This is a genomic window from Pseudomonas sp. stari2 (assembly GCF_040760005.1).
Taxonomy (GTDB): Bacteria; Pseudomonadota; Gammaproteobacteria; order Pseudomonadales; family Pseudomonadaceae; genus Aquipseudomonas.
Genome location: NZ_CP099760.1, coordinates 4,403,698 through 4,460,647 on the forward strand (window position 1 = coordinate 4,403,698; position 56,950 = coordinate 4,460,647).

Here is a 56,950-nt window from a genome sequence, read left to right on the forward strand (position 1 = left end):
CGCGTTTCACTCGCCGTGGATCGCGCCGCTGGTGGGGATCGCCGCTGCCGCGCTAACGTATGTCATCGTCACCGGCCTGCTGGGCGCCCGCCGCGCCAGCGCGCCACTACAAGACCTATAAGAAGGATTTGCCTGATGCACATCATCAACGCCCGCCTGCGCAACCAGGAAGGTCTGCACGAGTTGCACCTGGAAGACGGTCTGATCCGCAGCATCGCGCGCCAGACCGAAGCGCCGACCCTGGGCCCCGACGACCTCGACGCCGGCGGCAATCTGGTGGTGCCCCCCTTCGTCGAGCCGCACATTCACCTCGACGCCACCCTGACCGCCGGCGAACCGCGCTGGAACATGAGCGGCACGCTGTTCGAAGGCATCGAATGCTGGGGCGAGCGCAAGGTCACCATCACCCAGGAAGACACCAGGATCCGGGCCAGGAAAACCATTCAGACCTTGGCCGCCCATGGTATCCAGCACGTGCGCACCCACGTCGACGTCACCGACCCGCAACTCACCGCGCTCAAGGCCATGCTTGAAGTCCGCGAAGAAAGCCGTCACCTGATCGACCTGCAAATCGTCGCGTTCCCCCAGGAAGGCATCGAGTCGTTCCGCAACGGTCGCGAGCTGATGGAAGAAGCGATCCGCATGGGCGCGGACGTGGTCGGCGGGATTCCGCATTTCGAATACACCCGCGATCAGGGCGTCAGCTCGGTAAAATTCCTGATGGACCTGGCCGAACGCACCGGCTGCCTGGTGGACGTGCACTGCGACGAAACCGACGACCCGCATTCGCGCTTCCTCGAAGTGCTGGCCGAAGAGGCCCGCAGCCGCGACATGGGCGCACTCGTGACGGCCAGCCACACCACCGCGATGGGCTCCTACGACAACGCCTACTGCGCCAAGCTGTTCCGTCTGCTCGGGCATTCGGGTATCAGTTTTGTCTCCTGCCCGACCGAAAGCATTCATCTGCAAGGGCGCTTCGACAACTTCCCGAAACGCCGTGGCGTGACTCGTGTGAACGAACTGCTCGAAGCGGGCATGAACGTCTGCTTCGGTCAGGATTCGATCGTCGACCCGTGGTATCCGCTGGGCAACGGCAACATCCTGCGGGTGCTCGAAGCCGGGCTGCACATCTGCCACATGCTCGGTTACCGCAACCTGCAAAGCGCCCTGGATCTGGTCACCGACAACAGCGCCAAAGCCATGCACCTCGGTGAGCGCTATGGCCTGGAACAGGGTCGCCCGGCCAACCTGCTGATCCTGTCGGCGGACAGCGATTACGAAGTCATCCGCAGCCAGGGCCTGCCGCTGTATTCGATCCGTGGCGGCAAAGTGTTGGTGAAACGGCAGATGCCGGTGGTGGAGTTCGTCGAGGGGTGAGCGGCGGTTATGGTTCGCGGCGGTTTTATCGCAAAACGATAGAGTCGCCCTGTCAGATCTGACAGGCGACAACCGCAGCGAAACGGCTCACAGTGAAGTCCAAGGGATCCATCGTTCCCGGGGGGACGATCATGAAAGGGACTTCACCTTTTTGTCTGATGCGCGGTGCCGAACAGGCGCACGCCGGTCAGATCACCGCCCTGTTCCTCCAGTAATACCGGTGCCGTCCCGCCCGGCATGACCACCTGCACCTCACCTGCCGACACCCAGCCTACCCGCCACGCCGCACACGCCACTGCACTGGCGCTGGTGCCGGAAGACGCCGTCGGGCCTTCGCCCCGTTCGAATACTCGTGCGGCGATGCGTTGATCGCCGGCGCGCATCGCCCATTGCAGATTGACCCCGGCCGGGCACGGCTGGCCGGCGCCGACGGGCATGGCGAAGGCGATGGCGGTCAGGCTGTCGGCCAGCGGCGACTCAAGCATCTGCGCGTTGCTCGGCAGTGCGGCTTCGTCCTGCACCAGCGTCACGCAATGGGGATTGCCGATGCGCACGAACTGGCTGTGCTCCCAGGCAGGATCGAGTTGCGCCAATGGCCGGACGCGGCTGACTTCCACGTTGTTGAACTGCACGGGTTCAACGCCGACTGCACCGACGGCTGCCGGACCGAATCCGGGTTTCCCGAGTTCCAGCCAGAAGCCTTGTACACCCGCCACCTCAGCCGGTTTGACGGCAACGGGCACCGGCGATGACGCATCCAGCTTGTCGTGATGCACCTGCAACGATGCGCCCTCTTCCGGCATCAGCCCTTGCTCAAGCAGTGCCTGAGAGAAAATCGTCAAGCCGTTGCCACTGCGCTCGGCCAGCGTGCCATCGGTATTGACGATCAGCATATCGAAAGGAGGCGAGGATTGAAACGGGCCGATCAGCAAGCCATCGCTGCGGTGGGACTTGCTGCCGGCAGGTCGCTGATCGTCGGACCAGTCGCAACACAGGGTGATCGCGGCGCGGCTCCACGCCTGTCGGGACAAGGCACATTGCGCGGCATCGGTGGGCAGGTCGATGCCCGACTCCCGCAGCGCCCTGGGTGAAATCACTCCGTAGATATTGCCCCGTGCATCGTAGAACTGCGTCATGAACCGCCCCGTGTTTTCCTGTTTTCTGAAGCGCCACTTTAAAACGCAATTCCCTGTGGGAGCGAGCTTGCTCGCGATCGCGATGTATCAGTCAGGCTCGCTCCCACAGAAGAGCTGTGCAAGGATGTCCCCTGCTGAAACGTTTTTTGCCAAGGATTCCAATGACCAGTCTTACGCCCAACGACACCTTCGTCCCCGGACGCCTGCAACAGATGTCCACGCGCATCGCCTTCTTCATCGCCGGGCTCGGCATCGCCGCATGGGCGCCGCTGGTGCCGTATGCCAAGGCACGGGCCGGGCTCGATGAAGGGACGTTGGGTCTGTTGCTGTTGTGTCTGGGTGTGGGTTCGATTCTGGCAATGCCGCTGGCGGGGATTCTGGCCACGCGGTTCGGCTGTCGGCGTGTGGCAACCGGCGGCACCTTATTGATCTGCGCGGCATTGCCGTTGCTGGCAACGGTGTCGTCGATCCCGGCGTTGATCGCTACGTTGTTCATGTTCGGCGCCGGGCTCGGCACGGTGGATTCGACGGTGAACCTGCAAGCGGTGATCGTCGAGCGGGCCAGCGGCAAGAACATGATGTCGGGGTTTCACGGCCTGTTCAGCCTCGGCGGGATCGTCGGCGCGGCAGGCGTCAGCGCCCTGCTCGGCCTTGGTTTGTCGCCATTGGCGGCGATGCTGGTGGTGGTCGCGGTGCTGATCGCAGCGCTGTTCAAGGCTGTGCCGCACATGTTGCCCTATGGCAGTGAAAGCTCGGGGCCGGCGTTCGCGATCCCTCACGGAATCGTGCTGTTCATCGGCGGCATGTGCTTCATCGTGTTCCTCACCGAAGGCGCGGCGCTGGACTGGAGCGCGGTGTTTCTGGCGCAGGAACGCGGGATCGATACGGCCTATGCAGGGCTGGGTTATGCCGCGTTCGCGCTGACGATGACTGCAGGCCGTTTGACCGGTGACCGGATCGTTCGCGCACTGGGTGCGACGCGGATCATTCTGTTCGGCGGCCTGCTGGCGGCGGCAGGTTTGTTTCTGGCGACGTTCGCCCCGAGCTGGGAAGCGGCACTGGTCGGTTATGCACTGGTCGGCGCCGGATGTTCGAACATCGTGCCGGTGCTGTACACGGCGGTGGGCAAACAGACGGTGATGCCGGAAAGCATCGCCGTGCCGGCGATCACCACGCTGGGATACGCGGGAATTCTCGCGGGGCCGGCGGTGATCGGGTTTGTCGCCCATGCCAGCAGCCTGAGTTTTGCTTTCGGGTTGATGGCGACGCTGCTGGTGGCGGTAGCAATTGGCGGGAAAGCGCTGAAGGTCTGAGCCAGCTCGTTCCCACGCAGCGTGGGAACGAGCCAAACAGCGTCAGAACCCGACGCTGGCCTGCACGAAGAACGTACGCGGCGCGCCGACATACATTCCTGAGTTGTTGTCGCTGGAACGGGTGAAGTACTGCTTGTCGAAGATGTTTTTCACCCCCGCGCCGAGCTTCAGGTTCGACAGCTGCGCACCGAAGTCATAGCCTCCGCGAACGTTCCAGGTCACATAACCCGGGATGTCGCCGTACTGACCGTCCGCCGTGCCTTCGGTGATGTAGTTGTTGCTGAAGCTGCCGTCGGCATTCACGCCGGTGCCCGGCGAGCGCTGTTTGGATTGGGCGAAACCGTCGATGTTGTAGGTCCAGCGATTGATGTCGTAGCGCAGGCCGATCGTTGCCACCTGACGCGAGTAGAACGGCAGGTCACGGCCCTTGAAGCCCGGAATCTCCCCTTCATACGTGGCGCGGGTGTAGGTGAAACCGGCGTTGGCGGTCAGGCCATCGAGGCGCGGATCCAGCGCCGCCATGTCGTAGTGCACCGAAGCCTCGATACCCTGGTGTTTGGTCGCGCCGAGGTTGGTCCAGCCTATGTCGTTGCTGATGTATTGCAGCTCGTCATCGAAGTCGATGTAGAACAGCGTCACTTCACCGCCCCACACATCATCGTTGTAACGGGTGCCGATCTCGTAGGTCTTGGCCTTTTCCGGCTCCAGGCCATTGGCCGTCTGGTCACCCGAGCCGCCCTGCCCCAGTTGGAAATACTGCAGGCTGCCGAACGAGGTTTCGTAGTTGGCGAACAGCTTCCACGCATCCGACAGGTGATACATCACGCTCAGCGCCGGCAGCGGTTCGTTGCTCTCGATGCTGCGGTTTTTCTCCGGCACGCGTTTGCCGGCGGTGTCGAGCACGGCGCGGTCGTGCCAGTCGGTGTTGATGTGCTCGAAGCGAATGCCCGGGGTGATGGTCCATTTGCCGACGTCGATCTTGTTGTCGACGTAGACCGAGTTGGCCTCGGTGCCGCCGGTACGGTCCTGGAACACATGGCCGTCGGAAGTCTTGGTGACCACCGGCTCATTGTTGACCAGCGCCAGACGGCTCGACTGCTCGTGCATGGCCTCTTTCAGGTAGCGATAACCGACGCTGACTTCCTGAGTGGTCGGGCCGACATCGAATACCCGCGAGACGCGTGGTTCGATGCCCAGGGTGTAATAGGAGCGCGGGTACGAGCTCAGGGTTTTCTGGTCGCGGGCGGCGATGGTGCTGCCACGGAAGCTGTCGGTGTAATAGGTCAGCACTTCGGCCTGGGTGCGTTCGTCGATCTGGCGGATCCACTTGAACGACACGTCCTTGCGGCGGCCGCTGAAGTTGTCGTAGTCGCGCACCGAGTCATACGGCTTGTCATCGTACTGCTTCTGCGTCAGACCGCCGGGCATGTCGGCGCTGGCATCGTAGTAGTGGAAATTGAGACTGAAATCGTCCTGATCGGTCGGCGCCCAGTGGGTTTTGAGCAGCACGTCGTCGATGTCGTTGCCGTTGTTACGCTCGCGGTAACCGTTGCCGTTGACGCCGGAGTACAACAGCGCGACGCCCATGCCGTTGTCGGCGGTGCCGCCGAGGAAAGCGGTGTCGATGTGCTTCCAGCCGCCATAACGGGTGGTTTCCAGGGTGGTGCCGATTTCACCGGTGGCTTTTTCCGGGATCGCACGGGTCACGAAGTTGATCACTCCGCCGACGTTCTGTGGCCCATAGCGCACGGAACCGGCGCCGCGCACGACGTCGATGCTGTCGAGGTTGCCGGAGGAAATCGGTGCCATCGACAGTTGTGGCTGACCATACGGCGCGAACGCTGCCGGCACGCCGTCGATCAGTACGGTGGAGCGAGGCGACAAGCGCGAAGTCAGGCCACGTACGCCGACGTTCAACGAGATATCGCTGCCACCGGTGCCATTGGAGTCCTGCACCTGCACACCCGGCACACGCTTGAGGACGTCGCTGACGTTCATTGCGCCCTGCTCGACCATGGCTTCGCGGCGAATTACAGTCCGCGCGCCCGGATGGTTCTGCACCACGGCGGCATCAGCATCGCCGAGCCAGTCACCGACTACTTTGATGTCGGTCACGCCCAGTTCCAGCGGGCCGTTGGCGGCTGCGGCCGGCGCTGGCGACAGGGTCACCGAGCCTTCATTGATCTGATAGTTCAAGCCACTGCCCTGCAGCAACTGGCGTAGCGCATCCTCCGGCGAAAGATTGCCATCGACGGCCGGAGCCTGTTTGCCGGCGACCAGGTCCGGGCTGAAAAACACCTGCAGCGAGGTTTGCTGACCCAGTTCGCTCAGCGCCTGGCCCAGTGGCTGCGCGCGGATATGAATGGCATCGGCGGCGAATGCCAGCGGCATCGCAGCGTTGACCGCCAGTGCGAGCGCCAGCGGTAACCAAGGGGATTTTTTGTTGTTGGCAGTGGTGTTTTTCACGTCGAACGGAGTCCTGTGGATCGCAAGAGTGTGCGGCTGTTAATGCAAACCAGTTGCAGTTGAACAGGAAGACGACGAACTCGAAAAAAACCTGAATTTTATTTTGAAATTATTTCCTGGCTGCCGTCGGCGTGGGTACGCACGGCCACCGGAAGAATGTTCGGCAAGGCCTTGAGCAAGGCGTCGGTGTTGTCGGACTTGAACACGCTGGTCAGACGCAGATTGGCCACCGTCGGGTTGGCGACGGTCAGCGGCCTCTCGCGATAACGAGACACTTCTTCGACCACTTCACTGAGACTGGCGTTGTTGAACACCAGTTTGCCGCTGCGCCACGCCGTGAGTTCCGCCGGGTTGACTGCATAGGCCTGGGCCACCACGCCATGGGCATCGACATGGGTGCCGAGGCCGGCCGTCAGGTTGATGAACTCGTTGTCCGGCGCATTCCGCCCCTGCACCTTGACCGTCCCCTGCTCTACCGCGACCCGGGTTTGCGTCACGTCGCGGCGCACATCGAACCGAGTACCGGTGACCGTGACCCTGCCGCTGCCGGCCTCGACCACGAACGGCCGCGAGGTATCGTGTTCGACGCTGAACATCGCCTCGCCTTCGGTCAGCTCGATGAGCCGCCGACCTTTCTCGAAACGCACCTGCAAGCGGCTGCGGCTGTTGAGATCGATCACCGAGCCGTCCGGCAATGCCACATGGCGACGCTCGCCCAGCGCCGTGGCGAATTCGGCGCTGTAACCTGCCGGGTGATTCAAGCCACTGAACAGACCGAGCCCGAGAGCCACCGCGACCACACTGGCCGCCACCGCATACCGCAGCAACGGACGGCGCTCACGACGCGCCGGCGGGGTTTCACACAGAGCCTTCAGCCGTGGCGCCGGCAGCAGATCCGCCGCCGTCCACAGGCCTTGCAGCAACTGGAATTCGTCTCGGTGCTGCGGATGTTCGTTCAGCCAGGCTTCGAAGTTCCGATATTGTTCGGCGTCGACAGCAGGCTCCTGCAAACGCACAAACCAGCGTGCCGCCTCATCGCGCACCGTTGTTTGCCCGCACGCGCAATCACGAGTATCCATCATGGAATGTCCTGTTTGGCTCGGGATGAAAAGACGCCGCGGCTCATGATTGCGCCCCGTCCAGGCGATCACGCAGATGCCGCAGGGTGCGGATCATATACTTTTCCACCATGTTCTTGGACAGGCCCAGGCGCTCGGCGATTTCCGCCTGGGTCAGGCCTTCGATCTTCTGCCAGACGAAAATCCGCCGGCAGTTGACCGGAAGCTCCGTGAGCGCCCGTTCGATGGAATCGGCCAGCTGGATCGCATGCATGTAATGCTCCGGGTCACCGGTCGGCGACTCACTGAGATCGATCGCCTCCGACTCCATGGCACCCCGCCGGTCCTCACGCCGATAACCGTCCACCGCGATGTTGCGCGCGGTCTGGTGCAGATACGCCCGGGGCTGCTGCACCGCCGACGAATCGGATTCGAGCACACGCACAAAGGTGTCGTGCGCCAGATCCTCGGCCTGCGAGCGATTGCGCAGGCGACGGGTCCAGGTGCCGATCAACTCTTCGTAATGCTCGAGAAAGCCGGGTCTGCGGGGCAGCATGGGAATCATTGCGGCGTGCTGAGGAAAGGGGAGCGAATGGTAATACTTCCCATTAAGCCCGGCAAATCATTCCTGGGCCCTTCGACAAGAGGATGCAAACACCCTATTTGCCTTTGACCTTGCCGATACCTTTTCCCTGATCCGGATCGACAATCCCGAAGCAGCCCACCGGTGGGTGCAGGTACTGATACAGGGGATTGACCAGCAGGTGCGCATCACCGCAAGTAATCAAGTGCATGTGGTCACGGTAAGTGTCGATGAGGTGCTGGATCGAAGGCGCGATGTAGGGATGAATGCCAGTGCGCAACCCCATGCCGGCCTTCACGTAGTTCGAATAGAGTTCCTTGAACTTGCCACCGTCCTTGGCTGACAGCCGCGTAGTTGGCGATGGGGGAGCACTGAACAGATCCTGAAACTTCTCGAACCCCGTCCTCTCTCCCACGTAGGGCCTGGCAAAATCTGTGAGGGCCTTGTACTCGGCCTTTAGAAATCCCATGTCCGCGACTTTTTTGCAGTCGTCCAGCATGCCTTGGACGAATGAAACCATGACATTGGCGGGAAAGTCTTGCGCTTTGTTGTAGTAATTCTTCATCAGGTTTTCAAGGATCGGGAAAACCGAGTGCTCCCAGCCGAAAACCTTGCCCCGGTCGAAAACCGGCGCGAATAACGGCGGCACTGACTGACGCGTGACGTCCCTTGGATACTGCTCGACATGGCAGACGATCTTGTTGTCTTCGATCAGCGGTCCGAAGAAGTCTGCCCATACACCCTGAGCCGCCCACTGAAACGGCGGTTCCCGGTGGGCATCGCCGGTGAGAAAGATCATCGGGTCGTACTCATCCGGAAAATGTTTGGCGGCCGCTGCAAGATCCTCCGCCCGCTCATCCGACATCAACACCCCTTCATCAATCCACCAACTGCTGCCGAACTTCTTGCCCATGAAATTGCACTCCGTCAGTCCCTTGCAGTGAGCATCCGTTTCATGACGCTAGCCGTCATCCGGGATTTTTCCAGTAGCCCACGACACCTCCAGCGCTCTAAACCGCGACAACCTCCGCTTTGCGCGAGCAAAACCACCCATGCATCAACCCCGCCTGAAAGAACTGAACCGGCGCCTCGAACCCCGCCGACTCGATCAGTCCTGCGACCTGTGGCGCCGGCAGGATCGCCACATCGCTGGCATACGCGGCACGCGCTCGTTCGAGCATTTGCGGCGGCACCTGGGCCGAAGCCATCAGCGTCATCCAGTGACGCAGCAATGCTTCGTAGGCCGGCGACGCGGTGTCAGAGGCGAGATCAGCATTCGCCAGAACCCCTCCCGGCAGCAGACGACGGGCAATCTCGTGAAAAAAGCCGATACGGGCCTGCGGATCGAGCAAAAACTGCGACACCAGAAAACAGGTCGCACCGTCATAACCGGGCTCATCCGTCAGCGTATCGAGATAACCTTCGTGAAAACGGCAACGGGCCAGGAAGCCGCCTTCAGTTGCTCTTTGACGGCACACGTCGAGCATCGCACCCGAAGGGTCGACCCCAGTGAATTGCCAGCCGGGAAACCGCTGCGCCAGATGCGCCATTTCCACACCGGTGCCCACACCGACACAGAGAATCCGGGCATTCTCCGGCAGGCCCGCGAACACCGAATCCAGCAGCAAATAAAGAGCATCACGAATGGGCGCCATGCCGCTCCACTGTTTGTCATAGACAGCGGACTGCTGGTCGAACAAGGCCTTGAGCGCTTGATTGTCCATGGAGAAATTTCCTCTGCATCATGATCGCGGTGAAGTTTCATTATCGCAGGGCTGTCAAGGCCTCCACGGTCCAGCGTGCGATTGATCATTCCGCCCAGCAACTGGTCGCAATCCATCAACCCCCACACCGTCCAGCACCCTAGATTAGATCCCACAACAACAAGCCGTGGAGATCGCCTCATGCACAGTTTCCAGACCCGCAAGCAGCACAGCCCGGTCGACGCCTGGGATCAGCAGGATCCGGAGCAGGCCTTCACCCTGCCCTCGCGTTATTTCTACGACGACAGTCTGTTCCGTGCCGAGCGCGACAACATTTTCATGAAGGCCTGGCATGTCGCCGGGCATGTGAGTGAGTTCGCCGAGCCGGGGCAGTTTGTGGTCACCGATCTGTTCGATCAGAGCGTAGTGGTGGCGAAGAACCGGCAGGGGCAAATTCATGGTTTTCACAACGTCTGTCAGCATCGCGGCAATCGCTTGCTCGAAGAACGCCGTGGTACTACCGGCGGCGTGGTGCGCTGTGCCTATCACTCGTGGTGCTACGAGATGGACGGCAGCCTGCGCGGTGCGCCCCGTTGCGAGCGGATGAAGAATTTCGAGCTGGCGCAGTTCAACATTCCGCAGGTGCGCACCGAAGAACTCGGCGGCTTCGTCTACTTCAATCTCGATCCGAATGCACCGTCGTTGCGGGATCTGTTCCCCGGTGCCGACGAAGAAATGCGCCGGGTGTTTCCGGATCTGGCCGACATGCGCCTGATTGAGGAACAGGACGTGATCGTGCCGGCCAACTGGAAAGTGATCATGGACAATTCCATCGAGGGCTATCACTTCAAACTGTCCGGCCCGTGCCACATCGACCTCGCCAAACTGATCGATTTCAAGGGCTATCAGTTGATCAAACGCGACAACTGGTGGACCTACGCTGCACCGGCCAACCTGTCGGCGACCGAGGCCTATGGCGTGCCGCTGAAAAGCGAGCCGAACCCGCAGGAATGCTTTTTCAACATCGGCATGTGGCCGAACAACACCTTCTACACCTTCCCGTTCTCCGAGTTTCTCGGCTCGTTCATCATGATTCCGCTGGATGCCGAGCGCTCGCTGCTGCGCTTCGGTTACTACTCCAGCAACCCCGAGACCGCCGTCGTCAGCACCGCATGCATGAAGTGGATGAACGAAGACCTCGGCCCCGAGGACATCGCCCTGAACATCTCGGTGCAAAAGGGCCTGCACTCGCTCGGCTATGACCAGGGCCGTTACATGATCGACGCCCAGCGCAGCAATGAAAGCGAGCATCTGGTGCATCACTTTCATCGCTTGGTGTTCAACGGCATTCACGGCCATTGCGTGGACTGATCCGCCCTTCCCTCGTCATTTGTCAGAACGGAGCAAACCATGGACGAAACCGGGTTTGATTACCTGATCGTGGGCGCCGGCTCGGCTGGTTGCGTGTTGGCCAATCGCCTGAGCGAAGACCCGAACGTGCGCATCCTGCTGCTGGAAGCCGGGCCCGAGGACAAGAGCTGGACGATCGACATGCCGTCCGCCGTGGGCATCGTGGTGGGTGGCTCGCGCTACAACTGGAGCTATCAGTCGGAGCCGGAGCCGTACCTCGACGGCCGCCGAATCGGCACGCCGAGAGGCCGCACTCTCGGCGGTTCATCGTCGATCAACGGCATGGTCTATATCCGTGGCCATGCCAGGGACTACGACAGCTGGGCTGAACAGGGCTGCATTGGCTGGAGCTATCGCGAGGTGCTGCCGTACTTCAAGCGTGCGCAGACTCACGCCGATGGCGGCGATGACTATCGCGGTGCCCGCGGCCATTTGCACGTCACTCCCGGCGATGTTGAAACACCGTTGTGCGCGGCGTTTATCGCGGCCGGTGCCGAGGCCGGTTATGGGGTCAGCGAGGACTTGAACGGTTTCCGTCAGGAAGCTTTCGGCCCGGTCGATCGCACCACACGCAACGGTCGGCGCTGGAGCACTTCGCGTGGTTATTTGAGCGAAGCATTGGCACGGGGCAATGTGCGCGTGGTGACCGATGCGTTGGCTCTGCGCATCCTGTTCGAAGGGCGGCGGGCGGTCGGGATTGAATATGAGCAGAACGGTGAAATGAACACCGTTCGCGCCCGCCGGGAAGTGCTGCTGACCGCCGGGGCGATCAACTCGCCGCAGTTGCTGTTGCTCTCGGGGGTGGGTCCGGCTGCAGAACTGCGCGACCTCAGCATCAGCGTCGTGCACGACCTGCCGGGCGTCGGCAAACGCCTCAACGATCACCCGGATGCGGTCGTGCAATTTCGCTGCAAGCAACCAGTGTCGCTGTATCGCTGGACCACCGCGCCAGGCAAATGGTGGATCGGCGCGCGCTGGTTCGTGCGCCACGATGGCCTGGCGGCGAGCAATCATTTCGAGGCCGGCGCCTTTCTGCGCTCCCGGGCCGGCGTCGAACACCCGGATCTGCAGCTGACTTTCATGCCGCTGGCCGTGCAACCGGGCAGTGTCGAGCTGGTGCCGGCCCACGCGTTCCAGATCCACATCGACCTGATGCGCCCCACCAGCCTCGGCAGCGTGACGTTGTACAGCGCCGAACCCCGACGGCCGCCGAGGATTCTGTTCAATTACCTGAAGACCGCGCAGGACCGTGCCGACATGCGCGCCGGGGCACGGCTGGTGCGCGAGATCATCGAGCAACCGGCAATGGCTCCGTTCAAGGGTGAAGAACTGGTGCCGGGCCGTTCGGTGCAGACCGACGCCGAACTCGACGCATGGGCGCGGCAGGTCACGGAAACCGGCTACCATGCCAGCGGCACCTGCAAGATGGGCCCGGCGGACGATCCTGAAGCGGTGGTCGACCCGCAATTGCGAGTGCACGGCCTCGACGGCTTGCGCGTGGTGGACGCGTCGATCATGCCGGTGATCGTCAGCGGCAACACCAACGCACCGACGGTGATGATCGCGGAAAAGGCCAGCGACCTGATCCGTAACCTCGCGCCGTTGCCAGCCCTCGATGTACCGGTGTGGATCAACCCGCACTGGCAGACCGAACAACGATGAAGCCGAGATGGCGATGACCCGATCCGCTGAAGCTGTACCGCGCAATGAAGCACCGCTGCGAGTGGCGGTGCTGTTGTTGCCGGCGTTCTCCAATTTCGGTCTGGCGGCGGTGCTGGAGCCGCTGGCCATCGCCAACTGGCTGAGCCAGCGCACGCTGTTCGAGTGGACGTTGTTGTCCTTGCAACCCGGCCCGGTAGCCGCCAGCAACGGTCTGGCGAGCATCGCCGAGGACGGCTTGAACACCGAGCAGGCCTTCGACGCCTGCGTGGTGCTGGCCAGTTTCGAGGTGCATCAACACAGCCGCAATCCGGCGCTCAAGAGTTGGCTGCGCAAGCAGGCGCTGTTCGGCGCGGTGTTGATCGGCGTGGAAACCGGCACCGAACTGCTGGCCGCCGCCGGTGTGCTCGACGGCTACGAAGCGGCGGTGCATTGGGACAACCTGCAGGCTTTTCAGGAGAGTTACCCTAAAGTCCACGCCCGACCACAGCTCTACACCCTCGAACGCCAGCGCCTGACCTGCGCCGGTGCGACCACCATTCTCGACATGCTGCTGGGCTGGATCGGCCAGCGCATCGATGCGGACCTGGCCCGAGAAATCGGCCTGCACCTGTTGATGGGCCAGATGCGCGCCCCGGCGGACAATCAGCTCGACGGCGGCCTGGGCAACAGCGGGATGTACGGCAACAAGATCCGCCACGCCGTGCAGTTGATGGAAAAGGCTCTGGAAGAACCGTTGGACTGCGAGGCGATTGCCAGCGAGGTTGGCCTGTCGCGGCGGCAACTGGAGCGCCAGTTCAAACATCAGACCGGGCTCTCGCCACTCAAGTACTACATCACCCTGCGCCTGGCCCGGGCGCACAACCTGCTGCAACAGACGCAAATGAGCGTGGCCCAGGTGGCGGCGTGTTCAGGGTTTGGCTCGCTGGAGCATTTCTCCCGCACTTACCGCGCACGTTTCGGCTGCCCGCCGAGCGAGGACCGGCGTCAGGCGTGGAGCGCTCCGGTGATGCGCCAGCCGTTGAGCAAGACGCACTTATCGCAAGAATGAGTCACTGTCGGTACGCCGGTTCTTCCTCATCGAGGATGCTCATCAATGCGTTGAAATGCTTGTCGGCAAACCCCGGATAATCCAGCCATTGTCGACACGTCTTGCGCGCCACTTCATCGCTGACCACACGCAATTCGCGCCCGGTCGCCAACGCGGTGATGTACACCTCGCAAGCCCGCTCGAAGTAATACAGATCATCAAACGCCTGGGCCACGCTCGGTGCCGCGACCAACAAGCCGTGATTGCCCATCAGCAGGATCGGTTTGTCGCCGAGCAACCGACTGACCCGCTCCGCCTCATCGCCAAGGCCCATCCCGTCAAAGCTGTCATCGATAGCCACCCGCTCGAAAAACCGCATGCTGTTCTGCTCGATCGGTGGTAGCCGCGAATCCTTCAGACAGGCCAGCGTCGTCGCGTATTTGCTGTGGGTGTGCAGGATGCAACGGGCCTGGGGGTGATTGCGGTGCAAGGCGCTGTGCAAGGCCCAGGCGGTGATATCCGGGGCGTCCGGGCGGTCGAGACTGGCCGGATCGTCGGCGTCGAGCTGCAGCAGATCACTGGCGCGGATACGCGAGAAATGTTTGCCGTAAGGGTTGATCAGAAACTCGCGACCGTCCGCTGAAGTGGCCACGCTGAAATGGTTGGCGATGGACTCGTGCAGGTTCAGACGCGCGGCCCAGCGCAGGGCGCAGGCCAGCTGGGTTCGCAGGTGTTCGACGTTGTTGCTTTGCATGGCGCGGCCTCCCGGTTTCACCCGAGTTTAGAGCGCGTGCATTCATCGACTTGACGGGAAACGACAATGGCTGCCGTTTTGAGCGGGGTGTCCATCAGAAGCGGGAGCGAGCAGGCTCGCTCCCGCCGGTTTCACTGACGGTGAATCAACCTTTTTCGTCGATCCCCGCTTGCAGGGACTGACTGTCCAGATAACCGCTCAGGGTCACCGGTCCGACTTTCAGGTTGCCGTTTTCAAGCGACACCTTCGGCGCGTTTTCTTCGGTTTTGTGCGGCAGATCCAGGCCGGCTTTCACGCCGTAATCACGGTTGCTCAGATCGCTGCTGCTGACCTTCGAACCGCCCAGGTCGACTTTGCCTTGCTCTGCCGACACCCGCGCACCGGTCAGTTGGGTAGCACCACCGACGGTGAGGTTCACACCCTGACTACCTCTGATGCCGGAGGCCTGTTTCACGCTGTCCTTGTGCGCGTATTCGCCGTCGACTTTCAGCGTTGGCTTGTAGTCGGTGCCCGCGAGTTTTCCCTTGTCGTCGGCCGGGGTCCTCTTGGCAGTCAGACCCAGATCGACATCGACCTTGGCGTGAGTGCTGGAGTCCTGACGGCTTTCGACCGACAGATCACCGGTCACTTTGCCGCTGACGTTGCGCGCATCGATCCGCTCACCGTTCAGGCTCGCATCGCCCGCGCTGTTCAGCGCCAAAGTGTCAGCCTTGATCTGGCTGTTCTGTTGGGTGGTGCCTTGCAGGTAATCCACGCCGACCTTGGCCCCGGCATTGAAACCGTGATCGCTGCTGACTTTTTCATCGGCGGTGGTCGGTGTGCTTTTGCTCAGATTGCCACCGGCATTCAACGCCACATTCCAGTTGTTGCGGCTGTCGGTGGACTGCGCGGACTCCTGCACGAAACCGCCCTTCTGCGCATCGATGCCGACGTTTGGCGCGCTGACCTGAGTGCCTTGCAGGTGAACCGAATCACCGCTCAACGTGATGTCGTTCTGGCTGTTGAGCTGGCCGCCGCTGAGGGTCTGAGTGTTCTCGTTGACCCGACCGATGTTGAAGTTGCCGCTGAGGTTGCCGCCCTGATCGCGGCTCTTCTCGCTGCTGGTTTTGCTGCCGCCGGCCTTCAAACCGCCGCCGAGATTGCTGCCGGTGGCGAGGTGCGAGTCGGTGGCCGCTTGCAGGTCGAGCTTGCCGTCAGCCTTAAGGTCGATAGCGCCAGCGCTGTCGATTTTCGTGCCTTGCTGAACCTGATTGCCGCCGCTGCTCAATTGCACCGAGCCGTTGCCGCTGAGGCTGGCGACGTGCGCCTGGGTGTCGGTGGTCTGGTTGCCTTTGTGATCGAGCTGAAAACCCGCGCCGAGATCGACGTTGGTGCCCTCGGTGCCCGGCAAGGTGCCGACGGTCAGCGAACCGTTGCCGCGCAGGCTGGAGCTGTCGCTGCTCTGACGGTCGTTGGCCTGATTCAGGGCCAGATCACCGCCAGTCTTGATGCTGACGCCGCCCTGCCCGCCGTCGAAACGGCTGCCTTCGAACTGGGCATTGCCGCCGACATTGATGTTCACACCCTGGCTACCGGCGTAACCGCCGACCACCGCCGTGGAGCTGCCCTTGCTCGACTGACTGCTGCCACCCGCGCCGCTGCCGGCCACGTTCACGTCTTCACCGGTCTTGGTGTAGACGCGCACATCGACCTTGGCATCCACCGAGTTCTCGGTGCTGCTGCGGGTGTTGCTGGCCGCGTCGGCCACCAGCTTGTCGGCGCTGATGTTCACTTTGCCGGCGCTGGCGTTGTACTGGGTGCCCTGATCGTGCAGCGTGCCGCCGACCTTCACGTCCACGGTCTTGCCATCGAACCGGCTGACCACCGCGTTGCTGCTCTGCCCGGTTTTATCGGCGCTGGCATGACCGATTGCCACGTCGATACCGACGTTCGGCTGACCGAGATTGGCCAGTGCGTCCTTGTCCGGCACCTTGCCGTCGAGCACGTCTTTCACGGCGCCGGCAATCGGCCGGGCGATGTCTTTGTACTCGATGTTGGCGCCGATGTCCGCCGACCAGTTGCTCTCGCTGTGAGTGCTGCTTTCGTTGTGGCTGGCGGCACGGTTGTCGACTTCGTTGGCGACGACGTTCAGACCGTTGCCGGACTTGAGTTGCGCGCCCTCGGTGGCGAGTTTGTCAGCGTTGATGTTGAGGCTGCCGCTGCTCTGCACGCCAGTGGTTTGTGCGGTGTTTTTGCCGGTGGTGTCTTGCGAGGTGCTGTGCGAGAAATCCACGCCGCTGCCCGCGCGGTCGAGGCCGCCGGTGTAGTAGAAACCGCCGCCGGTGCTGCGGGTCTCGGTCGAGGTGCTGTGGCTGTCCTGCTCGGCCAGCAACGAGACGTTTTTGCCGCTCAGGGTGGTGTCGCCAGCGGTGGATTTCACCTCGGCGCCCTTGAGCGTCACATCGCCGCCCGCCTTGACCTGCACGCTGCCGCCGCTGAGGCTGGAGCCCTTCTGGGTGACGTCGTTGGCAGTGACGGTTTGCGCCTTGTCTTCGTAATGCACGCCGGCGCGGTACTGCTCCGCCGTCTGCTCCTTGGCGTAGGCGTCGAAGCCACGGGTCTGGGTGCTGTTGCTGCTGTCGTGGGTGTTCTGCGTCGAATGCACATTCACATCACCCGCCGCATCCGCCGTCAGCGAACCGCCGGCCTTGACCGTGGAGCCGGCGACTTCGATGTCTTTGGCACTTTTCAGCTTGAGGTTGCTGTCGGAAGCCAGCTCGCTGCGCACCGTGGTGCGCTCCTTGCTGCTCTGGCGCGACTCGTCCTTGGTGATGCCAAAGAACTTGCTGTCCTTGTCATGGTTGTTGCTGTGCGAGGTGTCCTGCACGCCGTCGATGGTCAGCGAACCGTTGTCGCTGATCACGCTGGCGTCCTGGCCGCCGCGTACCTGGCTGCCGCTGATGCGCACGTCGTCGGCCTTGACCACCAGTTTGCCAGCGGCGTTGATCTTGCTGCCCTGATGCTGGGTCTGGCCCTTGTCGGCATCGCCGGTCTTGCCGAAGAAACCACCGCCGACCAGATCACCGGAATAGCGGTTGTCGCTGCTGCGGTTGGTGCGGGTCGCAGTGGTGATTTCCACCTGTTTACCGGCCAGTTGCAGATCGCCGGCGCTGTCGATTTCGGCGCCTTCGGAGCGCAACAGTGCGGCGGTTTGCAGGGCGATGTTGCTGCCCTTCAACTGGCTGGTGACGCTGCGCTGCTCTTCGCTGCTGCTGTCCCAGTCGGCTTTCCACAGGTGTTTGCGGTGCTTGCCCTGATCGGTCTGGGTGCGGCTTTCAGTGGCGGCAGTCAGGCGCAGGTCGCCGCCGCTTTGCACGCTGAGGTTGTTTTTCGCTTCGACCTTGGCGGCTTTCAGTTCGGTGTCTTTGCCGGACGACAGTTGCGCGTCGCGGCTGGCGATGACCTGGCTGCCGTGCTGGCGCGAATCGCTGTCGGTCTTGGTGCGCTCGTAGGTTTCCCAAGTGATGCCGATGGTGCTGTTGTTCCAGTTCTCGCGCTGCTCCTGGAGCTTGCGGCTTTCGACGGTGGTCAGGGTCAGGTTTCGCTTGGCATCGACCTTCACGTCGCGACCGCTGACGTCGGTGGCGGCCAGCGTCAGGTCCTTGCCGCTGTGCAGGCCGACGTCGCCCTGGCTGCTGCGAATGCCGGCACGGGTCACGTCGAGACTGTCCGGGATCGCCTGGCCGCTGACGCTCAAGTCGCCAGCCGAACGGATCTGCACACCGTCACGCCCGGCGACTTGCACTGCGCCGACATTCACGCCCGCGCCTTCGGCGGTGCTGACGATGTTGATGCGCCCGGCCTGCATCGCGCCGAACAGGCTGGCATCGATCCGCTGATCGGTTGTGTTGGCCGACGGGTCCACCGCTTTTACCTGGCCGCTGACGTAGTCGACCTGATTGCGCCCAACAGTGAGGTTCAGTTGATCACGCGCAGTGATCGCACCCTGGCTGTCGATGCGCGGTGCGATCAGGTTGATCGAGCCTTCGCCATTGCGCAGCCCACCGCTCTGGATCTGCAACTGACCGGTGGCGTCGCGGGTGCTCAGGGCTTGCAGCTTGCCGTCGTTCAGCTCGGGACGGCCGACCACCAGATTGGCGTTCGGCGTGTTGATGAAACTGCCGCCGTTCACCGAAATGCCGTTCGGGTTGGCGAGCACGTAGTCGGCGGCGCGACCGAAGATTTCCTGGGCGCCGTTGATGGCCGACGGGTTGCGGCTGATCACTTCGTTGAGGATCACGCTCGCCGCCTGCCCCTGCAATTGCGGGTTGGCCGCCAGTTGCCCGGCGAGCTGCGATTGCCCGACCTGCAAGGCGTTGTTCAGGACCAGGCCCTGACGGTCGACGTTGTAGTCGAGGAACTGGTTGTGCGACAGACCCGAGCCATTCGGCGCAACGATGTTGACGATCGGGACGCCGCCCTGGGTTTGCAATTGCGCGGTGCCGCCGGGGCCGGGCGCGACCACCACACCGCCAGCCATGGCGCCCGGCAGGTGAGCGACCAGGAATAGACTGGCGATGGCCCAGCGCAGTTTGCCCCGTGGGGAAAGATGAAACGCAAAGGTATTCATTGGCATAAAAAACTCTCCATGTAGTGCGGCATCACGTTGCGCGTTGAGTTGAAGGCCACGGCTGTCGCGCTCAGGTCCGATGGCTGTTGTTCACTGACGTTCATATCTGTAATCCGACCCGCATCAGCCAGGTTTCAGGCTCGCAGTGCAGGCCGGTCGGGGTGTTGAGGCTGCGTTGGTAATCAACATCCACTTGCAGGTTTTTCCAGCCCAGATTGAGACCGATGCTGGCGCCGCTCAGGCGTTGAATCGAGGCACCGTGATCGGCCTTGATCCAGCCGTGGTCGACGCCGACGCGCGGGGTGAGCTGCACCGGAAAATCGTTGCGCAATGGCAGACGCAAGGTGTTGCGCCAGATCGCACCGCTGGCGCCCGACGCACTGCTGACCCGGTAACCGCGCACGGCGGAATCGTCGGTGCCGAGCAGTTGTTCGATGGCCGGCAGCGGATCGGGGCTGTACTGCAAATTGAGTTGGCTCTGCCATTGCCAGGCTTGCGCGCCGAGTTGACCGTTGCGCCATTGGCTGAGGCCGGCGCGGTATTTACGAAACTGCGCTTTGGGCAGGTTCTTGACCTGGCGATCGGCATCGTCGTCGGCGCCGAGCCAGCGCAAACCCTGGGCGTAGTTGAAATCCAGGTTCCACACCGCACGATCGAGCCAGAACAGATTGAGCCCGGCCTCGGCCACGGTCAGGGTTGGGCTCTGGACGCCGAGACGGACGTTTTCCAGGTAACTGTCGACATCCTTGTGCGCCAGTTGCAGGTTGGCGCTGAGCTGATGGCTCTGGTCGCGCCACAACACGCGGTCGGCGCGCAGGCTGAGCTGATCGGTGATGCCGGTGCTGTGCAGGGTCGCCGCGCTGAGCTTGAACGGCGCGCGATATTCGGCGTGGCTGGCGAAGGTGCTGAACGTCCAATAGCCGTAGGGAATTGCGTAATAGAGGCTGGCGTTGCGGTTGTAGCGATCACCCCGGTTGAGGGTGTCGCTGGCACTCACGCTCAACAGGTCGTTGAGTTCCAGCGGACTGTCGAGGCTCAGACTCAGCGTGTTGCGGTCGCGCCCGGTGCTGGCGCTGCCAAGGTTGTCGAAACCGACGCCAAGGGTCCAGCGCGACGGCCCCAAGGTCCGTGAACGCAGGATGATTTTGGACGCACCGGGCTGGCTGCCGGGAGCGATGTCGGCGGTCAGATCAAGCGAGCGCAGACGGTTCAATTGATCCAGCCCCTGCTCCAGATCCCGCAGGTTCAGCGGCTTGCCGAGCATGCCCGGAAACGCACCGCCGAGGGACACCGGCAGGCTCTGGTCGGCCAGTTCGATGGACTCGATGTAGCCTTCGTCGATCAGGATATCCAGCGACTGCCCCGCTGCCGGTGCACTGCTCAGGTACGGACGGCTGGCGATGTAGCCCTTCTCCACGTAGAGCGCAGTGATAGTCGCCAGCAAATGGTTGATCTGGCCGACACCCATGCACGGCGCCAGCAGCGGCTGGATGCGGGTATTGAGCTGGTCTTTGTCGATCAGCGTGACGCCGCCGATGCGCGTGCCGCTCAGGGGCCAGCAGCGTTCGTCGGGTTTGATCGAATCGGGAATGGCCGGGGTGGCAGGCGTCGGGCCGAACGCGCCGCGCTCCAGTTGCCGCTTGCGCTGTTCAAGTTGCAGTTGTTGCAGATCGCGCTGTTGCTGTTGCTGCTGGCGCAACACTTCCTGGCCTGGATTCGACAGTTCGGCGGCAAGAACGCTGGGCGCACACACACTCAACAACAAGGCCGACAACAGCGGGCGAGGCAGAAAACTACAACGGGTAACAGCGCGAATCGAATAGGGCACTCAACATCCTTGCAATCAAATGGCTTAATGCCATCCCATCAATTGCAGTGATAGTCAGAGCCTTCCTACACAATTGCAAGACGCTTCCTACATTGCTTACATTTCTTAAACAAATGCCTTTTTAGCGCGGATCGCCAGCGATAACGCGAGCAAGTTGCAGATCATCAGGGTTTCCCCGAGGGCCTGAGACCACGCTGCCAACATCAACCCCGCCCCGATCAGCAGGTAATAAAACAGCCCCAACAATGCACCGGCGGTGCCCAGACGATCCGTGTAATTGCGCAAGGCTGCGCCGAGAATATTCGGGATCGCCATGCCGAACGCCAGTACCACCAGCAGCATCGGCAGTACGAACCAGACATACGCCTGCAGCAGCCACACGCCGATGCCACCGAACAAACCGGTGAGCGCTGCCAGGCGAATCAACTGCAGAGGACGGCAACCGATTTGCAGCAATCGTTTGTTCAGCCATGCTCCAAACCCTGAGGCTAATGCGAGCACCACGCCGCTGTAGCCGAACCACTCGCCACTCAGGCCGAGACGTTCGAACCGGAAAGGCCCGAGGCTGTAATAGCTGAACAACGCGACATTGAACGATGCAATCCACAGCGCCGAACGCCAGATGCCGGGATCGCGCAACATGTCGCCCATGGTTACGAACAGGCCAACGGAGGTGAGTTGCGACGGACGGGTTTCCGGCAAGGTGCGCCAACTCCAGATCCACAAGATCGAAGCCAGCAGCAGCAACGCAACGAGCACGCCGCGATAGCCGAAGCCCTGAACCAGGCTCGCACCGCTGAACAAACCGATGGCCGGGCTGGCAGCCAGTGCCATGCCCACCAGAGAAAACACCTGGGCCAGTTCGGTCCCGCGATAGCGGTCACGCAATAACGTCTGGGTCACCACCGAGCCAACGGCGGCGCCGAATGCCGCCAGCGCCTGAGCCATCAACAGACCGTTGAAGCTGCGAACGCTCAAGCCCAGAACGCAGGCAAGCGCATAAATCGCCAGACCGGAGAGCATCGAAGGCCGCCGGCCAATCCGGTCACACACCCGCCCCCACGTCACCACGCCAAAGGCAAACGCCAGGAAGTACACCGACAATGTCTGCGCCGCCGCTTGCGGACCAACATCGAACGCACGGCCGATATCCCCCAGCGCCGGGCTGAACAACGTCTGGGCGATCTGCGGAAACATCAGCAGTGCAATCGCCAACATCAAAAAAGTTCTATGACTCATCACCATGACTCCTCAACAAAAACGCCGAGGAGTTTAAAAAGCCGTGGCTGGCGTATTATCCAAACCCTGACAATTTATCGTTGAAATCGGACAACTCATGGCCTGGCTCGAAGCCCACGACCGTTTTGACCCGGATCGCTTCCCGGCGCCGGTAGTCGGCATCGCTTCCACCCTCGGCGATCACGACTCCGGCCTGCATCGTCATCAGCGCGGGCAACTGCTCTACACCCGACAGGGCTGCACGCGCATCACGCTGGCGCAGCAGCTGTGTCTGCTGCCGCCGTCGCGGGCGGCTTGGATTCCCGGTGGCGTCACGCATCGGGCGGTGATGCAGCAAAGCGTCGACTATCGCTCCATCTACCTGACGCCCGAGTTGTGCCGCGAGCTGCCGCAACAAGTCTGCGTGATCGAGGTCAGCCCGCTGCTGCGCGCCGTGCTTGAACCGATGGCGATTGCTGATTTCGCCACCGATTGGCAGCAGGGCAAATTCGTCCACTTGCTGGGGCTGTGCCTGAGTGAAATCCGTGACGCGGCGCAGCAACCGATGCTTTTGCCATTGCCGCAAGACAAGCGTCTCGCCCCCCTGCTTGCACAGCCCGATCAATTGCCACCGGAGCTGCAAGTGCTGGAGCAACAGATCGGCGCCAGCAGCCGCACCATCGGCCGGATCTTCCAGCGCGAAACCGGCATGAGCTATCAACAATGGCGTCAGCAATGGCGATTGATGCGCGCCATGGAGTTGCTCGCCACCGGGCGCAACCTCGGCTATTGCGCGTTTGAACTGGGCTTCGCCAGCGACAGCGCATTCATTGCGTTCTTCAAATCCATTACCGGCAGCACACCCGGCACCTGGCTCAGGTAAGCAACTGACGACCGGCGATAAAAATCAATTGCCACAAAATATTACTCACGTCATATTACAGCCGTAATAACACCCTCGCTTTGCAGGATTACGCCATGACCAGCATGCCCACCGTTGAACCCGACCTCGCCGTTCCGGTCAGCACTCCCAAACCTCCCCTGCTCAAACGCCTGCTGTTGCCCACTGCGGGGCTGACCGCGCTCGTGTTCGCCGGGCTGTATGCCGTGCATTGGTGGGGCGCCGGACGCTTTCTCGAAGAAACCGACGATGCCTACATCGGCGGTGACGTCACGGTGATCGGGCCGAAGGTGGCCGGTTACATCGAAGAGGTGCTGGTCAGCGACAACCAGTCCGTGAAGGCCGGCGACGTGCTGATCCGCCTCGACGCGCGCGACTATCGCGCCAATCTGGCCAAGGCCGAAGGTGCGGTCGCCGCCGAAGAAGCGCTGCTGGCCAACCTCGACGCCACTGAACAACTGCAAGAAGCGGTGATCGGTCAGGCCCGCGCCGGCATCGATGCTGCCGGTGCCGAAACCGCCCGTTCACGGGACGACAACGCCCGCTACAAGCGTCTGGTGACCACCAACGCAGTCTCGGTGGAAAGCGCGCAACGGGCCGACGCCACCTTCAAGACTGCGCAAGCCTTGAGCGCCAAGGCTCAGGCCGAATTGCTGGCTGCGCAACGCCAACTCGCAGTGATCGAAACCCAGAAACAACAGGCCCGCGCCGCCCTCCAGCAGGCCCGGGCCGAACGTGACCTGGCACAACTCAACCTCGGCTACACCGAACTGCGCGCCCCGGTCGACGGCGTGATCGGCAACCGCCGCGCGCGGGTCGGCGCTTACGCCCAGGCCGGCTCGCAACAGTTGTCGGTGGTGCCGGCCAGCGGCCTGTGGGTCGATGCCAATTTCAAGGAAGACCAACTGGCGCGGATGAAACCCGGCCAGCGCGTGAGCATCCACGCCGACGTGTTGTCCGGCCAGGAATTCCACGGCCGCCTCGACAGCCTCGCCCCCGCCACCGGTTCGCAATTCAGCGTGCTGCCGCCGGAAAATGCCACTGGCAACTTCACCAAAATCGTCCAGCGGGTGCCGGTGCGGATCCTGCTCGACCCCGCCGACAGCGTGCTCGGCCACCTGCGTCCGGGCCTGTCGGTGACCGCTGAAGTCGACACCCGCCAGCCCGAAACCACCGCCGTGGCCAGCGCGCCATGAGCCGCGCCCTCGCCGTCCCTGCGCAGCCGTTCAATGCCGCCGAGATGGCGACGGCGACCAAAGTGTTCGCCTTCGCCACCATGTGCATCGGCATGTTCATCGCGTTGCTGGACATTCAGATTGTCTCGGCCTCGCTGCGCGATATCGGTGGAGGGTTGTCCGCTGGCACCGATGAAACGGCGTGGGTGCAGACCAGTTACCTGATCGCCGAAATCATCGTGATCCCGTTGTCGGGTTGGCTGTCACGGGTGTTTTCTACACGCTGGCTGTTCTGTGCTTCGGCAGTCGGTTTTACCCTCGCCAGCCTGTTGTGCGGCGCGGCCTGGAACATCCAGAGCATGATCGCCTTTCGGGCGCTGCAAGGGTTTCTCGGCGGCTCGATGATTCCGCTGGTGTTCACCACGGCGTTCTTTTTCTTCACCGGCAAACAGCGGGTAATCGCCGCCGCGACCATTGGCGCCGTGGCCTCGCTGGCACCGACATTGGGCCCGGTGATCGGCGGCTGGATCACCGATATTTCGTCCTGGCACTGGCTGTTCTACATCAACCTGGTGCCGGGGATTTTCGTCGCCGTGGCGGTGCCGATGCTGGTCAAGATCGACCAGCCGGAACTGTCGCTGCTCAAGGGTGCGGACTATCTGAGCATGGTGTTTCTCGCGCTGTTTCTCGGCTGCCTGGAATACACCCTCGAAGAAGGTCCGCGCTGGAACTGGTTCAGCGACCAGACCATCCTCACCACCGCGTGGATCAGTGCCCTGGCCGGCTTGGCGTTCGTCGGTCGCACGCTGCACGTGGCCAATCCGATCGTCGACCTGCGCGCCCTCAAGGATCGCAACTTCGCCCTCGGCTGCTTTTTTTCCTTCGTCACCGGGATCGGCCTGTTCGCGACGATTTACCTGACGCCGCTGTTTCTCGGCCGGGTGCGCGGCTATGGCGCGCTGGACATTGGTCTGGCGGTTTTTTCCACCGGAGTGTTCCAGATCATGGCGATTCCGCTGTACGCCTTTCTGGCCAATCGCCTCGATCTACGCTGGATCATGATGGCGGGCTTGGCGTTGTTCGCGTTGTCGATGTGGGAATTCAGTCCGATCACCCACGATTGGGGTGCCGGGCAGTTAATGTTGCCGCAAGCCCTGCGCGGGATTGCCCAGCAACTGGCGGTGCCGCCGGCGGTGACGCTGACGTTGGGTGGTCTGGCCCCCGCGCGGTTGAAACACGCCTCGGGCCTGTTCAACCTGATGCGCAACCTGGGCGGCGCAATCGGGATTGCCGCGTGCGCGACCATTCTCAACGACCGCACCAACCTGCACTTCACCCGGTTGGCCGAGCATCTGAACAGCAGCAACGAAGCCTTGAACCAGTGGCTGGCCCAGGTCGGCGGCAACTTCGCCGCACTGGGTCAGAGCGGTGATGTCGGCATCACCGCCGGTCTGCATCAGTTATGGCTGCTGACCTACCGCGAGGCGCAGACCCAAACCTACGGCGACACGTTCCTGATGATCATGGTGTGCTTCGTGATCGCCACGGCGATGGTGCCCTTGATGCGCAAGGTGCAACCACCGGCCGCGCCGAGTGCCGATGCACATTGATCGATCAGGCCTGTGGGGTTTTGCGAAAGCCCACGGCCAGACGGTTCCAGCTGTTGATGGTGCTGATCGCCACGGTCAGGTCGACCATTTCTTTCGGCGAGAACTGGGCAGCGACGGCTTCGTAATCTTCGTCCGGGGCGTGGGTCAGGCTCAGTTGGGTCAGGGACTCGGTCCACAGCAGCGCGGCACGTTCGCGGTCGGTGAAGAACGGCGCTTCACGCCAGGCGGTCACGGCGAACAAGCGACGTGGGGTTTCGCCACCCTTGATCGCGTCAGCGGTGTGCATGTCGATGCAGAACGCACAGCCGTTGATTTGCGAAGCGCGCAGTTTCACCAATTCGATCAGGGTCTTTTCCAGCGGCAGTTTCGAAACGGCGGTTTCCAGGGCGATCATCGCTTTCAGGGCGTCTGGGGAAGCGGTGTAGAAATCGGCACGAGGTTTCATGGTGACTCTCCGGGGCGAGTGAATGTGTGGCTACGTTAGTCCCGGGGGCGGACCAAACAAATAGCCAATCTCCCGGAAGACGGGTAGGCCACTTCTTTCTGGCGCCAGAAAAGAAAGTGCAACAAGGCAATTGCCAGCGCTCGTTCCGCGCCACTAGAATGCGATCAATTCTTAATTGCACTCTAATTGCAGCCAGGCATCGGATGCCCGCAATGAGTATCTGCCGCCCATGTCGCCTTTCGATCTGCCATTGAATCAGCAAGTCCAGACGCTCTACAGCGAACACCACGGGTGGCTGCAAGGCTGGTTGCAGCGCAAGTTGGGTAATCGCTGTGATGCGGCCGACCTGGCGCACGATACGTTTCTGCGCCTGCTCAGCCGTCAGGTGGTCAAACCGCTGGGCAGCGAACCCCGGGCACTGCTGACGCACATTGCCAAAGGTCTGGTGATCGACCGCTGGCGGCGTCAGGACATCGAGCGCGCCTACCTGGAAACCATCGCCAGCCTGCCCGCCGCCGAGGTGCCGTCGCCGGAAACCCGCTACCTGATTCTCGAAACCCTGTGGCGCATCGAAGCGTTGCTGCGCGAGTTGCCGGCGCAGACCCGCGACATTTTCCTGCTGTCGCAGATCGAAGGCCTGACCTATGCGCAGATCGCCACACGCCTGAATGTTTCGCTGATTACCGTCAAACGCCACATGCGCGCCGCGTTCATTGCCTGCCTGAGTGTCGCCTGATGAGTTCGTCGATGATCAATCCGCAGATTCTCGGTGAAGCCGCCGACTGGCTGGTGCAGCTGCATTCGGGCACCGCCTCGCCGTCCGATCATCAGGCCATCGCCCAATGGCGCAGCCGCAGCGCCGAACACGCCATCGCCTGGCAACGGGCCGAAGCTCTGCTCGGTGATTTGCGCAGCGTGCCGGCCAATGTGGCGATCCAGACCTTGCAACGGGCTTCACGCAAAGAAGGCCTCAGCCGTCGCCAGACGGTCACCCGCCTCGGCCTGCTGTTGATAGCGGGACCGCTGGGCATCGCCTCACAACACGTTCCGTGGCAGCAATGGACCGCCGACCAGCGCACCACAGTCGGCGAGCAAAAAACGCTGCAACTGCCGGACGGCACTCAACTGCTGCTCAACACCGATAGCGCCGTAAACATCGCCTACAGCCCGGTCGAGCGCCGAGTCTTGTTACTCAACGGCGAAGTGCTGATCAACACCGCCAGCGATGCTGCCGCCCGCCCGTTCATTGTCGAAACCCCGCAAGGCCTCGCTCGTGCACTCGGCACGCGGTTCTGCGTGCGCACCGAGGGTTCGCGCAGCCTGGTGTCGGTGCTGGAGGGCCAGGTGCAAATCACCCCGGAATTGCTCAAGCAAAACGCGATCATCAAGGCCGGCGAACGCCAGCGCTTCAAGCTGAACGGCTTCGACAGCGCCGAAACTTTCGACACTGCGAGCCTGGCCTGGGACAAAGGCATGCTGCTGGCCAGCAACATGCGTCTGGACGAATTGCTCGGAGAGTTGAGCCGATACCGTCGGGGGGTCTTGCGCTGTCATCCGGATGTCGCGGCAATGCGCGTGTCCGGGGCATTTTCCCTGCGCGACACCGATTCCAGCCTGCGTTTGCTCAGCGACACGCTGCCGCTGAAGATCAACAGCCTGACCCGCTATTGGCTGTCGGTGGAACCCCGTGTCTGAGCCCGGCGAGATTATTTTCGATGGTCGCTGATACCTTTTCGCGTCTCGTTCGGTGAGTGGATAGACCTTTTAATTCCACGCGCTCGACAGGATCGCCGAATGACCGCATTGCCCACGCCCCGCCCTGCTTCTTTCCCGCTCAAGGCCCTGAATCTGAGCCTCGCCCTGGCCTTCGGCGCGCTGCTGCCAACCCTCGGCCACGCCGCCGACAGCGTTAGCGAAAGCACCAGCCAAAGCGTCAACATCGGCCCTGGCCTGCTCAACCATGTGCTGGCGCAATTTGCGGTCAGCGTCGGCGTGCCGCTGTCGTTCGATCCGTCGCAACTGGGCAATCGCCAGAGCCCGGGCCTGCAAGGCAATTACACCGCGCAAAGCGGCTTTGCCCGGTTGCTGGAAGGCAGCGGCTTCGAACTGATCAGCACCGGCCACAACGGTTACACCCTGGCCCCGAAAGTCGCAGCGGACGGCGCGCTGGAACTCGGCGCCACCAATGTCACTGCCTTGCGCGACGACAGCGGCGACACCTACGGCGGCGAACAGGTCGCCCGCCGCGCTCAAGTCGGCATGCTTGGCAATCAGGCAGTCAACGACCTGCCCTTCAGCGTCACCAGCTACACCGCCAAGACCATGGCCGACCAGCAGGCGCAAACCATCGGCGATGTGTTGCTCAACGACTCTTCGGTGCGCCAGTCCAACGGCTTCGGCAACTTCTCGCAGATGTTCATGATCCGCGGTCTGCCGCTGGCCTCCGATGACATTTCCTATAACGGTCTCTACGGCGTGCTGCCCCGGCAGATCATCGCCACTGAAGCGCTGGATCGCGTCGAGCTGTTCAAGGGCCCGAATGCGTTCGTCAACGGTGTCACCCCGAGCGGCAGCGGCATCGGTGGCGGGATCAACCTGCAACCCAAACGCGCCCTGGACACGCCGACCCGCAGCGTCACCCTTGATTACAGCGCCGACGGCCGGGTCGGCGGGCATCTGGACCTCGGTCAGCGCTTTGGCGAGGACAACCGCTTCGGTGCACGGGTCAACCTGATGCAACGCGAAGGCGACACCGCCGTCGATGACGAAGACCAGCGCTCGTCGCTGTTCAGCATCGGCCTCGACTATCGCGGCGAACGCCTGCGGGTCTCGACCGATTTCGGTTATCAGAAGCAGGTGATCAATCAAGGTCGCTCGGTGATCTATGTCGATTCGAGCCTGAAAAAAGCCCCCAAAGTACCGGACGCCAACGCCAGCTACGCCCAGAGCTGGAGCTATTCGCAACTCGAAGACACCTTCGGCATGGCCCGCGCCGAATATGACCTCAACGACAACTGGACCGCCTACGTGTCCGGCGGTGCCAAGCACACCCGCGAGAACGGTGTTTACTCGTCGCTGACCGTCACGGACCTCAACGGCAGTGCCCGCGGCGGCATGCTCTATTCGCCCCACGACGAAGACAACCAGAGCGCCATGGCCGGCCTCAACGGTCGCTTCGACACCGGCCTCGTCACCCATCAGTTGAACCTCGGCTGGGCTGGCATTTGGGGCGAGCAGCGCTCAGCCTACGAAACCATCGGCAATGCCTCGCGCTACTCCACCAATCTGTACAACGTCACCGACAAACCGCGCCCGCCGGCCACCTCGTTCGCCGGTGACATCAACGATCCGCGCGTCGTCGGCAAAAACACCCTGCGCAGCGAAGCGATTTCCGACACCCTCGGTTTCCTTGACGACCGCGTGCTGCTGACCCTCGGCCTGCGCCGCCAGCAAATGAAGGTCGATGGCTGGGCCACGGCCACCGGGGCCCGCACTTCGAGTTACGACGAATCGATCACCACTCCGGTCTACGGTCTGGTGATCAAGCCCTGGGAGCACGTGTCGTTCTACGCCAACCGCATCGAAGGTCTGGCCAAGGGGCCGACGCCGCCGACCACCGCAATCAACCGCGACGAAACCTTCGCGCCGGTGCGCAGCAAACAGGTCGAGGCCGGCGTGCGGCTGGACATGGGCAGCTATGGCGCCAGCCTCGGCGTCTACCGCATCGAGCAACCGTCGAGCTACACCCAGGACGGTATCTTCCGGGTCGACGGCCAGCAGACCAACAAGGGCGTGGAACTCAACGTCTACGGCGAACCGCTCGACGGCGTGCGCCTGCTCAGCGGCGCGACATTGATGAAGACGGAACTCGAAGGCAGCGCCAACGGCGTGAATGACGGCAACCGTGCCGTCGGCGTGCCGCGCTTCCAGTTCAACCTCGGTGCCGATTGGGACATCCCGGGGCTGGAAGGTGCAGCACTCAGCGCCCGTATGTTGCGCACCGGAGGCCAATACCTGAACGCGGCCAACACCCAGAGCATTCCAGCGTGGACCCGTTTCGATCTTGGCACGCGCTACGCCTTCAAACTGGATGAAAAACAGATCACCCTGCGGGCCAATCTTGAAAACGTCGCCAACGAAGCCTATTGGGCCTCGGCCAATGGCGGCTATCTGACCCAGGGCGCACCGCGCACGTTGAAGGTTTCGGCCACCGTAGACTTCTGAGTACCACTGGTCACCCGGTCGGCACCAAGCGAGGCACGCTTCAGACCAATATCAGGTAAATCCCCTTTCTGGAGACGTACCATGAAGACGCGCACATTGACCTCGATGCTGCTGGCCGGTTTGTTGGCCACAGCCTCCGCCGCCAGTTTTGCCGCCAACGACAGTGCCAACACATCGGGCACCCAATCCGGCGCCAACGGCGGAACGAGCATGCCACCGGACAACACCACTAACCGACCTAACGACGGCCCTTCCGACGGGATGAAAACAGGTACCGGAACCAACGGCGGCGCTAGTGGCTCAGGCTCGGGCGCCGGAGGCGGAACCGGTGCAGCGGGTGGCGGAACGGGGGGATCGGGGGCCGGCACCGGCAGCTGAACGAACAAGAACAGGCCATGGTGAGCGCATCATGGCCTGTGTCTGGACCCGTTTTCCGTCAGCGATCCGAACGCATCAACTCACCAACGCCGCCGTCCATGGACAACACTGCCGCGCGATTGCGGCCCGCGTTCTTGGCCTGATACAGCGCCGCATCGGCACGCTGGATGAACAGTTCCGGGCTGTCGTTGCCCAGCGGAATGAACGAATAACAGCCCAGGCTCACGGTGAGGTAACCGGTGGGTGAGCCACTGTGGGTGATGTGTTTGTCCATGACGCTGCGGCGGATCTGCCCGGCAATTGCCAGGGCGCCGTTGATGTCGGTGTCCGGCAACAGCACTGCAAACTCTTCGCCGCCGTAGCGCACCGCCAGATCGGATTTGCGCTGACAGCAGTTCTTCACCACCAACGCCACTTGCGTCAGGCAATGGTCGCCGGCTACATGGCCGTAGGCATCGTTGTAGCGCTTGAAGAAATCGATATCGAGCATGATCAGGCTCACCGGGCTCGACTGTCGGGCGCCCCGGGCGAATTCGATTTCCAGCGACTGCTCGAACAGGCGCCGGTTGGCCAGCCCGGTCAGGCTGTCGTGGGTAGCAATCAGCTCCAGCGCCCGCTGGGCCTTGATCAGGTTTTTCTCGATCCGCTCGCCGTCGCGCACCTGATGAATGAACACCCAGCCGAACAGCCCCACACCGAGCATCACCAGCGCCACGATCACGCTGGACTGAAAGGCACGGTCATGCCAGCCCTTGAGAATCGTGTCCCGCGATGAAGAGGCAGACACCACCAGCGGATAACTTTCGAGCTGCCGATAGCCATAAAGGCGCGTGACCCCGTCGACTACCGAATCGATCATTGCCGTGCCTGCAGAAGCATTGGGGAGCAACGTCTGATAGATCTCGCCCTTGGCCAGAGAGGTGCCAATCAAGGACTCGTCGAACGGTCGGCGAGCGAGCAGCGTGCCGTCGGTCAGGCCGAGGAACATGGTGCCATTGTCGTCAAGGCTGAAGCTTTTGAAGAACTTGTCGAAGTACGACATCTTGATGCCGGCCAGCAGCACGCCCTGGAAATTGCCGGAGCGGTCATTGACCCGCTTGGAGATCGGGATGATCCAATCGCCGTTTTCGCGGCTGCGAATCGCCGGGCCGATGTGCGCCACGGCCGATACGTTCTGCTGGTGATATTTGAAGTACTCGCGATCCGCCACGCCGTTGCCGCGCGGCAGATCAGGGAATGAGGTGATCACCCACTGCCCTTTGCGATCGAACAGAAACATGCCGTGCAACTGCTCCAGTTGCTGCACCCGGCGTGCGAAGGTTCTCTGCAAACGCGGTTTCTGCGCCGCGCCATAGCCGTCTTCCTGAATCCAGTCGACCAGACTGGTCATCACCAGATCCGCCGCCAGAAAAGTATCTTCGGCCTGCTGCGCCATCGCCCGGGTCAGGTTGGCCGAAGACATCTGCGCGTTCGCCAGATCCTGCCGACGCGACTGCTCGATCTGCAAATACAGCAAACCGGACAGGCACAGACACACCGCAACAATGAACAGCACCGCCGCCTTGCGCAGCGGCAAACGCTTGAGTGTGCCGCCGGGGGCCTGATGCGGATCGTGAATGGGGATAGGCAAAAGCGTGTCCTGGGCAGGTACGACAGGGGCAAAGGCCCGAAACCCTTGTTTTTTGTGAGCGTAGCCCACCGGATAGTGCGGGGCAACCAAGTGCCACCGAGACAATCCTGACCCCGTTGATATCGGCGCGCAGTGGAAATGGATGACCTGCGCGGCGATTTATTTTTCAGGCCACACGCCTCAAGCCGGCTCAGGGCTTGTTGACTTCGCGCAGCAGGTCTGCGACCGGGAGGTTCATGGTGTTTGAGTAGTAGGGTTTGTAGCCGTAAGCGGTGACGACGACTTTGCAGGGGATTTGTTGTTTGCCTGAGAGGAGTTTGTTCAGCTCGCTTGTTGGCAAGTGCCTTTGTGAACTACGGTTGTTATAGGTCTCAACTAGAAACGCGTTAGTAATGTACGAAAAACTGCCATCTCGCCCTTTACCTTTGTCAGACTCAACCAAACCAACTGCAGAAAACTGGATCGCTTTATCAACCGAAAAATCCGTATCATCCGCCAAAGCGCACTCAAGACTTCCAGAAGCCATCCCGACTCTTTCTCCTCGGTCAAAAAGATCCAGAACATCAATATCAGATCTATACCTGATATCGTAAAGCAGCGACCCACTTTTCCTGTCGACAGATATGAAGCTTAGGGTGGCGGGAGGCTTCAAATGATCTTTGGCACACCCCGCACAGGCGACCAAAAAGGCGCAGAGCATAAACTTATGCATAAGAGAACTCCTCCATGATTGCGTCATACAAAAAGTCGCTCGCTGATTTTGTTCCCGCTATCTGCGCGTTAAACAGTCCCAGTGCATTTGCATGGTTTGTGTCGACATTCACGTTTAGTGAGGGCCCACAGGAAACCAGCCATTTCTCACCAAAGTCAGCCACGCCGTCTGATGGATCTCTTTGACTGGGTGTCGCTTTGATGTTGATCCAATCGGCGGAGACAGGTTCTGGACGCTCGCGATAAATATCAGAGCCCAACCAGACCAAAGCGCCCTCTCCCACGGGATCAAGGGTAATCAACATCTGAATCCGGTAGCCCCACTCCGACATGATTTTTGTCAGATGCGCACCGTTCCATCCCCCCTAGCTGTGACCCACAACATAGATTGGGCAACTTTTGTACGGGATAAGGTTTAAAACATTCTTCTGAATATCTTTTTTCCCTCTGACCTCGTTATACCCTAGCCACTCCGATCTGTATTTCCCCTGTTTCGCTAGTTCTTCGGTTCGTTTATCAAAGCGCTGTTGAGCCCCTTGGATATTTCTATAAGGCCCTGAAAAATAGTAACTCTCTTTATCCCCAGCACCTCCCACAAAAAATACAACCGCCTTGGTACTCTCCACCGGAACAGCCTTCACACTGACGTCCTTCTTGTCCGTCAGCGTATGTTCCTTGTGCAGCTTGTAATTGTTGCCTTTCGCGCACGTAACCGTTTCCGCACACATGCCTCATTCCTCCAGAAACAGTTTGATGGATTCCGGAAGATGCGAACTGATGGTGTGGGTGAAACCGCCAGCATCGGACACGCCGTGCTCCATCCGACCGTCCGCACGCTGGATCATGTACGGATGATTCGGCATCGGCTCACCGGTGGTGTCGTTCACCAGCTGCAATTTGTCGGTGAAGTGCACCGGCATTGGCAGCAGCCCGCTGAAGGGTGCGTTCGTCACGGTATCGCCGATGATGACCGTGCCGGATCCACCAATGACCACATTCCCGTGACCACCGGTGCTGTCCAGGGTGGCGGCGTTCAGACCATTGATGAAAACCGTCGAGGAAACGCCACCGGTAATCGGGCTGCCGCACGCCGACTTGTCCGTCATACGCGCAGCGGGCAGCCCGTCGAAATTCACGTTCGGCGAACCACTGACAATCGGGTTGGTGCCATGTCCCGGTAATGGGCAGGCTGTCGGGTCGGTCACTCGGGCAGCGGGTTTTCCGCTCATGAAAAAGCTCCTTGCAGTATCGCGTCATCATCCGTGGGGCGCGCAGCATGAACAAAGTCGCGACGCTGATCAAATCTGCACGCAAAAAAAAGGCGCCTGAAAAGGCGCCTGTTTTTTATGGCCGGTGACCGATTGCGTTACCGCGACGGCGGCACCCGGATATCCCCCGCCCGGCACTGGGTTTTCACGCCCTTGCCGCACGCACCGAACTGCAGGTCCTTGCCCATGCACACCCGCACTTCCGAGAGTTCCGGGCCGTTGCAGATCACGGCGATGCCGTCTGCCGGGATGCCCGGATTGCTCTTGCGGAACAGGTCGGCGATTTCCTGCGCTTCGAAGTAATAAGAGTTGCTGAACGGTTGCAACTCTTGCGGGATTGTCACCGCCGCCACGGCTTTGTCGGCTTCGTCGAAATAGCCCATTGCCCCCAGGCCACTGCAGGTGCCGTGCTTGCTCCATTCGTGATCGAGGAGTTTTTTCGTCGGGAACAATGTCATGCCCTTGGCTGTTTCAGCGGCCGAAAGCGTGGTCAGCGGCGGGCAGGACTCCGGCCAGCCGCCCTTGGCGTATTGCGGCCACAGGCCATGCAGGACAAAACCGTAGCCCTTGCCGGTACATTGCGGGTCGTCCTTGTGGGTGAGGCAGAACGTCGGCGACCAGGACAGCGTCAGCAGGTAGTAATCGAACACCCCCGCCACCGACTCCGTTGGTGCCTTGCTGGCATGTGACTGACGCGCCGAACTCAGGCCGATGCTACCGACCGTCAGCGCAATCAGCGCCATAATTGTAAAAAGCTTTTTCATGTTCCCGTTCCTTGGGACGCGTGCGTCCGTGGTTTCTGTGGTCTGACCGTCAAATGGTCAGGGGCTGATTGAGTCATGCCAGTGTTGCAAGCGCATGACGCAAGGCAAAGCTGTACTACGTTGAAAGGTCTACGATTAATAAGCAGACACCAAAAACAGGGATCCCGAAATGAGTAAAGCAGACGAACTCGCCGCGAAGCTCAAGCAAACCCGGCACACTCACGCGGACGACATCACCTGCACCGAACTGGAAATCGATTGCTGGCCGGCGGTGGTCTACGACCTGTATCACCGCATCGAAAGCTGGTTGCAACCGGTCACCGAGGTGGGACTGAAGATTCGGCGAAATCCTACCCATGTTTGCGAAAGTTCACCGGACGGCGAGCCCCACGACTACGCCATCGACCAATTGATCATCGAGGCCAACCATCACAGCCTGACGTTCGATCCTATCGCGCGATTCACCGAAGACGGTGCCGGCCGCGTGCAGATCAACCTGCCGGGAAGGGAAACATCGCTGCTGCGCACCGTCGACGAACACGGCGAAAGTCACTGGTGGTTGCAGACCATCGAGACCGGTCAACAACTGGATGCGATTGCGCTGACAGAAAACAATCTGTTGTCGGTGGTTCAGGAAGGTCTCGGGTTGTAGGACTTTGTCGTCGCCCCGCAACTGAACCTGACGCAACTGTAATCCGCGCCTCAGCCAACTGAAAGCTGCCGCTGGTTAGCCTCCCCGTCATTGGTCAAACGGGGACTTCCAGCGCATGTTTTCCAACACCTCAAGACGCACCTTCGTCAAAGGCCTGGCCGCCGGCGGTCTGCTCGGTGGCCTCGGCCTGTGGCGCACGCCGGTGTGGGCACTCAACAGTCCCGGTCAACTCAACGAACTGAACGGCACCGACTTCGAACTGTTCATCGGCGAAACCCCGGTCAACTTCACCGGCAAGCCACGTACAGCAATGACCATCAATGGCGGCGTCCCAGGCCCGCTGCTGCGCTGGCGTGAAGGCGACACGGTGACACTGCGGGTGCGTAACCGGCTCAAGGCCGACACCTCGATCCACTGGCACGGGATTCTGCTGCCGGCCAATATGGACGGCGTACCGGGCCTGAGTTTTCACGGCATCGAACCGGGTGGCGTGTACGTCTACCAATTCAAGGTTCGCCAGCACGGCACCTACTGGTATCACAGCCATTCCGGCTTGCAGGAACAGGCCGGCGTCTACGGGCCGCTGGTGATCGACGCCCGGGAGCCGGAGCCGTTCCAGTACGACCGCGAGCACGTGGTGATGCTCAGCGACTGGACCGACGAAGACCCGGCCAGCCTGATGAAAACCCTGAAAAAGCAGTCCGACTACTACAACTACCACAAGCGCACCGTTGGCGATTTCATCCATGACGTCGGCGAAAAAGGCTGGGGCGCCACTGTTGCCGATCGCACGATGTGGGCGCAGATGAAGATGAATCCCACCGACATCGCCGATGTCAGCGGCGCCACGTACACCTTCCTGATGAATGGCCACGCTCCGGATAACAACTGGACCGGCCTGTTTCGCCCCGGCGAAAAGCTGCGCCTGCGGCTGATCAACGGCTCGGCCATGACTTACTTCGACGTGCGTATTCCCGGCTTGAAAATGACCGTGGTCGCCGCCGACGGCCTGCACGTCAAACCGGTCACCGTCGACGAGCTGCGCATCGCCGTGGCGGAAACCTATGACGTGATCGTCGAACCCGCCGCCGACGCCTACACCCTGTTCGCCCAGGCCATGGACCGCACTGGTTACGCCCGCGGCACCCTTGCCACCCGCGCCGGTTTGTCGGCCCCGGTGCCGGCGCTGGACCCGCGCCCGCTGGTGAGCATGGACGACATGGGCATGGGCGGCATGGATCACGGTTCGATGGACATGAGCGCCATGGACCACGCCAGCATGAACATGGGCCCGATGCAGTCGCACCCCGACAGCGAAAAGGACAATCCATTGGTGGACATGCAAGCCATGACCACTGCCCCGAAACTCGACGATCCTGGCCTCGGCCTGCGCAACAACGGCCGCCGCGTGCTGACCTACGCCGACCTGCGCAGCACCTTCGAAGACCCCGACGGCCGCGAACCGGGCCGCACCATCGAGCTACACCTCACCGGCCACATGGAGAAATTCGTCTGGTCGTTCAACGGCATCAAATTCTCCGACGCCGAGCCCCTGCGTTTGAAATACGGCGAGCGCATCCGGCTGGTGCTGGTCAACGACACGATGATGACCCACCCCATTCACCTGCATGGCATGTGGAGCGATCTGGAAGACGAAAACGGCGACTTCCAGGTGCGCAAACACACCATCGACATGCCGCCCGGCACCCGCCGCAGCTACCGCGTGACCGCCGATGCGCTGGGCCGTTGGGCCTATCACTGCCATCTCCTGTACCACATGGAAATGGGCATGTTCCGCGAAGTGCGAGTGGAAGAATGAGGACACCGACCATGACTCGATTTGCCGTGTTTTCGTTGTCACTTCTGTCGCTGTCTTCGGCGTTCGCCGCCAGCGACATGCAGGGCATGGACCACAGCCAGATGGGCGATCTGCAAAGCATGGACGACGGAATGATGCAGCCCGCCGCACCGACCGAAAGCCGCACACCGATCCCGGTGCTGACCGACGCCGACCGCGCCGCCGTGTTCACCAGTCACGGTGGCCACCAGGTGCACGACAGCGTCATCAACACTTACTTCCTCGCCGACAAACTCGAATGGCAGAACGGCGAAGACGCCAGCACCTTGGCCTGGGATTTGTCCGGCTGGATCGGCGGCGACATTGATCGCCTGTGGCTGCGCTCCGAAGGCGAACGCAGCAACGGCAAGACCGAAGACGCGGAGATCCAGGCGCTCTGGGGCCACGCGATTTCGCCATGGTGGGACGTGGTCAGCGGCGTGCGCCAGGACTTCAAGCCCGGCGCCCCGCAAACCTGGGCCGCGTTCGGTCTGCAAGGCATGGCGCTGTACAACTTCGAAGCCGAAGCCACGGCGTTCCTCGGCGAAAACGGCCAGAGCGCGGTGCGGCTGGAGGGTGATTACGACATCCTGCTCACCAACCGGCTGATCCTGCAGCCCACCGCCGAACTCAACGTCTACGGCAAAAACGATCCGCAACGCGGGATCGGCTCGGGCCTCTCGAACACCGAAGCCGGATTGCGCTTGCGCTATGAAATCCGCCGCGAGTTTGCGCCGTACATCGGCGTGACCTGGAACCGCACCTACGGCAACACCGCCGATTACGCACGGGAAGAAGGCGAGGATCGCAGCGAAGCGCGACTTGTCCTCGGCGTGCGGCTGTGGTTCTGAATCCCTTCAAAAAACAACACAGAGGTCTTACATGCGCACACTGAAAATCTCTCTCGTCCTCGCCACTGGCCTGCTCCTGAGTTCACTGGCCCAGGCCCACCCGAAACTGCTGTCATCGACCCCGGCCGAAGGCGCGGACGGCGCGTCACCGGAGAAAATCGAACTGCGTTTTTCCGAGAACCTGATGACCCAGTTCTCCGGCGCCAAACTGGTGATGACCGAAATGCCCGGCATGGCCCACTCGCCGATGCCGATGAAGGCCAAAGTCAGCGCCGGCAGCGATCCGAAAACCATGTTCGTCACCCCGCTCTCGCCTTTGCCGGCTGGCACCTACAAGGTCGAATGGCGCGCGGTGTCATCGGACACTCATCCGATTACCGGCAACGTCACGTTCAAAGTGAAGTGACCGATGGCCGACCTGATCAACATCCTGCTGCGGATGGCGTTGTACGTGGATTTGCTGCTGTTGTTCGGGGTGGCGTTGTTCGGGTTGTACAACGTTGGCGCAACGCTGCGGTTTCGGCCGATGTTGCGCGGGATGGCGCTGTTCGGGGCATTACTGTCGGTAGCCGGTCTGGTACTGATGACCCGCGCCATGAGCGGCGAAACGGAAATCGCGGCGCTGTGGCCACACCTGCAGATGATGCTGTTTGAAACCGATGTCGGGCTGGCGTGGGCGGTGCGGATGATTGCGCTGGCCGTCGTGATGATCTGGCCGGGATTGTGGATGGCGTCGATGGCCGGCGCACTCGCCCTCGCCTCTCTGGCCTGGAGCGGGCACGGCGCGATGGATGGCGCCTGGCACCTGCTCAGCGACATCCTGCACCTGCTCGCGGCGGGTGCGTGGATGGGCGCCATGTTGGCGCTGGTCTTGATGTCGCGGCTCGACGCTCTGTTCAGCGAAGCGCGTATTCGTTCGCTGGCCGATGCCGTCAAACGTTTCGAAAGCGTGGGCGCGGCGATTGTGATCATCCTTTCAGTGACCGGCGTGGCGAACTACCTGTTCATCGTCGGCCCGAAGTTGGGCGATGTCTTGCTCGGCACCTACGGGATACTGCTGGCAATCAAGGTTGTGCTGTTCGCCGGCATGCTGGTTTTAGCGGCGTTGAACCGCTTTCACCTAGGCCCGTTGCTGGAGCAATCGTTGTGCGACGGCCAGCATCAAGTGGCAGCCAATGCGCTACGACGCAGTGTTGCAGTGGAGCTCGGGATTGCGCTGTTGATCGTGGCGCTGGTGGCGTGGCTGGGAACGCTCGGGCCGGACGCTGGATGACACCCGGCAAACCCTTTCACTACACTGGCCCGCACTCCCACTGCACAGGCCCGATCACAATGACCATTCGAAAAAACACGATGATCTTCTGCGGTTTGCTGGCGCTGGCCTGTACCGTTCAGGCACAAGAATCAGCCTCGCACCTGGACACCATCCAGCAACAAGGCCAGTTGCGCGTCTGCACCACAGGCGACTACAAACCCTACACCTTTAAACGCGCAGACGGCGGTTTCGAAGGCATCGACATCGCCATGGCCCAGTCCCTGGCCGACAGCCTCGGCGTGAAGATCGATTGGGTGCAGACCACCTGGAAAACCCTGATGCCCGACATGCAGGCCGGCAAATGCGACATCGGCATGGGCGGCATTTCGGTGACGCTGGAGCGGCAGAAAAAGGCCTACTTCAGCAACACCCTCGACGTCGACGGCAAGATCCCGCTGGTGCGTTGCGCCGATCAGTCCAAGTACCAGACCCTTGAGCAGATCAATCAGCCAAACGTGCGCCTGGTCGAACCCGCCGGAGGCACCAACGAGGCCTTTGTCCACGCCTTCCTGCCCCGGGCGCAATTGGCTCTGCACGACAATGTGACGATCTTCGAGCAACTGCTCGACAACAAGGCCGATGTGATGATCACCGACGCTTCCGAAGCGCGGTATCAACAGAAGCAGAAACCCGCTCTGTGCGCCGTCAACCCGGACCGATTCATGCAGTACGGGGAAAAAGCCTACCTCCTGCCACGCGATGACATGAGCTGGAAATTCTATGTCGATCAGTGGCTGCACCTGAGTAAGGCCACCGGAAAATATCAGAGCATCATCGGTAAATGGTTGGTGACACCACAGGCGCAGTGATTAAGGGACTTCTGCGTAGTGCTTCGGTTCGACAATTCAACACTCGGGTGAAAAGTTCAAAAAAAATAAACTTTTTTGTAAGCATAGCGACATATCTGGCGATATGATGGCGGCCCATGTACGAATCTTCCTACAAGATGCGGTACATGGAGACGTAGGAGCATCATTAAATCGTAGCCGCGGTGACGGCATGGAGAAGGTTTTTCGTGGAACTGAAGCACTTCGCACTTCCCAGTCTCGTTTTCATCGGTGTCTGGTTAGCCGCCCTGTTGCTGGCCGAGGTATGGAGACTGTTCTGGAACTGGATTGATGACCATGAGCATCCGATCCAACGCAATCCAGTCATGACCTGGGTGATCAATACATTTTTTCATGAAAATGCCGATGGTCTCGACGTCTGGATTCAGGTTGTACTGATCGCGTTCTGGCCTCTTTACCTGGCCGGCTCACTGGTCTACTTCCTCAGCCTGCAAATCAGAGAACTACGCCGCCGCTACAAACTGAGAAACGGCAAAGCCGTGGACGCCTGAAGCTCCAAAGTCCGTAAAGCAAACTGTAAAGTCCATATAGGCAAGTGATCCTGCAATGAGCACCCCCGAAAAGCACTGCGAGTCTCTTGAACCCCTGAACGTAACACTGTTCGGCCCTGCCCTGGCCGCACTGGCCAAGTACCGCAATGCGGCGCGCGTTTATGGCGGTACCACCGGCGCTCCACAGACGCTCGAGCAGGCCGCACGCCGCAAGGCGTACGACGAGGCTGCTCACGAAATTGCCGGTTACGTTGAAGCACTGGCCGCACTCGCAAACTTCGAATCGACCAAGACACCCCGCGCTTATAAGTGATTCGCCGCGAATCCATGCCGCGTGTCTGCTCCTGAAACAGGTTTACACTTGTTTCACTCTCAAAACGCCCGATGCATCGCATCGGGCGTTTTGCATTTCAAGAACAGGTGCGGATCAGGGAACCCGGCAGTACTGCAATGAACCCTTGCAGTGTTTCGTCCACCTCACTGCCCGGCGCGGCTGTCATACCGCCCTCGCCTACGACGCCAGCTATCACCCCACACCCGAACTCGCCAAAGAAATACGTGTTCACCAGCATCGGCGGGATCGCATCGTACTCTTCCTACGGCGACATCGACCTGTACGGCAAGGAACAGTTTTTCGGGCCGGTGGTGGAAAAATGGCGTTTTTTTCAAACAGTAACTGTAACGCGACAGGCAAAACGAACAAGGGCGCCCTCAATGGGCGCCCTTTTCTATTCAATCGTCATGCAACATGCCGGAGCTGTACTGGTTGAGACTGGCACCGATACCGGTGCCGCCGAACTTCAGCGTATTGGCGTTGACGCGCCCTTCGGGCGACTGGCAGTCCGAAGAAAAACAACTGGTGGTGGTCAACCCACCGGAGCCCGAACAGGCACTCAATACCGAGACAGCTGCAGCGATCAACAGCACTTTGACGACATTGGCACTCATGGCACGGCTCCCCCTGGGATGAAACGATCTTATCGCTGCATCCTAGGCGCCCCCGCGTGCCGACAACATGAAACTTTCGCCATCGACAGCGCGGGTTCAGGCAGAGCGGTGGTTTCTCTCTGCGCTTACGACTTCGGCTCGACGTGATCCAGCGCCTGATTCACCGCAAGCCCCGCGACCATCACCACTTGCGCGATGCCCAGCGCCGTTTTGCGGTGAGCGGGTTCCAGGATCGCGGCGAAGTTGCTGAGCATTTCACTGGCGGAATCGAGGGACTCGCTGGCGTTGGCCAGGAGGGATTCGCTGGTGTAGGCAGGGTTGGCCAGGAACATGGGGTCGTGTTCGGTGTGACTGCCCATGATGCGTTGTTGCGGGGTGAGGTAATGGTCGAGGGCGCGTTCGGCGGCTTCGTTCAGGGTTCTAGAATCGGGGAATTTGTAGGGGGAAACTGGATCGGTTTCTGGTGGGTTTGGGGTTGGTTTGATCATGGATGAAACTCCTAACACTCTTAGTGAAGGCTTCACCCTTTCGCTACCAAACGAAGGGTGGCGGCCATGAACAGGTTGGTAGACCGGGTGTTAGGAGCCGGCGCGCCCGAAGACGCCCTGTACATGACCACCATAAACCCCGATCGAAAGCACAACCGGAGACGGTGACGCTGTACATCTAACACGCGGGCTACCAAACCCGATCACTGGTTTTCAGTGACCCGAGAACGATAAAAGCCACGGTCTAGACGCACAAGCCGGCGGATTCTGTCTTAGGTGTAGGGGGTGGCGCAAGGTTGTGTAGGGCTTGGATGACCTCAATAGGATTCACGTAAACGATCTAGCCTTTATGTTTAAAACTAGCTCACGGAGTCGTCACTAGCCATGCACTATGGCTAGCACGGCGCCTTGATTGGGCCAATGACGGACTGGACTTGTTTTTCACGAAGCACCAGAAAATAAAGAATGGGGACTGATTTATTTATCAGTGCCCCTTTTCAGGCACCAAACCCCGTCAGCACAGCATTCAGGTCCTCCCCAAGCCCCTCCCTCCCATTCCTGATAAACTCCCCCACCTCCCAGCCACACCGATTCCGTACCCCCAATGTCCCCAATCACCGCCACACCCGCCCCACTCTCCCGCCGTTTCTCCGTCGCGCCGATGATGGATTGGACTGACCGTCACTGCCGGTACTTCCTACGCCTGCTGTCGAAAAACGCCCTGCTCTACACCGAAATGGTCACCACCGGCGCTCTGCTGAACGGCGATCACGAACGTTTCCTCCGTCACAACGAAGCCGAGCACCCGCTGGCTTTGCAGTTGGGCGGCAGCGTCCCGCTGGACCTGGCCGCTTGCGCGCGCATGGCGCAGGAGCACGGTTACGACGAGGTGAACCTGAACGTTGGCTGCCCGAGTGATCGGGTGCAGAACAACATGATTGGTGCGTGCCTGATGGGGCATCCGCAGTTGGTGGCGGATTGTGTGAAGGCGATGCGTGATGCGGTGTCGATTCCGGTGACGGTGAAGCACCGGATCGGGATCAATGGGCGGGACAGTTATGAGGAGCTGTGCGATTTCGTCGGCACGGTGCGGGATGCCGGGTGCACGAGTTTTACGGTGCATGCGCGGATTGCGATTCTGGAGGGGTTGTCGCCGAAGGAGAACCGGGACATTCCGCCCCTGCGTTATGACGTGGCGGCGCGGTTGAAGGCGGATTTTCCGGAGCTGGAGATCGTTCTGAACGGCGGGATCAAGACGATGGAGGCCTGCCATGAGCATTTGCAGACCTTTGACGGCGTGATGCTGGGCCGTGAGGCTTATCACAATCCGTATCTGCTGGCCGAGGTGGATCAGCAGTTGTTCGGTAGTTCGGCGCCGGTGATCACCCGGGCCGAGGCGTTGGCGCAACTACGGCCTTATATTGCCGAGCATCTGGCGACTGGCGGGGCGATGCATCACATCACCCGTCATGTGCTGGGCCTGGGCACCGGTTTCCCGGGGGCGCGCAAGTTTCGGCAGTTGTTGTCGGTGGATATTCACAAGGCCAAGGATCCGTTGGCGTTGCTGGATCAGGCGGCGGAGTTGCTGGCGGGTCGTTGATCGATGCGTTGATTGTGCGGGCAACGAATGAGCGTTGCCCGGTGTTTTGTTGTACTGACAGGATGTCTTTTGGTTATGCCCGCGTTCAGCCGCGTTTTATTCAAGCGTTTCACCCTCCTCGCTTTACTCTCGACTCTCTATGCAAGCGCCCATGCATCCTGTGATTTTTTGAAGGGGTGCGGTGAGGGGGGAGATGGCCCTTTTCAATCTACCCAGATGTCTGGTTTTCTGGTTTTCACGACGACAATGGTCACGGTCGACGGGATGTCGGACATTTCCGGACTGAAAAAACGTGTGTATTCGGTAGAGGAAATAGAAGCGGCACGTTATTTCCTCGCCAGCGACGGCATGCTGAAGGCTGCGTATTTCACGTCAGTCTTGCAGCGTTTTCGTCGGGAATCACCTGATACAGAGTTAAGCGACCTCGCCGTCGCCGCGCTGATCAGCAGTCAGTGATCAGGCCGCCGCTTCCGTCCAGTTCACCCAGCCAAACACCCACGTCGCCAGGATCAGCAAACCAAACGCGATCCGGTACCAGGCAAACGCGGCGTAGCTGTGGTTCGCAATGAACTTCAGCAAGCCCCGTACGGCGATCATGGCGAACACGAATGCGGTGACGAAGCCCAGGGCGAAGACCGGCAGGTCGCCTGCCTGGAACAGGTCGCGGTATTTGTAGCCGGAGTACACAGCAGCGCCGACCATGGTCGGCATCGCCAGGAAGAACGAGAACTCCGTGGCCGCTTTGCGCGACAGGCCGAACAGCAGGCCGCCGATGATGGTCGAGCCGGAGCGGGATGTGCCGGGAATCATCGCCAGGCACTGTACGCAACCGATCTTCAGCGCGTCGGACCACGCCATGTCGTCGACGTGCTCGACACTCACCACATGATTTCGTTTTTCGGCCCACAACATCACGATACCGCCCACCACCAACGCGACAGCAACGGTGATCGGGTTAAACAGATAATGGTGAATGGCGTCGGCGAATAACACGCCTAGAACTACGGCCGGGAAGAACGCGATCAGCAGATTAAGGGTGAAACGTTGAGCATTGCGCTGGGTCGGCAGACCTTTGACGATTTCAAAGATCTTCGGACGAAACTCCCAGACCACGGCAAGAATGGCGCCCAGTTGAATAATGATGTTGAACGCCATGGCGCGTTCGCCGCCGAAGTCGAGCAAGTCGGCAACGATAATCTGGTGGCCCGTACTGGAGATGGGCAAGAACTCGGTGAGACCTTCTACCGCACCTAAAACCAACACCTTGAACAAGGTCAGTAAATCCATTAATCCTCCGTCAGAACGCTCTTGAAGAGCGCCCGGTCAACTGCACTCAGGCATTGAGTATCTGAAATAAAACAATTGGCAGATCAATGCCCATTGCCCGATTCGGTGACGGAGAATAGGTCTTATCAAAAGACACACTCAAGCCATGTTAATAATCGTCTGTCTGTGAACTTGTTCACTTAGTGGAAAAAATAACCTTGCGCCCCTAAAATGTGACCCACCTCACACTCCCCCCGATTCTGGCGACGAACCATACTGGCCATAGGACATAAAAATCGGTCGCCATAATTACAAAATAATGGCACCATTGCACATCGCCACCATCTAACGACGTTCGTTTCGTTAGTTCAGCAGCCCGAGAAAATCAACTAAAAGCTTGAAAAGCTTAATTATTGTTAAAAAACTCGGGAGCCACGTCTAAAAATCGCGCGAATGTTACCAATTGTCAGTCACAGATGAGAACCGGTGCTTTAACATCCCGATGTCCGCACTTTTTCGAGTCAAGGCATGATGCTTACAGGGAACTTAGCGACTAGTAGCTCGCACCAGACAAACGACGCGCCAGGTGTTCTTGCCCTGGCGCGCACCCGTGCTGTGGCCGAACACTTCAGAACGCTAATCGCCCAGCATGTGCAGACCGGCCTGACACTGGAAGCCGACTCTTTCACTAGTTCATATCAGCCAAACGAATATCACGGCACCTATCGCGCCATTTTCATCGTGATCGATACTCCGCAAGCACTGGAAGACAATCTGGCGCTGGTGGAGAACCTGCGCACCGAGAACTTGAAGCCGATCATTTGTGCGGTGATTACCGGTCGCGGCGCCCATAACAAGATCAAATACCATCTTGCCGGGGCAGACTTCTGTATCAAGCTCAATACCCTTTCCGATGAGGGTGGCGAGTTGCTGAGTGAGTTCTTCAGCAGTGAAGAATGGCTGCGTGACATTGATCTGATACTGGACCCGACCCGTATCTGCCTCTCCGACACCAGCAAGAAACTGGACATTTCCTTTGCCGAGATGAAGATCCTGGAAGCGTTCTCGCAAACCAGCAATCACATTCTCAGCCATGACGAAATTGCCGGCATCATGGGGCTCAACACGCATTTCTACGACCCTCGCGCACTGGAAAAATCCATCAGCCGCTTGCGTGGGAAAATCAAGGACGTGTACGGTACGAACGCCATACAGAGCATTCGCGGGTATGGCTACCGTCTGATGAGGGGGTTGATCTCGACCGCCTGAGTCAGGGAAATCACCATTTGCAGCATACGAGGGAACGTCTGATGCAACGCTACAACAATCCACGGTCTCACCGCTTTATTTGCAATATCCATCCAATAAAAAGCTGTCAGTTGAATGAGCGCTGCAACACTTAAACATAACAATAAATCATTACTCTAAAAGCAGACCCAGTGGAACTTGTCGCGGGCCATAATTGGGCCCAGACCCTGCCTGTCGATTATTTCCGAGCGCGTTATAACTCGTCTGCCGATTACCTTTTAGCCAAATTTGGTGCGTTATTCAGGAGAGAGACATGGAAACCAGTACAACCCTCCCAAGAAAATATTTTGTTGTCGTGACCAACAACTCTGCGTCGCAACGTGAACTCGAGAGCATTCTCTCCAGTGAGCGTTTCAATTCGTTCGGTACGTCTCAGGCACAAATGTTTGTTGAAGGTGTTGCTTCGCCCTCTTCCACTCCCACGCTCATGGAGTTCACTTACCCACGCGGCACAAGGAAAAGCGTCGCTCGCAGTATTGAACATGATACACAGCGCATCTTGGCCACCCTCGAATCCGAGTGGCTGGCGGCACAATCGGTGAACTCGTTCCAGAACACGCCGGCAATAGAAGACACCGGCTCCATTGAAGGCAATGTTCCCTGCACAGAGGCCTGGCATCTGGACAATGACCAGGGCGCACTCGTCAAGGAAGGTGTCGAGATCAGCCTCACCGGCCTCGAAACCGCATTGGTCAGCAAGATGCTGCACCACGAAGAGCGTGTTGTCAGTCGCGACGATCTGATTCTCAGCATCGGTCGGGAACCGGAACAATATCGCGGTCTGGAGATGTGCCTGAGCCGTCTTCAAGACAAATTCAAAAGTGCCAGTAACGGCGAACGACTGTTTCGCGCTGTCCGCAATCGCGGTTATTGCCTGATCCAGGAAGTTGTTGCATAAGCGCAGCCTCCCCATCAACGAACAGAAGCAAGTGCAATTACAAAAATAAAAAAGCACTTTGCTTGGTTTAACCCTCCTTTGTCAGTAATGCCTCCCTCCTCACCCTTCCTACGATAGCAAACAGAACATCGATTGTTCACCCCTCAGCCATTGACCTTTTTTAACGTTTGATATTATTCAATTTAATTGATTGGCACTTTGCCATCTTGTTAGAACTCGTCAGACAGCTTCTTCCCCAATAACTTAGTCTATTGATTGACGACAGTTCGGCCTACCGATGTTGTTACCTCAGAACATGGGCACCTAAAACAAAAACAACTCTGCTTAACAACTCGGATTTCAACTGTCGAAACCTGAATGGAAGTCTTTTGGGGATATCGCATATGGATCTCACTCTACGTATCAACCGAAACACGGGCCTCAAGGGACTTACCTTCTGGGGCCAATGGGCACTGGCACAGTGCTTTATTGTTTCACTGTTATTTATATTGGCTGAGCAGCACACGGGAACGGTTGAGTTCTATTACCGGATGTGCACCATGCTGGCCGTGCTGGCTTCGGTTCCGGCCTACACGTTCAGTGGCGCCTACCGAAAGCGCGACAACTACCTGACCGGCCTCGGACGGCTGCTGATGGGCTGGTCGATGACCATGGCCGGGCTGACGTTCATCGCGTTCATCTGCAAGGCCGATGAGCTGTTTTCGCGCCAGGTGATCCTTGACTGGGCGGTGTACGGCTTCCTCGGTCAGGCGCTGCTGTATGCGCCGCTGCACGCGTTTTCGAAGTACTACCAGCGTTCACGCAAAAGCGAGCACAAGACCCTGATCGTCGGCACCGGCGAACTGGCTCTGGGCCTGGCGAAGAAACTCAGCGAACACGAAAACCTGCCGCTGGTAGGCCTGGTCAGCAACGGCACCCTGCCCGCTCTGGATGCCGATGCTCCACGGGTCGTCGGCGATCAGGAAAATTTGCTGGAGCTGATCAAACGCCACGATATCCGCCGTCTCTACATCACGCTGTCGCTGTCCGAAGCGGCGAAGATCGAAGCGATGTATGTCGATCTGCTGGATGCCAACGTCGATGTGGTCTGGGTGCCGGACCTGAACAGCCTGACGCTGCTCAATCACTCGGTAAAAGTCGTGGACGGCCTGCCGGCGATTTACCTCAATGAAAGCCCGCTGACCAGCCGCCCGACCGCTGCCCTGAGCAAGAGCCTGATGGAGAAAAGTGTCGCGCTGCTGGCGATCATCCTGTTGAGCCCGGTGTTGCTGCTGATCTCGCTGGCAGTGAAACTCAGCTCGCCGGGCCCGGTTTTCTTCAAGCAGGATCGCCATGGCTGGAACGGCAAGGTGATTCAGGTCTGGAAGTTCCGCTCGATGCGCGTGCACGATGACCGCGACGTCAAACAGGCCAGCCGCAACGATTCGCGCATCACAGCCGTCGGGCGCTTTATCCGCCGCACTTCGCTGGATGAACTGCCGCAATTGTTCAACGTGTTGCAGGGGCACATGGCACTGGTCGGCCCGCGTCCGCACGCCGTGGCGCACAACAACTACTACTCAGGCAAGATCCTCGCCTACATGGCCCGTCACCGAATCAAACCGGGCATCACTGGCCTGGCGCAGATCAGCGGCTGCCGTGGCGAGACCGATACCCTCGACAAGATGGAAAAGCGTGTCGAGATCGACCTCAAGTACATCAACAACTGGTCGCTGTGGCTGGATCTGAAGATCCTGGTGAAGACGCCGTTTACCCTGTTGTCGAAGGATATTTACTGAGACGCAGCGCTTCGAAAGGCAACACCGCAAGGGGACGAAAGTCCCCTTTTTTGTGGGCGGGATTTGGGGGTTGGCGGGAGGCTCGCACCTGCATTGGGTCAGTTGCAGTGAGGTCGGCTGAACTGACGTCATCGCCGGCAAGCCAGCGATAGCGCCGGCTCATTCAGCACTGGGCTTGAGCTCGCCGTTCCCTCGCTTCCTCAGCAGGAGTGAAGACTCAAGAAAGACATCCACCACAAACCAGAACGGGAGCCCAAGGGCTCCCGTTCTGGCTTCCCGGTCTCCCGGACTTACTCGGTAATCTTCCCGAAGTTGCGATAGAACATGTCGTCCTCACGGCTATCGGTCATCGAGTGCAGCTGGAAGCTGCGGCTGAGCCTCGCGCCACCGTCACGGGTCAGCGGCGCCCAGACCAGGTTGGCTCGGCGCATGGTCGACATGCTCATCATCTCGTCGAACGGGATCGACAGATAGATGCCCTTGTCGAAGCTACCTTCGCCATATTCCGTACTGCCCGCCGTGGTGATGGTCGCCCAGGCACCGAAGCGCACACCGTTTGAAAACTCCCGGGAAATATCCAGCGTGCCGCCAAAGTCGCCCGCCAGATAACGCCCGACGCTGACCGCCGCCAGTGTTTCGTAGGGTAGATCCGTGTAACCGGTGATATGGCCGGTCAGTACCGAATAATCACGCAGGCCGAAACCCTGATCGAATTCACGCTGACGCACGTAGTTCAGATCCGCACCGATCGCCCAGCGCTCGCCGGTCGGACGGAACAGCACCTCGCCCCCGACCCCGGCAAACATCGACTCCAGATAACCGCCGTAGACCATGCCATACAGATCCTTGTCCAGTTGCTCGGCGTGGCTGACCTGAAATAACGGCATGGTGGTGTCGGACGTGGTCAGGTACTGACGCAAGTCCGTACGCACACGCGGCAAGCCGCTGGGTGCGTCGTATTTGAACTTGTCGAAGTTGTTCGTCAGGTTCTGGCTGAGCATGCCGCTCCACCAGGTGTTGCGGTTGAAGCGGAATTCGGCGTCGAGGTCGGCACTGAATTGATAGAGCAAGCCATCCGGGCCGCCGACGTTCTGCTTGAAGCCCAAACCGGCGCCATAACTGAAGTGCTGCAGCGGTTGGGTGTAGAGCGTCTTCTCGTTGTGCGGCATCGCTGGGTTGACCTCGGTGGTGCGGTGCAACGTTTGCAGCGGTTCCTCGTTGTTGATCACTTCGCGGAAGGTCTGGCGCGGCACGCTGGTTTCTTCCAGCGGCAGGTCGTAGCGCTTGTTCACCAGAGTGAACCAATCGATGTCATCGTTGACGCTGTTGTCCAGCACCCGGCTCGCACGCCCCACCGCTTTCGAGGAATGGAAGTAGCGCTGCTGCTCGCCGTACACGATCAACTCGGAATCACGCTGGGCGATGCGCTCGACCCGGTAGCCCGCATTCTGTTGCAGGCGCTGCGATACGTTGGCCCAGTCAACCTGATCCATCGATGTAGTCGGAGCCTTCGCCGGCAGCGGCTCCGGCGGTGGATCGAAGGTCTTGGCCGGGGCCTTGCGGCTGACGAAGTTGGTGTGAAAGGTGACGCCGAACATCGCGGTGTTGCCCCGCTCCCACGCGGCGCTCACGTCGAGGGAGTCCGTCACCTTGAACACCGCGCCAAGGTTGATCGGCGAGTCCTGCTTGATCACATTGTCCTTGGGTTCGTGTTTGTAATCGTTGCCTTCGTATTCGAGTTTCAGGCTCAGGCGATCCCAAGGGGTCTGGTAACTCACACCGCCGAAGAACGACGGCTGGCCGCGAAAGTACGAACCGGCGTTGACGTCACCGGTGCCTTCCAGGGCCGGGCGAGTCTTGAAGCGATCATCGAGATAGCCGAACGGGTTGTCGATGTCGCCGCGATTACCGATGTAGCCCCAGGCGATGCCGGCGCTGAAATCCAGGTTGTCGAAGCGCTTGTTGGCCACCAGAAATTCACTGGCGAACAAACCCGTACCGCCGACGTCTCGAAAGCCCAGAGCGACGTCGGGTGCCCAGTGGGTTTCCTCCCAGAGCCGGACTTTGACGTCGACCGCCTTGTCCTTATAGCTCTGGTTGCCGCTCATTGACTCCGGGCCGTACGGGCGGTTGGTGATGGCGGTGTAGCGAAACGAACCTTCGAGCCAGTCCAGCGGCTGCAACGAAACGCTGTAGCGGCTGTAGGGCTCGGTGCGGTTGGCGTTGACGCTCAACTCGCCGGCCGGGGACATGCGCGCGGTGGGCGTCTGCAACAGACCGGTGCCACCGAAATCGCCCTGGGTAATTCGCGGCTCGGCATGGGCCAGGCCGCACGGCAATAACAACACAGCTGCAAAACGCAAATTCAACGAACCACCTCAGCCAACTGCGTGGCAATAAATTCGGCCAACTGCTGATTCAGTTCAGGGATAGGCGGATCAAGATCATCGTTTTTCAAGGGCACCAGAATCTTGCTGCCGGCGACAGGGAACTGCCCGCTCTCGCGATTCCAGTGGGCAATGCCGACGCGCCGCGAGACGCCGTTGGGCTGAATCAACCACAGGTAATCGGCGTCGGCATCGTCCTCCAGCAACACACAACTGCTGAGGTATTCACGGGCCTCGAGCAACGGCTGATAAGGCAGCCGGCAGGTCCCGGCGACGGCGCCCAGAACTTCCACTTCATCGACTCGCTGCGGGTAGATCAGGCGATCGCCATCGTCGAGACGAATGTTGCGGGCGAAGCCGACTTCCAGCGCCACCGGGTCCAGGTCCGCGATCTGGCGCCCGGTGACCGGCATCTGCCGCACGTCCTCGGCCATGCGCACCGCGAGGGCTTTGCGGCTCGGTCGATCGAACAGATCGGCCATGCGCTGTAACACGTCCAGGTCGAACAGCACGCCAACCTTGAGTCGGGTCTGCTCTTCCAGCAATGACTGACGCAGCAGCACACCGGCCAGCCAGTAACCCTCGGCATTGGGCACAGCCTCGCTGATCACATCGGTCAATCGGCCGCCCGGCGGCAACGCCACCGGCCCGGGGTTGGCGACATCGCCGGTGACCGTGACCGCGGCCTGACTTGCGCCGGCGAGCAACATCACAACCGCCGACAGAACCCTCAAGCGCTTCATGGCAGATGCCTGCGATCAGGTGTCAGTTGCACGATCTTCACTCGCAGTTGCGAGGTCAGTTGCTGCTCGCTCTGCACAATGAAACCGTCTACCGGATCGACCCAATAACGATTGGTTGCCCGCAGGCCGATGGCCGGAACGTCGATACGCTCATCGACACGCAGCACGGCGTATTCCTTGTTCAGAATCTTCAGGGTTTCCATGGATTTGCGGGTGAAGCGGCTGTTGACGATCAGCCCGACTTCCTGGCCCTTGTAGAGGTCGATCCAGCGCTGGCTGGTCTGGCCATCCGCAACGTGTTGCAGGCCGCGCTTGAACGGCGAGGCATCGGACAGCCGCGTGCCGTCCAGGTCGCCCTCCGCGCCCAGGCCGATGCTGCGCACCGCAAGACCGTCACGCAGCAGCAGGACCTGCTTGCCGGACGCCACCCAGAACTGCAGGTCATCGCGCTTGCGCACCAGCGCCAGCACACCGGAACCGGACGGCGTGGTGAGTTTGAGTTGCGGATAATTGACCTCGGCCACCTGGGCCGGCGTCACGTCGATATCATCCGGGCCGGCCACCGCCGACTTGAGGTTGGTCATCGACGCGACCATCAACGGATTACAGCCACACAGCAACAAGGCCGCCATCAGGCAGACGCCAACATTCAGGATTTTCAAAGTCGGCGGGCCTTATTTGCTGTTGTTGGTGAATTCGCTCCAGTTCTTCGCAGCGGAAGCGCCGGTGCCGACAATCGATGCCGACGGCACCAACTGGCTGATCAGACGGTTCCAGCGAGTCACGTTGGCAGGCCCTACATAAACGACGTCCTGCGGGCGCACTTCGAAGTGCGTGGCGAGGACCATGGCGGTGGGAGATTCCGCTTCCAGTTGATAGATCTTCGCTGGCTCCACATCGAGGTTTTCAACCCCGCGAATCACGTACACAGCGTTGCCGTTGGCGGTGGTCTGGCTCAGGCCGCCGACCGAGCCGAGCACGTCGGACAGGTTCATCGTCGCCGTCTTGAAGCTCAGGGCGCGCGGCTGGTTGACCTCGCCCATCACGTAGATGCGCTTGTTGTCGTTGTACGGCAGGTACAGTTTGTCGCCACCCTGGAGGTAGACGTTCTGCAATTCGGAATCCTGTTGATTGAGGGTATCCAGATTCAGCGGATAGACCCGCCCGTTGCGCGTCAGCAACAACCCGGACAGGTCGGCATTGTTGGTGTCGATGCCCGCCGAACCGAGGGCTTCGACCACGCTCAGCGGGTTGGTGGAAATCGCTTGCGGGCCAGCCTTGGCGACAGCGCCAGTGACCACGACTTTCTGGCTGGCGAAACGCAGCACGGCGACGTCCACTTGCGGCTCGGCGATGAACGCCGACAGCCGTTGTTCGATGTCGTCGCGCAATTGCTGGATGGTCCGGCCGGCGGCCTGGACTTCTTTGATGTACGGGTAATACAGCGTGCCGTCGGAGCGCACCAGACGGCCGTTGGCGTCGATCTGCTGCTGCGCACCCGACGGCGCGGTCAGCTCGGGGTGATCCCAGACCGTGATGTACAGCACGTCGTTGTTGCCGATGCGGTACTCGGCCGGCGTCGCCAGCAATTCCGTAGGCACCGACTCACGCTTCTGCGTGGCTCGGTTCATGGAGATCAGCTTGGGCGTGATCGGAATCAACTCGACCCGGCTGCTTTCACTGGCGCCCTGGCGGGTGATGCCAAAGGTGCTCAGGTGTTGACCGGGGGAAAACATGCAACCTTGCAGAGCGAGACTTGCCAGCATTAAAAGAGAAAAACTACGAGTCATAATGGCACTACGCTATTCAAGGGCGAATCCAAAACAAAGTCACCCGACTTTCGTCGGGCGACCTTGTACTGCACCAACAGTTACTTCAGTTAGTTGTGCGTGCCGGTTGTACCCGTGGTACCGGTGGTACCCGTTGTACCGCCGTTGGCACTTCCACCACTGTTGGACGCCGCTACGGCACTGGCAACCATTGCAGTACTGGCAGCAGGCGCTGTAGAAGCCGCGACACTGCCCGATACATTGGTTACCGCTGTAAGCGGCGCTTCAGCTGCGGATGCCCAGTTGCTCAACATCGTCAACAAGGCAATCGCCATCACTTTTTTCATATCAACTCCTTTCTAACATTGCACCGTTACATCAGGTGTTTCGTTAGAGGTGGTAGAGTTCAAGTCGCAAAAAGCGCGAACAAGATCCGCTGTTCTTTCACAGTCAGACTCAACTGATAAAGTCGAACGGCAGGTTATATCTACGGACTTGCAAAAGGCATTGCCAGTGTAATTTCCCGACGATATCTAACAACCTGACCGAAAATAACATCGAGTTTAAAACGCCATCATCCCGAGTAACCGTTGGGATGACTGGATTGCCAGCGCCAGGTGTCGGTCACCATGTCTTGCAAGTTGCGAGTGGCTTTCCAACCCAGTTCTTTGGCTGCCTTGGAGGCATCGGCCCAACTTTCAGCAATATCGCCCGAACGTCGCGGCATCACGCGAAATGGCACCGGTCGCCCGCACGCCTGTTCAAAGGCGCGCAGTACTTGCATCACGCTGTAGCCATCGCCAGTCCCCAGGTTCCACGTATGAATGCCGGTGCGCCCGGCAATCGCCTGCAATGCCTTGACGTGTCCGTCCGCCAGGTCCACGACGTGGATGTAATCGCGCACACCGGTGCCGTCGACCGTGGGGTAATCGTCACCGAAGATCGACAACTCCTGCAGACTGCCGACTGCCACCTGACTGATGTAGGGCACCAGGTTATTGGGAATGCCGCTCGGGTCTTCACCCATCTGGCCGCTGTCGTGGGCGCCGATCGGGTTGAAGTAGCGCAACAGCGCGATGCTCCAGCGCGGCTCGGCGTGGCTCAAGTCGCGCAGTACGTTCTCGACGATCAGCTTGGATTGGCCATAGGGATTGGTCGGAATGCCGGTGGGGAAGTCCTCGCGGATCGGCATCTGCTCGGGCTCGCCATAGACGGTGGCCGAGGAACTGAACACCAGACGGAAAACCCCTGCCGCCGCCATCGCCTGACACAGCGTGATGCTGCCACTGACGTTGGTTTCGTAATACTCAAGCGGCTTGCGCACGCTTTCGCCCACCGCCTTGAGGCCGGCAAAGTGCAGCACGGCATCAATCGCATGTTGCTGAAATATCCGATCCAGCAACGCCCGGTCGCACACATCGCCGCGAATCATCAGCGCACTTTTGCCGCAAATGGCCTCTACCGCATGCAACGCCGCATCGCTGCTGTTGCAAAGATTATCCAGAACGACAACTTCATGTCCTGCTTCAAGCAATGCAAGTGTGGTGTGCGAGCCGATATATCCGGCGCCCCCCGTTACCAGAATCTTCATAGCGCGGTCCATAGTGGGAAAAGTGCCAACTAGCGTGTCAAGCCCAACTTGTTTAATGTGTGTCTTGCTTCACACAAACAGGGCGACAACAACCCAAAACAAAAACAGTTCCATCACTGGCCAAAAATATTTTTAAAGGCCAAACTGTATTGCCCGGTACTTATTAGCACTCTCGCACTTTCACCACTATCGACAGATACCGACTAAAAATAACTGTTATTTATCAAGCCGACATCTAATAACATTATCCCGCTTTACACCAAGCTAACATTGCCACTTACAACCTGACTCAGGTATTAAAGTACAGCCTCATCAACTTGCAACTTTTCCTTATTGCAATGTAACCGATGGCTGTATGCCATGAATGTCCAGGAAACTTCTATGATTCGTAAATGTTTGTTCCCCGCTGCCGGCTATGGCACGCGTTTCTTGCCGGCCACCAAAGCCATGCCCAAAGAGATGCTGCCGATCGTCAACAAGCCGTTGATCGAATACGCCGTTGAAGAAGCACGGGACGCCGGCCTGCAGCACATGGCAATCGTCACCGGACGGGGCAAGCGCGCGCTGGAAGACCACTTCGACATCAGCTACGAACTCGAACACCAGATTCGCGGCACCGAGAAAGAGAAATTTCTGGCCGGCACTCGCGAGTTGATCGACACCTGCACCTTCTCCTACACCCGCCAGGTGGAAATGAAAGGCCTGGGCCACGCGATTCTCAGCGGCCGCCCGCTGATCGGTGACGAGCCCTTCGCTGTAGTCCTGGCAGACGACCTGTGCCTGAACCTCGAAGGCGACGGCGTGCTCACGCAGATGATCCAGCTCTACAAGAAATTCCGCTGCTCGATCGTCGCCATCCAGGAAGTCCCGCGCGACCAGACCCACAAGTACGGCGTGATTGCCGGCGAGGCGATTTCCGACGGTATCTAC

Annotated in this window: 54 protein-coding genes (2 of these 54 running past the window's edge); 27 read left to right on the forward strand and 27 right to left on the reverse strand. The window is 60.3% G+C overall.

Translation table 11 applies throughout. The features are described from left to right. Both codB and codA read left to right on the forward strand, forming a co-directional pair. A protein-coding gene (codB, locus tag NH234_RS20065) for a cytosine permease (protein WP_367254038.1) crosses the window boundary here: on the forward strand, positions 1-121 show its end. The gene continues 1,151 nt to the left of window position 1, outside the view; only the last 121 of its 1,272 coding nucleotides appear in the window; its start codon lies beyond the left edge, outside the window; the stop codon is at positions 119-121. Between the two features lie 14 nt (positions 122-135). Beyond that, positions 136-1,377, forward strand: coding sequence for a cytosine deaminase (codA, locus tag NH234_RS20070; protein ID WP_367254040.1), 1,242 nt, complete (start codon positions 136-138; stop codon positions 1,375-1,377). Positions 1,378-1,520: 143 nt separating this feature from the next. On the opposite strand, the gene NH234_RS20075 is transcribed toward codA, so the two are convergent. Then, the gene (locus NH234_RS20075) at positions 1,521-2,513 is read right to left on the reverse strand and encodes a diaminopimelate epimerase (protein ID WP_367254042.1); all 993 of its coding nucleotides are present in this window, start codon (positions 2,511-2,513) and stop codon (positions 1,521-1,523) included. 161 nt (positions 2,514-2,674) lie between these two features. Between NH234_RS20075 and NH234_RS20080 the strand changes: the two genes are divergently transcribed. Beyond that, entirely contained in the window at positions 2,675-3,826 is a 1,152-nt protein-coding gene (locus NH234_RS20080; RefSeq protein ID WP_085733549.1) for an MFS transporter, read from the forward strand. Between the two features lie 42 nt (positions 3,827-3,868). On the opposite strand, the gene NH234_RS20085 is transcribed toward NH234_RS20080, so the two are convergent. The 5 genes from NH234_RS20085 to NH234_RS20105 form a co-directional block, all read right to left on the reverse strand. Beyond that, positions 3,869-6,292 carry a TonB-dependent siderophore receptor gene (locus NH234_RS20085; protein ID WP_367254044.1) on the reverse strand — a complete coding sequence of 808 codons (2,424 nt, stop codon included), beginning with the start codon at positions 6,290-6,292 and terminating at the stop codon, positions 3,869-3,871. A 98-nt stretch (positions 6,293-6,390) separates the two neighbouring features. Then, positions 6,391-7,374 carry a FecR domain-containing protein gene (locus NH234_RS20090; RefSeq protein WP_367254046.1) on the reverse strand — a complete coding sequence of 328 codons (984 nt, stop codon included), beginning with the start codon at positions 7,372-7,374 and terminating at the stop codon, positions 6,391-6,393. A gap of 40 nt (positions 7,375-7,414) precedes the next feature. Next, the gene (locus tag NH234_RS20095; protein ID WP_045121794.1) at positions 7,415-7,915 is read right to left on the reverse strand and encodes a sigma-70 family RNA polymerase sigma factor; all 501 of its coding nucleotides are present in this window, start codon (positions 7,913-7,915) and stop codon (positions 7,415-7,417) included. A 94-nt stretch (positions 7,916-8,009) separates the two neighbouring features. After that, a complete protein-coding gene (locus NH234_RS20100) occupies positions 8,010-8,846 on the reverse strand; it encodes a hypothetical protein (protein WP_367254048.1) in 837 nt (278 codons plus the stop codon). Positions 8,847-8,943: 97 nt separating this feature from the next. After that, positions 8,944-9,657: a class I SAM-dependent methyltransferase gene (locus NH234_RS20105; protein WP_367254050.1), complete on the reverse strand. Its 714-nt coding sequence runs from the start codon at positions 9,655-9,657 to the stop codon at positions 8,944-8,946. A 180-nt stretch (positions 9,658-9,837) separates the two neighbouring features. Between NH234_RS20105 and NH234_RS20110 the strand changes: the two genes are divergently transcribed. From NH234_RS20110 to NH234_RS20120, 3 genes are read left to right on the forward strand one after another with little or no spacing between them, the layout of a single operon-like run. Further along, positions 9,838-11,007: an aromatic ring-hydroxylating dioxygenase subunit alpha gene (locus NH234_RS20110; protein ID WP_367254052.1), complete on the forward strand. Its 1,170-nt coding sequence runs from the start codon at positions 9,838-9,840 to the stop codon at positions 11,005-11,007. A gap of 39 nt (positions 11,008-11,046) precedes the next feature. Further along, positions 11,047-12,708, forward strand: a complete 1,662-nt coding sequence (locus tag NH234_RS20115) for a choline dehydrogenase (protein ID WP_367254053.1) — start codon at positions 11,047-11,049, stop codon at positions 12,706-12,708. Between the two features lie 13 nt (positions 12,709-12,721). Further along, positions 12,722-13,756: a GlxA family transcriptional regulator gene (locus NH234_RS20120; RefSeq protein ID WP_367254055.1), complete on the forward strand. Its 1,035-nt coding sequence runs from the start codon at positions 12,722-12,724 to the stop codon at positions 13,754-13,756. Between the two features lies 1 nt (position 13,757). On the opposite strand, the gene NH234_RS20125 is transcribed toward NH234_RS20120, so the two are convergent. The 4 genes from NH234_RS20125 to NH234_RS20140 all read right to left on the reverse strand — a co-directional run bounded on the left by NH234_RS20125 (position 13,758) and on the right by NH234_RS20140 (position 22,165). After that, the gene (locus NH234_RS20125; protein ID WP_367254056.1) at positions 13,758-14,489 is read right to left on the reverse strand and encodes a class II aldolase and adducin N-terminal domain-containing protein; all 732 of its coding nucleotides are present in this window, start codon (positions 14,487-14,489) and stop codon (positions 13,758-13,760) included. Positions 14,490-14,634: 145 nt separating this feature from the next. Next, the gene (locus NH234_RS20130) at positions 14,635-19,104 is read right to left on the reverse strand and encodes a hemagglutinin repeat-containing protein (protein WP_367254057.1); all 4,470 of its coding nucleotides are present in this window, start codon (positions 19,102-19,104) and stop codon (positions 14,635-14,637) included. 94 nt (positions 19,105-19,198) lie between these two features. Beyond that, the gene (locus tag NH234_RS20135; RefSeq protein ID WP_085733540.1) at positions 19,199-20,926 is read right to left on the reverse strand and encodes a ShlB/FhaC/HecB family hemolysin secretion/activation protein; all 1,728 of its coding nucleotides are present in this window, start codon (positions 20,924-20,926) and stop codon (positions 19,199-19,201) included. Positions 20,927-21,031: 105 nt separating this feature from the next. After that, the gene (locus tag NH234_RS20140) at positions 21,032-22,165 is read right to left on the reverse strand and encodes an MFS transporter (RefSeq protein WP_085733539.1); all 1,134 of its coding nucleotides are present in this window, start codon (positions 22,163-22,165) and stop codon (positions 21,032-21,034) included. A 97-nt stretch (positions 22,166-22,262) separates the two neighbouring features. Between NH234_RS20140 and NH234_RS20145 the strand changes: the two genes are divergently transcribed. The 3 genes from NH234_RS20145 to NH234_RS20155 all read left to right on the forward strand — a co-directional run bounded on the left by NH234_RS20145 (position 22,263) and on the right by NH234_RS20155 (position 25,830). Further along, the gene (locus NH234_RS20145; protein WP_085733538.1) at positions 22,263-23,027 is read left to right on the forward strand and encodes a helix-turn-helix transcriptional regulator; all 765 of its coding nucleotides are present in this window, start codon (positions 22,263-22,265) and stop codon (positions 23,025-23,027) included. Between the two features lie 95 nt (positions 23,028-23,122). Then, positions 23,123-24,241, forward strand: coding sequence for an HlyD family secretion protein (locus NH234_RS20150; RefSeq protein ID WP_085733537.1), 1,119 nt, complete (start codon positions 23,123-23,125; stop codon positions 24,239-24,241). Next, on the forward strand, positions 24,238-25,830 hold the full coding sequence (locus tag NH234_RS20155; protein ID WP_085733536.1) for a DHA2 family efflux MFS transporter permease subunit: 1,593 nt from the start codon (positions 24,238-24,240) through the stop codon (positions 25,828-25,830). Before NH234_RS20150 ends, NH234_RS20155 begins: the two co-directional genes overlap by 4 nt. Positions 25,831-25,834: 4 nt before the next feature. Here NH234_RS20155 and NH234_RS20160 read toward each other — a convergent pair whose 3' ends face one another. After that, positions 25,835-26,275: a carboxymuconolactone decarboxylase family protein gene (locus NH234_RS20160; RefSeq protein WP_085712558.1), complete on the reverse strand. Its 441-nt coding sequence runs from the start codon at positions 26,273-26,275 to the stop codon at positions 25,835-25,837. A gap of 229 nt (positions 26,276-26,504) precedes the next feature. Here NH234_RS20160 and NH234_RS20165 point away from each other — a divergent pair, with 229 nt between their 5' ends. From NH234_RS20165 to NH234_RS20175, 3 genes are all read left to right on the forward strand, one after another. After that, entirely contained in the window at positions 26,505-27,011 is a 507-nt protein-coding gene (locus NH234_RS20165) for a sigma-70 family RNA polymerase sigma factor (RefSeq protein ID WP_367254058.1), read from the forward strand. After that, positions 27,011-27,970, forward strand: a complete 960-nt coding sequence (locus NH234_RS20170) for a FecR domain-containing protein (protein WP_085733535.1) — start codon at positions 27,011-27,013, stop codon at positions 27,968-27,970. Before NH234_RS20165 ends, NH234_RS20170 begins: the two co-directional genes overlap by 1 nt. 99 nt (positions 27,971-28,069) lie before the next feature. Beyond that, entirely contained in the window at positions 28,070-30,499 is a 2,430-nt protein-coding gene (locus NH234_RS20175) for a TonB-dependent siderophore receptor (RefSeq protein WP_367254060.1), read from the forward strand. On the opposite strand, the gene NH234_RS20180 is transcribed toward NH234_RS20175, so the two are convergent. Further along, positions 30,442-30,711 carry a hypothetical protein gene (locus NH234_RS20180; RefSeq protein WP_367257278.1) on the reverse strand — a complete coding sequence of 90 codons (270 nt, stop codon included), beginning with the start codon at positions 30,709-30,711 and terminating at the stop codon, positions 30,442-30,444. The two genes, NH234_RS20175 and NH234_RS20180, sit on opposite strands and share 58 nt — an antisense overlap. Between NH234_RS20180 and NH234_RS20185 the strand changes: the two genes are divergently transcribed. Continuing rightward, on the forward strand, positions 30,605-30,877 hold the full coding sequence (locus tag NH234_RS20185; protein WP_367257215.1) for a hypothetical protein: 273 nt from the start codon (positions 30,605-30,607) through the stop codon (positions 30,875-30,877). The two genes, NH234_RS20180 and NH234_RS20185, sit on opposite strands and share 107 nt — an antisense overlap. 58 nt (positions 30,878-30,935) lie before the next feature. On the opposite strand, the gene NH234_RS20190 is transcribed toward NH234_RS20185, so the two are convergent. The 6 genes from NH234_RS20190 to NH234_RS20215 form a co-directional block, all read right to left on the reverse strand. Continuing rightward, positions 30,936-32,507, reverse strand: coding sequence for a sensor domain-containing diguanylate cyclase (locus NH234_RS20190; protein WP_085733533.1), 1,572 nt, complete (start codon positions 32,505-32,507; stop codon positions 30,936-30,938). A 190-nt stretch (positions 32,508-32,697) separates the two neighbouring features. Beyond that, positions 32,698-33,219 (reverse strand): hypothetical protein, encoded by a 522-nt coding sequence (locus tag NH234_RS20195; RefSeq protein ID WP_367254061.1) that lies wholly within the window; start codon positions 33,217-33,219, stop codon positions 32,698-32,700. Next, positions 33,212-33,523 (reverse strand): hypothetical protein, encoded by a 312-nt coding sequence (locus tag NH234_RS20200; protein WP_367254063.1) that lies wholly within the window; start codon positions 33,521-33,523, stop codon positions 33,212-33,214. Before NH234_RS20200 ends, NH234_RS20195 begins: the two co-directional genes overlap by 8 nt. Before the next feature lie 60 nt (positions 33,524-33,583). Beyond that, positions 33,584-33,946: a hypothetical protein gene (locus NH234_RS20205; protein WP_367254065.1), complete on the reverse strand. Its 363-nt coding sequence runs from the start codon at positions 33,944-33,946 to the stop codon at positions 33,584-33,586. Positions 33,947-33,949: 3 nt separating this feature from the next. Beyond that, positions 33,950-34,447, reverse strand: coding sequence for a PAAR domain-containing protein (locus tag NH234_RS20210; RefSeq protein ID WP_085712569.1), 498 nt, complete (start codon positions 34,445-34,447; stop codon positions 33,950-33,952). 137 nt (positions 34,448-34,584) lie between these two features. Further along, the gene (locus NH234_RS20215) at positions 34,585-35,250 is read right to left on the reverse strand and encodes a ribonuclease T2 (protein WP_085733530.1); all 666 of its coding nucleotides are present in this window, start codon (positions 35,248-35,250) and stop codon (positions 34,585-34,587) included. Positions 35,251-35,419: 169 nt separating this feature from the next. Between NH234_RS20215 and NH234_RS20220 the strand changes: the two genes are divergently transcribed. The 8 genes from NH234_RS20220 (at position 35,420) to NH234_RS20255 (ending at position 41,557) form a co-directional block, all read left to right on the forward strand. Then, positions 35,420-35,902 (forward strand): hypothetical protein, encoded by a 483-nt coding sequence (locus NH234_RS20220; RefSeq protein WP_367254068.1) that lies wholly within the window; start codon positions 35,420-35,422, stop codon positions 35,900-35,902. A gap of 115 nt (positions 35,903-36,017) precedes the next feature. Then, a complete protein-coding gene (locus NH234_RS20225; RefSeq protein WP_367254070.1) occupies positions 36,018-37,721 on the forward strand; it encodes a copper resistance system multicopper oxidase in 1,704 nt (567 codons plus the stop codon). An 11-nt stretch (positions 37,722-37,732) separates the two neighbouring features. Beyond that, positions 37,733-38,590, forward strand: coding sequence for a copper resistance protein B (locus NH234_RS20230; RefSeq protein ID WP_367254072.1), 858 nt, complete (start codon positions 37,733-37,735; stop codon positions 38,588-38,590). A 31-nt stretch (positions 38,591-38,621) separates the two neighbouring features. After that, positions 38,622-38,996: a copper homeostasis periplasmic binding protein CopC gene (gene copC / locus NH234_RS20235; protein ID WP_367254074.1), complete on the forward strand. Its 375-nt coding sequence runs from the start codon at positions 38,622-38,624 to the stop codon at positions 38,994-38,996. Positions 38,997-38,999: 3 nt separating this feature from the next. Beyond that, entirely contained in the window at positions 39,000-39,863 is an 864-nt protein-coding gene (gene copD, locus NH234_RS20240) for a copper homeostasis membrane protein CopD (RefSeq protein ID WP_367254075.1), read from the forward strand. A gap of 59 nt (positions 39,864-39,922) precedes the next feature. Continuing rightward, complete coding sequence (locus NH234_RS20245) at positions 39,923-40,714, forward strand: transporter substrate-binding domain-containing protein (protein WP_367254076.1); 792 nt, start codon at positions 39,923-39,925, stop codon at positions 40,712-40,714. A gap of 206 nt (positions 40,715-40,920) precedes the next feature. Further along, positions 40,921-41,244 (forward strand): hypothetical protein, encoded by a 324-nt coding sequence (locus tag NH234_RS20250; RefSeq protein WP_085733523.1) that lies wholly within the window; start codon positions 40,921-40,923, stop codon positions 41,242-41,244. Between the two features lie 55 nt (positions 41,245-41,299). After that, the gene (locus tag NH234_RS20255) at positions 41,300-41,557 is read left to right on the forward strand and encodes a hypothetical protein (RefSeq protein WP_085733522.1); all 258 of its coding nucleotides are present in this window, start codon (positions 41,300-41,302) and stop codon (positions 41,555-41,557) included. A gap of 419 nt (positions 41,558-41,976) precedes the next feature. Here the strand turns inward: NH234_RS20255 and NH234_RS20260 are convergent, their stop codons facing one another. Together NH234_RS20260 and NH234_RS20265 are read right to left on the reverse strand one after the other, a co-directional pair. Further along, positions 41,977-42,192, reverse strand: a complete 216-nt coding sequence (locus tag NH234_RS20260) for a hypothetical protein (protein WP_085733521.1) — start codon at positions 42,190-42,192, stop codon at positions 41,977-41,979. A 125-nt stretch (positions 42,193-42,317) separates the two neighbouring features. After that, on the reverse strand, positions 42,318-42,680 hold the full coding sequence (locus tag NH234_RS20265) for a hypothetical protein (RefSeq protein ID WP_085733520.1): 363 nt from the start codon (positions 42,678-42,680) through the stop codon (positions 42,318-42,320). A 604-nt stretch (positions 42,681-43,284) separates the two neighbouring features. Here NH234_RS20265 and dusA point away from each other — a divergent pair. Together dusA and NH234_RS20275 are read left to right on the forward strand one after the other, a co-directional pair. Continuing rightward, complete coding sequence (dusA, locus tag NH234_RS20270; protein ID WP_085733519.1) at positions 43,285-44,280, forward strand: tRNA dihydrouridine(20/20a) synthase DusA; 996 nt, start codon at positions 43,285-43,287, stop codon at positions 44,278-44,280. 75 nt (positions 44,281-44,355) lie between these two features. Beyond that, positions 44,356-44,736: a DUF2388 domain-containing protein gene (locus tag NH234_RS20275; protein WP_256576053.1), complete on the forward strand. Its 381-nt coding sequence runs from the start codon at positions 44,356-44,358 to the stop codon at positions 44,734-44,736. Here NH234_RS20275 and NH234_RS20280 read toward each other — a convergent pair whose 3' ends face one another. Then, positions 44,737-45,567 carry an undecaprenyl-diphosphate phosphatase gene (locus tag NH234_RS20280; protein ID WP_085733517.1) on the reverse strand — a complete coding sequence of 277 codons (831 nt, stop codon included), beginning with the start codon at positions 45,565-45,567 and terminating at the stop codon, positions 44,737-44,739. 507 nt (positions 45,568-46,074) lie between these two features. Here NH234_RS20280 and NH234_RS20285 point away from each other — a divergent pair. The 3 genes from NH234_RS20285 (at position 46,075) to NH234_RS20295 (ending at position 49,530) form a co-directional block, all read left to right on the forward strand. Then, positions 46,075-46,815: a winged helix-turn-helix domain-containing protein gene (locus NH234_RS20285; protein WP_367254079.1), complete on the forward strand. Its 741-nt coding sequence runs from the start codon at positions 46,075-46,077 to the stop codon at positions 46,813-46,815. A gap of 292 nt (positions 46,816-47,107) precedes the next feature. Beyond that, positions 47,108-47,752 carry a transcriptional regulator gene (locus tag NH234_RS20290; RefSeq protein WP_367254081.1) on the forward strand — a complete coding sequence of 215 codons (645 nt, stop codon included), beginning with the start codon at positions 47,108-47,110 and terminating at the stop codon, positions 47,750-47,752. A 383-nt stretch (positions 47,753-48,135) separates the two neighbouring features. Then, positions 48,136-49,530 carry an undecaprenyl-phosphate glucose phosphotransferase gene (locus NH234_RS20295; RefSeq protein WP_085733514.1) on the forward strand — a complete coding sequence of 465 codons (1,395 nt, stop codon included), beginning with the start codon at positions 48,136-48,138 and terminating at the stop codon, positions 49,528-49,530. A gap of 290 nt (positions 49,531-49,820) precedes the next feature. Here NH234_RS20295 and NH234_RS20300 read toward each other — a convergent pair whose 3' ends face one another. The 6 genes from NH234_RS20300 to galE form a co-directional block, all read right to left on the reverse strand. Next, positions 49,821-51,899 (reverse strand): YjbH domain-containing protein, encoded by a 2,079-nt coding sequence (locus NH234_RS20300; protein WP_085733513.1) that lies wholly within the window; start codon positions 51,897-51,899, stop codon positions 49,821-49,823. Continuing rightward, positions 51,896-52,660: a capsule biosynthesis GfcC family protein gene (locus NH234_RS20305; RefSeq protein WP_085733512.1), complete on the reverse strand. Its 765-nt coding sequence runs from the start codon at positions 52,658-52,660 to the stop codon at positions 51,896-51,898. Before NH234_RS20305 ends, NH234_RS20300 begins: the two co-directional genes overlap by 4 nt. Further along, positions 52,657-53,322: a YjbF family lipoprotein gene (locus NH234_RS20310; protein WP_367254084.1), complete on the reverse strand. Its 666-nt coding sequence runs from the start codon at positions 53,320-53,322 to the stop codon at positions 52,657-52,659. Before NH234_RS20310 ends, NH234_RS20305 begins: the two co-directional genes overlap by 4 nt. A gap of 12 nt (positions 53,323-53,334) precedes the next feature. Continuing rightward, entirely contained in the window at positions 53,335-54,450 is a 1,116-nt protein-coding gene (locus NH234_RS20315; RefSeq protein WP_114884344.1) for a polysaccharide export protein, read from the reverse strand. Between the two features lie 89 nt (positions 54,451-54,539). Beyond that, a complete protein-coding gene (locus tag NH234_RS20320; protein WP_003226528.1) occupies positions 54,540-54,776 on the reverse strand; it encodes a hypothetical protein in 237 nt (78 codons plus the stop codon). Between the two features lie 227 nt (positions 54,777-55,003). After that, positions 55,004-56,020, reverse strand: coding sequence for a UDP-glucose 4-epimerase GalE (galE, locus tag NH234_RS20325; protein WP_085733510.1), 1,017 nt, complete (start codon positions 56,018-56,020; stop codon positions 55,004-55,006). A 381-nt stretch (positions 56,021-56,401) separates the two neighbouring features. On the opposite strand from galE, the gene galU reads away from it, so the two are divergent. Continuing rightward, on the forward strand, positions 56,402-56,950 hold the 5' portion of the coding sequence (galU, locus tag NH234_RS20330) for a UTP--glucose-1-phosphate uridylyltransferase GalU (protein ID WP_085733509.1). The gene runs 285 nt beyond the window's last position; the window shows 549 of its 834 coding nt (coding positions 1-549); the start codon lies at positions 56,402-56,404; its stop codon lies off the right edge, out of view.

Bases quoted from the DNA above. Each gene is read 5' to 3' on its own strand.
- NH234_RS20215 (WP_085733530.1), bottom strand. From the start codon at position 35,250: ATGAAAAAGCTTTTTACAATTATGGCGCTGATTGCGCTGACGGTCGGT.
- NH234_RS20175 (WP_367254060.1), top strand. From the start codon at position 28,070: ATGACCGCATTGCCCACGCCCCGCCCTGCTTCTTTCCCGCTCAAGGCC.
- NH234_RS20320 (WP_003226528.1), bottom strand. From the start codon at position 54,776: ATGAAAAAAGTGATGGCGATTGCCTTGTTGACGATGTTGAGCAACTGG.
- NH234_RS20080 (WP_085733549.1), top strand. From the start codon at position 2,675: ATGACCAGTCTTACGCCCAACGACACCTTCGTCCCCGGACGCCTGCAA.
- NH234_RS20150 (WP_085733537.1), top strand. From the start codon at position 23,123: ATGACCAGCATGCCCACCGTTGAACCCGACCTCGCCGTTCCGGTCAGC.
- NH234_RS20110 (WP_367254052.1), top strand. From the start codon at position 9,838: ATGCACAGTTTCCAGACCCGCAAGCAGCACAGCCCGGTCGACGCCTGG.
- NH234_RS20130 (WP_367254057.1), bottom strand. From the start codon at position 19,104: ATGCCAATGAATACCTTTGCGTTTCATCTTTCCCCACGGGGCAAACTG.
- NH234_RS20280 (WP_085733517.1), bottom strand. From the start codon at position 45,567: ATGGATTTACTGACCTTGTTCAAGGTGTTGGTTTTAGGTGCGGTAGAA.
- NH234_RS20115 (WP_367254053.1), top strand. From the start codon at position 11,047: ATGGACGAAACCGGGTTTGATTACCTGATCGTGGGCGCCGGCTCGGCT.
- NH234_RS20170 (WP_085733535.1), top strand. From the start codon at position 27,011: ATGAGTTCGTCGATGATCAATCCGCAGATTCTCGGTGAAGCCGCCGAC.
- NH234_RS20180 (WP_367257278.1), bottom strand. From the start codon at position 30,711: ATGCTCGTTCCGCCGTTGGCGCCGGATTGGGTGCCCGATGTGTTGGCA.
- galE (WP_085733510.1), bottom strand. From the start codon at position 56,020: ATGAAGATTCTGGTAACGGGGGGCGCCGGATATATCGGCTCGCACACC.
- NH234_RS20305 (WP_085733512.1), bottom strand. From the start codon at position 52,660: ATGAAGCGCTTGAGGGTTCTGTCGGCGGTTGTGATGTTGCTCGCCGGC.
- NH234_RS20265 (WP_085733520.1), bottom strand. From the start codon at position 42,680: ATGATCAAACCAACCCCAAACCCACCAGAAACCGATCCAGTTTCCCCC.
- NH234_RS20165 (WP_367254058.1), top strand. From the start codon at position 26,505: ATGTCGCCTTTCGATCTGCCATTGAATCAGCAAGTCCAGACGCTCTAC.
- NH234_RS20210 (WP_085712569.1), bottom strand. From the start codon at position 34,447: ATGAGCGGAAAACCCGCTGCCCGAGTGACCGACCCGACAGCCTGCCCA.
- NH234_RS20125 (WP_367254056.1), bottom strand. From the start codon at position 14,489: ATGCAAAGCAACAACGTCGAACACCTGCGAACCCAGCTGGCCTGCGCC.
- dusA (WP_085733519.1), top strand. From the start codon at position 43,285: ATGTCCCCAATCACCGCCACACCCGCCCCACTCTCCCGCCGTTTCTCC.
- NH234_RS20275 (WP_256576053.1), top strand. From the start codon at position 44,356: ATGCCCGCGTTCAGCCGCGTTTTATTCAAGCGTTTCACCCTCCTCGCT.
- NH234_RS20245 (WP_367254076.1), top strand. From the start codon at position 39,923: ATGACCATTCGAAAAAACACGATGATCTTCTGCGGTTTGCTGGCGCTG.
- codA (WP_367254040.1), top strand. From the start codon at position 136: ATGCACATCATCAACGCCCGCCTGCGCAACCAGGAAGGTCTGCACGAG.
- NH234_RS20145 (WP_085733538.1), top strand. From the start codon at position 22,263: ATGGCCTGGCTCGAAGCCCACGACCGTTTTGACCCGGATCGCTTCCCG.
- NH234_RS20155 (WP_085733536.1), top strand. From the start codon at position 24,238: ATGAGCCGCGCCCTCGCCGTCCCTGCGCAGCCGTTCAATGCCGCCGAG.
- NH234_RS20120 (WP_367254055.1), top strand. From the start codon at position 12,722: ATGACCCGATCCGCTGAAGCTGTACCGCGCAATGAAGCACCGCTGCGA.
- NH234_RS20075 (WP_367254042.1), bottom strand. From the start codon at position 2,513: ATGACGCAGTTCTACGATGCACGGGGCAATATCTACGGAGTGATTTCA.
- NH234_RS20205 (WP_367254065.1), bottom strand. From the start codon at position 33,946: ATGTGTGCGGAAACGGTTACGTGCGCGAAAGGCAACAATTACAAGCTG.
- NH234_RS20220 (WP_367254068.1), top strand. From the start codon at position 35,420: ATGAGTAAAGCAGACGAACTCGCCGCGAAGCTCAAGCAAACCCGGCAC.
- NH234_RS20285 (WP_367254079.1), top strand. From the start codon at position 46,075: ATGATGCTTACAGGGAACTTAGCGACTAGTAGCTCGCACCAGACAAAC.
- NH234_RS20105 (WP_367254050.1), bottom strand. From the start codon at position 9,657: ATGGACAATCAAGCGCTCAAGGCCTTGTTCGACCAGCAGTCCGCTGTC.
- NH234_RS20225 (WP_367254070.1), top strand. From the start codon at position 36,018: ATGTTTTCCAACACCTCAAGACGCACCTTCGTCAAAGGCCTGGCCGCC.
- NH234_RS20140 (WP_085733539.1), bottom strand. From the start codon at position 22,165: ATGAGTCATAGAACTTTTTTGATGTTGGCGATTGCACTGCTGATGTTT.
- NH234_RS20090 (WP_367254046.1), bottom strand. From the start codon at position 7,374: ATGATGGATACTCGTGATTGCGCGTGCGGGCAAACAACGGTGCGCGAT.
- NH234_RS20290 (WP_367254081.1), top strand. From the start codon at position 47,108: ATGGAAACCAGTACAACCCTCCCAAGAAAATATTTTGTTGTCGTGACC.
- NH234_RS20195 (WP_367254061.1), bottom strand. From the start codon at position 33,219: ATGCATAAGTTTATGCTCTGCGCCTTTTTGGTCGCCTGTGCGGGGTGT.
- NH234_RS20200 (WP_367254063.1), bottom strand. From the start codon at position 33,523: ATGTTGATTACCCTTGATCCCGTGGGAGAGGGCGCTTTGGTCTGGTTG.
- NH234_RS20295 (WP_085733514.1), top strand. From the start codon at position 48,136: ATGGATCTCACTCTACGTATCAACCGAAACACGGGCCTCAAGGGACTT.
- NH234_RS20230 (WP_367254072.1), top strand. From the start codon at position 37,733: ATGACTCGATTTGCCGTGTTTTCGTTGTCACTTCTGTCGCTGTCTTCG.
- NH234_RS20315 (WP_114884344.1), bottom strand. From the start codon at position 54,450: ATGACTCGTAGTTTTTCTCTTTTAATGCTGGCAAGTCTCGCTCTGCAA.
- NH234_RS20260 (WP_085733521.1), bottom strand. From the start codon at position 42,192: ATGAGTGCCAATGTCGTCAAAGTGCTGTTGATCGCTGCAGCTGTCTCG.
- NH234_RS20100 (WP_367254048.1), bottom strand. From the start codon at position 8,846: ATGGGCAAGAAGTTCGGCAGCAGTTGGTGGATTGATGAAGGGGTGTTG.
- copD (WP_367254075.1), top strand. From the start codon at position 39,000: ATGGCCGACCTGATCAACATCCTGCTGCGGATGGCGTTGTACGTGGAT.
- NH234_RS20185 (WP_367257215.1), top strand. From the start codon at position 30,605: ATGCTGCTGGCCGGTTTGTTGGCCACAGCCTCCGCCGCCAGTTTTGCC.
- NH234_RS20160 (WP_085712558.1), bottom strand. From the start codon at position 26,275: ATGAAACCTCGTGCCGATTTCTACACCGCTTCCCCAGACGCCCTGAAA.
- NH234_RS20255 (WP_085733522.1), top strand. From the start codon at position 41,300: ATGAGCACCCCCGAAAAGCACTGCGAGTCTCTTGAACCCCTGAACGTA.
- NH234_RS20095 (WP_045121794.1), bottom strand. From the start codon at position 7,915: ATGATTCCCATGCTGCCCCGCAGACCCGGCTTTCTCGAGCATTACGAA.
- copC (WP_367254074.1), top strand. From the start codon at position 38,622: ATGCGCACACTGAAAATCTCTCTCGTCCTCGCCACTGGCCTGCTCCTG.